58 protein-coding genes and 1 pseudogene (2 of these 59 only partly in view) are annotated in these 55,691 nt (G+C 74.5%); 48 read left to right on the forward strand and 11 right to left on the reverse strand.

Features of this window, described 5'->3' with window-relative positions; genetic code table 11:
- The 23 genes from A4R25_RS00525 to A4R25_RS00635 all read left to right on the forward strand — a co-directional run.
- A protein-coding gene (locus A4R25_RS00525; protein ID WP_043329466.1) for a hypothetical protein crosses the window boundary here: on the forward strand, positions 1-377 show its 3' portion. 205 nt of this gene lie to the left of the window's left edge; only the last 377 of its 582 coding nucleotides appear in the window; its start codon lies off the left edge, out of view; its stop codon occupies positions 375-377.
- A 3-nt stretch (positions 378-380) separates the two neighbouring features.
- On the forward strand, positions 381-2,594 hold the full coding sequence (locus A4R25_RS00530) for a penicillin-binding protein 2 (protein WP_064445225.1): 2,214 nt from the start codon (positions 381-383) through the stop codon (positions 2,592-2,594).
- A gap of 52 nt (positions 2,595-2,646) precedes the next feature.
- Positions 2,647-4,209, forward strand: coding sequence for a UDP-N-acetylmuramoyl-L-alanyl-D-glutamate--2,6-diaminopimelate ligase (locus A4R25_RS00535; RefSeq protein WP_197494834.1), 1,563 nt, complete (start codon positions 2,647-2,649; stop codon positions 4,207-4,209).
- The gene (gene murF, locus A4R25_RS00540; protein ID WP_064445227.1) at positions 4,206-5,615 is read left to right on the forward strand and encodes a UDP-N-acetylmuramoyl-tripeptide--D-alanyl-D-alanine ligase; all 1,410 of its coding nucleotides are present in this window, start codon (positions 4,206-4,208) and stop codon (positions 5,613-5,615) included. The genes A4R25_RS00535 and murF overlap by 4 nt, the downstream gene beginning before the upstream one ends.
- Positions 5,612-6,739 carry a phospho-N-acetylmuramoyl-pentapeptide-transferase gene (gene mraY, locus A4R25_RS00545; protein ID WP_043329473.1) on the forward strand — a complete coding sequence of 376 codons (1,128 nt, stop codon included), beginning with the start codon at positions 5,612-5,614 and terminating at the stop codon, positions 6,737-6,739. Before murF ends, mraY begins: the two co-directional genes overlap by 4 nt.
- Positions 6,740-6,970: 231 nt before the next feature.
- Entirely contained in the window at positions 6,971-8,386 is a 1,416-nt protein-coding gene (locus tag A4R25_RS00550; protein ID WP_176722845.1) for an FtsW/RodA/SpoVE family cell cycle protein, read from the forward strand.
- Positions 8,386-9,492, forward strand: coding sequence for an undecaprenyldiphospho-muramoylpentapeptide beta-N-acetylglucosaminyltransferase (gene murG / locus A4R25_RS00555; protein ID WP_043329477.1), 1,107 nt, complete (start codon positions 8,386-8,388; stop codon positions 9,490-9,492). Before A4R25_RS00550 ends, murG begins: the two co-directional genes overlap by 1 nt.
- Positions 9,493-9,523: 31 nt before the next feature.
- Entirely contained in the window at positions 9,524-11,002 is a 1,479-nt protein-coding gene (murC, locus tag A4R25_RS00560) for a UDP-N-acetylmuramate--L-alanine ligase (RefSeq protein WP_064445228.1), read from the forward strand.
- Positions 10,999-11,817, forward strand: a complete 819-nt coding sequence (locus tag A4R25_RS00565; RefSeq protein WP_064445229.1) for a cell division protein FtsQ/DivIB — start codon at positions 10,999-11,001, stop codon at positions 11,815-11,817. Before murC ends, A4R25_RS00565 begins: the two co-directional genes overlap by 4 nt.
- Before the next feature lie 227 nt (positions 11,818-12,044).
- A complete protein-coding gene (ftsZ, locus tag A4R25_RS00570; RefSeq protein ID WP_030500246.1) occupies positions 12,045-13,160 on the forward strand; it encodes a cell division protein FtsZ in 1,116 nt (371 codons plus the stop codon).
- A 9-nt stretch (positions 13,161-13,169) separates the two neighbouring features.
- The gene (locus A4R25_RS00575) at positions 13,170-13,916 is read left to right on the forward strand and encodes a YggS family pyridoxal phosphate-dependent enzyme (RefSeq protein WP_064445230.1); all 747 of its coding nucleotides are present in this window, start codon (positions 13,170-13,172) and stop codon (positions 13,914-13,916) included.
- A 193-nt stretch (positions 13,917-14,109) separates the two neighbouring features.
- On the forward strand, positions 14,110-14,811 hold the full coding sequence (locus A4R25_RS00580; protein ID WP_043329483.1) for a cell division protein SepF: 702 nt from the start codon (positions 14,110-14,112) through the stop codon (positions 14,809-14,811).
- Positions 14,812-14,839: 28 nt separating this feature from the next.
- The gene (locus A4R25_RS00585; protein ID WP_030500249.1) at positions 14,840-15,145 is read left to right on the forward strand and encodes a YggT family protein; all 306 of its coding nucleotides are present in this window, start codon (positions 14,840-14,842) and stop codon (positions 15,143-15,145) included.
- Between the two features lie 41 nt (positions 15,146-15,186).
- On the forward strand, positions 15,187-15,993 hold the full coding sequence (locus tag A4R25_RS00590) for a DivIVA domain-containing protein (RefSeq protein WP_043329484.1): 807 nt from the start codon (positions 15,187-15,189) through the stop codon (positions 15,991-15,993).
- Positions 15,994-16,293: 300 nt separating this feature from the next.
- A complete protein-coding gene (locus A4R25_RS00595) occupies positions 16,294-16,830 on the forward strand; it encodes a hypothetical protein (RefSeq protein ID WP_373887996.1) in 537 nt (178 codons plus the stop codon).
- A 2-nt stretch (positions 16,831-16,832) separates the two neighbouring features.
- On the forward strand, positions 16,833-17,141 hold the full coding sequence (locus A4R25_RS00600) for a DUF167 domain-containing protein (protein WP_064445232.1): 309 nt from the start codon (positions 16,833-16,835) through the stop codon (positions 17,139-17,141).
- A 22-nt stretch (positions 17,142-17,163) separates the two neighbouring features.
- The gene (locus A4R25_RS00605; RefSeq protein ID WP_064445233.1) at positions 17,164-18,669 is read left to right on the forward strand and encodes a potassium/proton antiporter; all 1,506 of its coding nucleotides are present in this window, start codon (positions 17,164-17,166) and stop codon (positions 18,667-18,669) included.
- A gap of 224 nt (positions 18,670-18,893) precedes the next feature.
- Positions 18,894-19,313 carry a TraR/DksA C4-type zinc finger protein gene (locus A4R25_RS00610; protein WP_030500254.1) on the forward strand — a complete coding sequence of 140 codons (420 nt, stop codon included), beginning with the start codon at positions 18,894-18,896 and terminating at the stop codon, positions 19,311-19,313.
- A gap of 66 nt (positions 19,314-19,379) precedes the next feature.
- A complete protein-coding gene (lspA, locus tag A4R25_RS00615; RefSeq protein WP_064445234.1) occupies positions 19,380-19,982 on the forward strand; it encodes a signal peptidase II in 603 nt (200 codons plus the stop codon).
- A complete protein-coding gene (locus A4R25_RS00620; protein ID WP_064445235.1) occupies positions 19,979-20,923 on the forward strand; it encodes an RluA family pseudouridine synthase in 945 nt (314 codons plus the stop codon). Before lspA ends, A4R25_RS00620 begins: the two co-directional genes overlap by 4 nt.
- A gap of 2 nt (positions 20,924-20,925) precedes the next feature.
- On the forward strand, positions 20,926-21,780 hold the full coding sequence (locus A4R25_RS00625) for a hypothetical protein (protein ID WP_064445236.1): 855 nt from the start codon (positions 20,926-20,928) through the stop codon (positions 21,778-21,780).
- A gap of 140 nt (positions 21,781-21,920) precedes the next feature.
- A complete protein-coding gene (locus A4R25_RS00630; protein WP_064445237.1) occupies positions 21,921-23,459 on the forward strand; it encodes a hypothetical protein in 1,539 nt (512 codons plus the stop codon).
- Positions 23,460-23,508: 49 nt separating this feature from the next.
- Entirely contained in the window at positions 23,509-24,336 is an 828-nt protein-coding gene (locus tag A4R25_RS00635) for a DUF2567 domain-containing protein (protein WP_064445238.1), read from the forward strand.
- Here the strand turns inward: A4R25_RS00635 and A4R25_RS00640 are convergent.
- A complete protein-coding gene (locus A4R25_RS00640) occupies positions 24,302-25,006 on the reverse strand; it encodes an LON peptidase substrate-binding domain-containing protein (protein WP_043329490.1) in 705 nt (234 codons plus the stop codon). The genes A4R25_RS00635 and A4R25_RS00640 overlap by 35 nt on opposite strands.
- A 108-nt stretch (positions 25,007-25,114) precedes the next feature.
- Here A4R25_RS00640 and hisD point away from each other — a divergent pair, with 108 nt between their 5' ends.
- The 12 genes from hisD (at position 25,115) to hisF (ending at position 33,221) form a co-directional block, all read left to right on the forward strand.
- Entirely contained in the window at positions 25,115-26,440 is a 1,326-nt protein-coding gene (gene hisD / locus A4R25_RS00645; RefSeq protein WP_064445239.1) for a histidinol dehydrogenase, read from the forward strand.
- A complete protein-coding gene (locus A4R25_RS00650) occupies positions 26,437-27,510 on the forward strand; it encodes a histidinol-phosphate transaminase (RefSeq protein ID WP_064445240.1) in 1,074 nt (357 codons plus the stop codon). Before hisD ends, A4R25_RS00650 begins: the two co-directional genes overlap by 4 nt.
- Complete coding sequence (hisB, locus tag A4R25_RS00655) at positions 27,507-28,118, forward strand: imidazoleglycerol-phosphate dehydratase HisB (RefSeq protein ID WP_043329493.1); 612 nt, start codon at positions 27,507-27,509, stop codon at positions 28,116-28,118. The genes A4R25_RS00650 and hisB overlap by 4 nt, the downstream gene beginning before the upstream one ends.
- A 5-nt stretch (positions 28,119-28,123) precedes the next feature.
- A complete protein-coding gene (locus A4R25_RS31375; protein WP_166456842.1) occupies positions 28,124-28,285 on the forward strand; it encodes a hypothetical protein in 162 nt (53 codons plus the stop codon).
- Positions 28,285-28,908 (forward strand): imidazole glycerol phosphate synthase subunit HisH, encoded by a 624-nt coding sequence (hisH, locus tag A4R25_RS00660; protein ID WP_064445241.1) that lies wholly within the window; start codon positions 28,285-28,287, stop codon positions 28,906-28,908. Before A4R25_RS31375 ends, hisH begins: the two co-directional genes overlap by 1 nt.
- Positions 28,909-28,927: 19 nt before the next feature.
- Positions 28,928-29,248 carry a hypothetical protein gene (locus A4R25_RS00665; protein ID WP_064445242.1) on the forward strand — a complete coding sequence of 107 codons (321 nt, stop codon included), beginning with the start codon at positions 28,928-28,930 and terminating at the stop codon, positions 29,246-29,248.
- Positions 29,249-29,267: 19 nt separating this feature from the next.
- A complete protein-coding gene (gene priA, locus A4R25_RS00670) occupies positions 29,268-29,996 on the forward strand; it encodes a bifunctional 1-(5-phosphoribosyl)-5-((5-phosphoribosylamino)methylideneamino)imidazole-4-carboxamide isomerase/phosphoribosylanthranilate isomerase PriA (RefSeq protein ID WP_043329497.1) in 729 nt (242 codons plus the stop codon).
- Complete coding sequence (locus A4R25_RS00675) at positions 29,993-30,415, forward strand: RidA family protein (RefSeq protein WP_043329499.1); 423 nt, start codon at positions 29,993-29,995, stop codon at positions 30,413-30,415. Before priA ends, A4R25_RS00675 begins: the two co-directional genes overlap by 4 nt.
- Before the next feature lie 80 nt (positions 30,416-30,495).
- Positions 30,496-30,942 carry a MarR family winged helix-turn-helix transcriptional regulator gene (locus tag A4R25_RS00680; protein WP_064446417.1) on the forward strand — a complete coding sequence of 149 codons (447 nt, stop codon included), beginning with the start codon at positions 30,496-30,498 and terminating at the stop codon, positions 30,940-30,942.
- Between the two features lies 1 nt (position 30,943).
- Positions 30,944-31,369: an organic hydroperoxide resistance protein gene (locus A4R25_RS00685; protein ID WP_064445243.1), complete on the forward strand. Its 426-nt coding sequence runs from the start codon at positions 30,944-30,946 to the stop codon at positions 31,367-31,369.
- Positions 31,366-32,367 (forward strand): NADP-dependent oxidoreductase, encoded by a 1,002-nt coding sequence (locus A4R25_RS00690; RefSeq protein ID WP_064445244.1) that lies wholly within the window; start codon positions 31,366-31,368, stop codon positions 32,365-32,367. The genes A4R25_RS00685 and A4R25_RS00690 overlap by 4 nt, the downstream gene beginning before the upstream one ends.
- A gap of 86 nt (positions 32,368-32,453) precedes the next feature.
- Positions 32,454-33,221, forward strand: a complete 768-nt coding sequence (hisF, locus tag A4R25_RS00695) for an imidazole glycerol phosphate synthase subunit HisF (RefSeq protein WP_043329502.1) — start codon at positions 32,454-32,456, stop codon at positions 33,219-33,221.
- A gap of 7 nt (positions 33,222-33,228) precedes the next feature.
- On the opposite strand, the gene A4R25_RS00700 is transcribed toward hisF, so the two are convergent.
- Both A4R25_RS00700 and A4R25_RS00705 read right to left on the reverse strand, forming a co-directional pair.
- A complete protein-coding gene (locus A4R25_RS00700; protein ID WP_043329504.1) occupies positions 33,229-33,690 on the reverse strand; it encodes a hypothetical protein in 462 nt (153 codons plus the stop codon).
- 116 nt (positions 33,691-33,806) lie between these two features.
- On the reverse strand, positions 33,807-34,442 hold the full coding sequence (locus A4R25_RS00705; protein WP_043329506.1) for a YitT family protein: 636 nt from the start codon (positions 34,440-34,442) through the stop codon (positions 33,807-33,809).
- Between the two features lie 59 nt (positions 34,443-34,501).
- Here A4R25_RS00705 and A4R25_RS00710 point away from each other — a divergent pair, with 59 nt between their 5' ends.
- Positions 34,502-35,953 carry a PLP-dependent aminotransferase family protein gene (locus tag A4R25_RS00710; protein ID WP_064445245.1) on the forward strand — a complete coding sequence of 484 codons (1,452 nt, stop codon included), beginning with the start codon at positions 34,502-34,504 and terminating at the stop codon, positions 35,951-35,953.
- 72 nt (positions 35,954-36,025) lie between these two features.
- Positions 36,026-37,333: a low temperature requirement protein A gene (locus A4R25_RS00715; RefSeq protein ID WP_197494835.1), complete on the forward strand. Its 1,308-nt coding sequence runs from the start codon at positions 36,026-36,028 to the stop codon at positions 37,331-37,333.
- Between the two features lie 71 nt (positions 37,334-37,404).
- Here the strand turns inward: A4R25_RS00715 and A4R25_RS00720 are convergent, their stop codons facing one another.
- The 3 genes from A4R25_RS00720 to A4R25_RS00730 all read right to left on the reverse strand — a co-directional run bounded on the left by A4R25_RS00720 (position 37,405) and on the right by A4R25_RS00730 (position 41,079).
- A complete protein-coding gene (locus A4R25_RS00720; protein ID WP_043329509.1) occupies positions 37,405-39,231 on the reverse strand; it encodes a long-chain fatty acid--CoA ligase in 1,827 nt (608 codons plus the stop codon).
- A gap of 139 nt (positions 39,232-39,370) precedes the next feature.
- On the reverse strand, positions 39,371-40,321 hold the full coding sequence (locus A4R25_RS00725) for a terpene synthase (RefSeq protein ID WP_043331108.1): 951 nt from the start codon (positions 40,319-40,321) through the stop codon (positions 39,371-39,373).
- Between the two features lie 128 nt (positions 40,322-40,449).
- Positions 40,450-41,079, reverse strand: coding sequence for a TIGR03085 family metal-binding protein (locus A4R25_RS00730; RefSeq protein ID WP_030500278.1), 630 nt, complete (start codon positions 41,077-41,079; stop codon positions 40,450-40,452).
- 193 nt (positions 41,080-41,272) lie between these two features.
- On the opposite strand from A4R25_RS00730, the gene A4R25_RS00735 reads away from it, so the two are divergent.
- Together A4R25_RS00735 and A4R25_RS00740 are read left to right on the forward strand one after the other, a co-directional pair.
- On the forward strand, positions 41,273-43,141 hold the full coding sequence (locus A4R25_RS00735; protein ID WP_197494836.1) for an ABC transporter ATP-binding protein: 1,869 nt from the start codon (positions 41,273-41,275) through the stop codon (positions 43,139-43,141).
- A complete protein-coding gene (locus A4R25_RS00740) occupies positions 43,138-44,928 on the forward strand; it encodes an ABC transporter ATP-binding protein (RefSeq protein WP_043329513.1) in 1,791 nt (596 codons plus the stop codon). Before A4R25_RS00735 ends, A4R25_RS00740 begins: the two co-directional genes overlap by 4 nt.
- A 4-nt stretch (positions 44,929-44,932) precedes the next feature.
- Here the strand turns inward: A4R25_RS00740 and rpsD are convergent, their stop codons facing one another.
- Positions 44,933-45,541, reverse strand: a complete 609-nt coding sequence (gene rpsD, locus A4R25_RS00745; RefSeq protein ID WP_064445248.1) for a 30S ribosomal protein S4 — start codon at positions 45,539-45,541, stop codon at positions 44,933-44,935.
- Between the two features lie 67 nt (positions 45,542-45,608).
- On the opposite strand from rpsD, the gene A4R25_RS00750 reads away from it, so the two are divergent.
- Positions 45,609-46,343: a DUF2470 domain-containing protein gene (locus A4R25_RS00750; protein WP_064445249.1), complete on the forward strand. Its 735-nt coding sequence runs from the start codon at positions 45,609-45,611 to the stop codon at positions 46,341-46,343.
- An 11-nt stretch (positions 46,344-46,354) separates the two neighbouring features.
- Here A4R25_RS00750 and A4R25_RS00755 read toward each other — a convergent pair whose 3' ends face one another.
- From A4R25_RS00755 to A4R25_RS00765, 3 genes are read right to left on the reverse strand one after another with little or no spacing between them, the layout of a single operon-like run.
- Positions 46,355-46,951, reverse strand: a complete 597-nt coding sequence (locus tag A4R25_RS00755) for a TetR family transcriptional regulator (RefSeq protein WP_030500283.1) — start codon at positions 46,949-46,951, stop codon at positions 46,355-46,357.
- Positions 46,948-47,703, reverse strand: coding sequence for an ABC transporter permease (locus A4R25_RS00760; protein ID WP_043329516.1), 756 nt, complete (start codon positions 47,701-47,703; stop codon positions 46,948-46,950). Before A4R25_RS00760 ends, A4R25_RS00755 begins: the two co-directional genes overlap by 4 nt.
- Entirely contained in the window at positions 47,700-48,422 is a 723-nt protein-coding gene (locus tag A4R25_RS00765; protein ID WP_043329517.1) for an ABC transporter ATP-binding protein, read from the reverse strand. The genes A4R25_RS00760 and A4R25_RS00765 overlap by 4 nt, the downstream gene beginning before the upstream one ends.
- Before the next feature lie 110 nt (positions 48,423-48,532).
- Between A4R25_RS00765 and A4R25_RS00770 the strand changes: the two genes are divergently transcribed.
- The 5 genes and pseudogenes from A4R25_RS00770 to A4R25_RS00785 all read left to right on the forward strand — a co-directional run bounded on the left by A4R25_RS00770 (position 48,533) and on the right by A4R25_RS00785 (position 52,418).
- The gene (locus A4R25_RS00770; RefSeq protein ID WP_064445250.1) at positions 48,533-48,922 is read left to right on the forward strand and encodes a MerR family transcriptional regulator; all 390 of its coding nucleotides are present in this window, start codon (positions 48,533-48,535) and stop codon (positions 48,920-48,922) included.
- A 150-nt stretch (positions 48,923-49,072) separates the two neighbouring features.
- Positions 49,073-49,720 (forward strand): annotated as a pseudogene (locus A4R25_RS31625) (phosphoribosyl-AMP cyclohydrolase); the annotation flags it as partial.
- A gap of 180 nt (positions 49,721-49,900) precedes the next feature.
- Positions 49,901-50,314: a phosphoribosyl-AMP cyclohydrolase gene (gene hisI / locus A4R25_RS31630; RefSeq protein ID WP_043331113.1), complete on the forward strand. Its 414-nt coding sequence runs from the start codon at positions 49,901-49,903 to the stop codon at positions 50,312-50,314.
- Positions 50,311-51,864 (forward strand): anthranilate synthase component I, encoded by a 1,554-nt coding sequence (locus A4R25_RS00780; RefSeq protein ID WP_043329521.1) that lies wholly within the window; start codon positions 50,311-50,313, stop codon positions 51,862-51,864. Before hisI ends, A4R25_RS00780 begins: the two co-directional genes overlap by 4 nt.
- Positions 51,861-52,418 carry a Trp biosynthesis-associated membrane protein gene (locus A4R25_RS00785; protein WP_064445251.1) on the forward strand — a complete coding sequence of 186 codons (558 nt, stop codon included), beginning with the start codon at positions 51,861-51,863 and terminating at the stop codon, positions 52,416-52,418. Before A4R25_RS00780 ends, A4R25_RS00785 begins: the two co-directional genes overlap by 4 nt.
- Here the strand turns inward: A4R25_RS00785 and A4R25_RS00790 are convergent.
- On the reverse strand, positions 52,411-52,686 hold the full coding sequence (locus tag A4R25_RS00790) for a hypothetical protein (RefSeq protein WP_064445252.1): 276 nt from the start codon (positions 52,684-52,686) through the stop codon (positions 52,411-52,413). The genes A4R25_RS00785 and A4R25_RS00790 overlap by 8 nt on opposite strands.
- A gap of 443 nt (positions 52,687-53,129) precedes the next feature.
- On the opposite strand from A4R25_RS00790, the gene trpC reads away from it, so the two are divergent.
- The 3 genes in view from trpC to trpA are tightly spaced (at most 35 nt apart) and all read left to right on the forward strand, a layout consistent with a single transcriptional unit that may run on beyond the window.
- Positions 53,130-53,933: an indole-3-glycerol phosphate synthase TrpC gene (gene trpC, locus A4R25_RS00795; protein WP_030271968.1), complete on the forward strand. Its 804-nt coding sequence runs from the start codon at positions 53,130-53,132 to the stop codon at positions 53,931-53,933.
- 35 nt (positions 53,934-53,968) lie between these two features.
- On the forward strand, positions 53,969-55,195 hold the full coding sequence (trpB, locus tag A4R25_RS00800) for a tryptophan synthase subunit beta (RefSeq protein ID WP_030500291.1): 1,227 nt from the start codon (positions 53,969-53,971) through the stop codon (positions 55,193-55,195).
- A gap of 4 nt (positions 55,196-55,199) precedes the next feature.
- Positions 55,200-55,691, forward strand: partial view of a tryptophan synthase subunit alpha gene (trpA, locus tag A4R25_RS00805; RefSeq protein WP_043329522.1) — the 5' portion only. Its footprint extends 312 nt past the window's final position; the window shows 492 of its 804 coding nt (coding positions 1-492); it begins with the start codon at positions 55,200-55,202; its stop codon lies beyond the right edge, outside the window.

The following is a 55,691-nucleotide window of genomic DNA, read 5'->3' on the forward strand; positions in this document are numbered from 1 at the left end:
CGGCGCCGCGCCTGCGGGTCGCCCCGCCGGCGCCGATCCGGGTGCCCCGGGCGCCTTTCGTCGCACTGATCCTGGTTCTCGTGGTCGGTGGGGTGCTGGGCATCCTGGCCGTCAACACCAAGATCAATGAGAACGCCTTCAAGCTGGAGAGGCTCCAGCAGCAGCAGGCCAAGCTCGACGTGGACGAGCAGGAGCTCAAGAAGGAGATCGCCAACCAGAAGGCGCCCGGCAACCTGACCGCCAACGCCCGCAAGCTGGGCCTGGTCGAGTCCGAGGACCCGGCCTACATCCGGCTGCCGGACGGGCAGACCATCGGGGTGCCGCACCCCGCCCAGGGCGCCCCGTCGGTCACCAGCCAGCAGGGCAACGGAGGCTGAGCGGTGCCGCCGAGATCGGAGGATCCGCGCCGGGACGCCACGGGCTCCCGGCGCGGATCGTCGCGGGGGTCGGAGCCGCGCGAGCCGGGTCTCGGCGGGATCTCCGACGCCCGGGCGTACACCCCACGCGGACGGACCGTGCGCGAGGGCGGCGGCGCCGAGCAACGGCGTACCCCCCGCAGCACCCGGTCCGGCGACCCGTTCCGGCCCGCGTTGCAGGTGCTCGACGGCGGCCGGGCCGGGCGTGCCGGCACGCGCGAGCCCACGGGTGACGGCGCCCGGACCGGCCGCCGGGCCACCGCCGCGGGCGGCCGGGCCGGCGTGGTGCGGACCGTCTCGTCCCGGCCCGTGCGGGAGCCGTTCGACGACGAGGAGGACGCGCCGCCGCCGCGCCGCCGGTCCCAGCCGCGCCGTCCCGCCGCCCAGCCGCGCCGACCGGTCCGCAAGCCGCGCCGGCCCCCGCGGCTGGGCGATCCGCGCCGGCGGCTGCGCCTCGGCACGCTGCTGGCGCTGACGTTGTTCGCCAGCATCGGCGTGCGGCTGGTCTACCTCCAGACCGTCGACACCCCGGCGTACGCCGACGGCGGTCTGCCCAACCGGCTCGCCGTGGTCGAGCTGCCGGCCCCGCGCGGGGCGATCCTCGACCGCAACGGTGAGCCGCTGGCGCACAGTGTGGAGGCCCGGTACGTGTTCGCCGACCCGACCCGGGTCAAGGACCGCGCCGCCACCGCACGGGCGCTGTCCCCGTTGCTCGGCGTGCCCGCCTCGGACCTGGCCGAGAAGATGCGCGAGCGCAACCTGCCCGGCACCGACACCCCGTTGCAGTTCGTCTACCTGGCCCGGGGCGTCGAGATCGGCACCGCGAAGCGGATCATGGCACTCGACCTGGCCGGCATCAACGTGCACCGGGACGAGCGGCGCGAGGTGCCCGGCGGAGACCTGGCCGCGAACCTGCTCGGCTTCGTCGGCCAGGACATGAACGGCCTGGAGGGGCTGGAGGCCAGGTACGACGACGTGCTGCGGGGACAGGCCGGCAAGCGGACCTACGAGGTGGGCCAGGGTGACCTGGCCGCGCCCATCCCGGGCGGCTACAGCCGGACCACCCAGCCGAAGCCGGGCAGCTCGCTGCAACTCACTGTCGACCGGGACCTGCAGTTCATGACGCAGCGGATCCTGGCGAAGCAGACGGAGAAGGTCAAGGGCAGCGTCGGCGCCGCGGTGATCATCGAGATCCCCAGCGGCGAGGTGCTGGCCCAGGCCAGCCAGCCGACGTACGACGCGGCCAACCCCACCAAGGTCACCTCGCCGTCGGACCGGGACGACGCGGCCACCACGTTCGTGGTCGACCCGGGCTCGATCCACAAGGCGATCACGTTCGGCGCGGCGCTCCAGGAGGGCGTGATCACCCCGGACACCGCGTTCCCGGTCGCCAACACCATCGAGCGGGGCGGGGTCACCTTCCGCGACACCCACCCGGTCGACGGCCGCACCATGAGCATCCCCGGCATGCTCGCCTTCTCGTCGAACGTCGGCACGATCGAGATCGGCGAGAAGCTGGGCAAGGAACGGCTCTTCGACTACCAGAAGCGGTTCGGGCTGGGCCAGGTGACAGGCGAGGGCATGCCGGGTGAGGCGGCCGGCCGGCTGCTCCCGCCGGACCAGTGGAGCGGCTCGGCGTACGGGTCGGTGCCGATCGGGCACAGCGTGGACGCCACGCCGCTGCAGATGGCCGCCGCGTACGCGGCCATCGCCAACAACGGCACGTACGTGCAGCCGCACCTGGTCAAGGAGACGATCGGCGCGGACGGCACACGCAGCCCCGCCGCGACGCCGACCACCCGGTCCGTGCTCAGCCCCGCGAACGCGGCCGCGCTGCGCCGGATGATGGAGGCGGTCACCACCGTCGACGGCCCGGAGGGGCAGGCCACCGGGCTGGCCGCCGCTGTGCCCGGCTACCGGGTGGCCGGCAAGACCGGCACCGGGCTGCGCTACGACAACGGCAAGCAGCAGCCCGGTGAGGTCGGCTCGTTCATCGGCATGGCCCCGGCGGAGAACCCCCGGTACGTGGTGGCGGTCTTCGTGTGGAGCCCCGGCGGCGGTGGCGGCGCGGTGGCCGCGCCCGCGTTCCGGGAGATGATGGGCTTCACTCTCCGCCACTACCGGGTGCCTCCGTCGCTGACCAACAAGTCCCCGAAGTTCGAGGTCTTTCCGCGCTGAGCCGGGACGGCGGGACATCATCGGTGAGTGGCGACGAACCACCGGGGCGGCTGTGCGGTCGGAACCGGACGACCGGGTAGGGTCTGACGCCGTGCCCGGCAATCCACGTCCCGCCACCGTGCGTCCCGTACGGCTCGGCGACCTCGCCGCCCGCGTGGCGGTGACCCCGCCGGAGGGGGCCGCCGAGGTGGCTGTCACCGGCGTGACCCACGCCAGCCAGGAGGTCCGCCCCGGCGACCTGTACGCGGCCCTGCCCGGCGCGCGGCGCCACGGCGCGGAGTTCGCCGCCGCCGCCGTCGAGGCGGGCGCGGTGGCCCTGCTCACCGACCCGGCCGGCGTGGCGCTGGCCGCCGGCACCGGCCTGCCCGTGCTCGTCGTCGACGACCCGCGCGAGGCGCTCGGCGAGGTGGCCGCCACGGTTTACGGCGACCCGACCGCCGGCCTGACCGTGATCGGCGTGACCGGCACCGCCGGCAAGACGTCCACCAGCTACCTGGTCGAGTCCGGGCTGCGCGCCGCCGGGCGCGTCACCGGCCTGATCGGCACCGTGGAGACCCGCCTCGGCGACCTGGTGATCGACAGCGTCCGGACCACCCCGGAGGCCACCGACCTGCACGCCATGCTCGCGGTGGCCCGCGAGCACGGGGTGGACACCGTGGTCATGGAGGTGTCCAGCCACGCCCTGGCGATGGGCCGCGTCGGCGGCGTCCGGTTCGACGTCGGCGGCTACACCAACTTCGGCTCCGACCACCTGGACTTCCACGCCGACGAGGCGGACTACTTCGCGGCCAAGGCCCGGCTGTTCGACGGCCGCTGCCGGGTCGAGGTGCTCAACCACGACGACCCGGCGCTGCGCCCGCTGTACAAGGCGGGCACGGTCACCTACTCGGCGGCCGGCGACCCGGACGCCACCTGGTGGGCCGAGGGCATCGACGGCGAGGGGTACGCGCAGCGCTTCACCCTGCACGGGCCGGACGGGCTCGCGCTGCCCACCGGCGTGGCGCTGCCCGGCCGGCACAACGTGGCGAACGCGCTGCTGGCCGTCGCGCTCCTGGTCGCCGTCGGGGTGGACGCGGAGACCGCGGCGCGCGGCGTGGCCGCCTGCGGCGGCGTGCCCGGGCGGCTGGAACTGGTCAGCGGCGACGCCCCGGTACGCGGGGTGGTCGACTACGCGCACAAGGCCAACGCGATCGAGGCGGTGCTGACCGCGCTGCGCGACCTGACCGGCGGCCGGCTGATCTGCGTGCTGGGCGCCGGCGGCGACCGGGACCGGGGCAAGCGGCCGGTGATGGGCGGCGTGGCCGCGCGCGGCGCCGACGTGGTGCTGGTGACCGACGACAACCCGCGGACCGAGGACCCGGCCGCGATCCGGGCCGAGGTGCTGGCCGGCGCGTACGCCGCCGCGACCCCGGCCCGCGTCATCGAGGTGCCCGGGCGGCGGGCGGCGATCGAGGAGGCGGTCCGGGTGGCCGAACCGGGTGACGTGGTGGCGGTGCTGGGCAAGGGCCAGGAACGCGGCCAGGAGATCGGCGGCGAGGTGCTGCCGTTCGACGACCGGGTGGAGCTGGCGGCGGCGCTGCGCGCCCGCTTCGGTGACCTGGTGGGTCAGCGGTGATCCCGCTGACGCTGGCCGAGGTGGCCACCGCCGTCGACGGCCGGCTCGTCGGCGCCGACCCGGACGCCCGGGTCACCGGCACCGTCGAGTTCGACTCCCGCAAGGTGAGCCGGGGCGGCCTGTTCGTGGCCTTCCCCGGCGAGCGGGTGGACGGCCACGACTACGCGGCCGGCGCGATCTCCTCGGGCGCGGTGGCGGTGCTCGGCACCCGGGAGGTGCCGGGCGTGCCGATGGTGCTCGTCGGCGACGCGCTCGACGCGATGGGCCGGCTGGCCCGCGCCGTCGTCGACCGGCTGCCCGGCCTGACCGTGATCGGGCTGACCGGCTCGTCCGGCAAGACCACCACCAAGGACCTGATCGCCCAGGTCGCGGTCCGGCTCGGCCCGACGGTGGCCCCGCCCGGCTCGTTCAACAACGAGCTGGGGCACCCGTACACGGCGCTGCAGGCCACCCCGGAGACCCGCTTCCTGGTGATGGAGAAGGGTGCCCGCGGGGTGGGGCACGTCCGGTACCTGTGCGACGTGGTGCCGCCCCGGATCTCGGTGGTGCTCAACGTCGGCGTGGCGCACCTGGGCGAGTTCGGCTCGGTGGAGGCCATCGCGCTGGCCAAGGGGGAGCTGGTCGAGGCGCTGCCCTCCGACGGGCTGGCGGTGCTCAACGCCGACGACCCGCGGGTGGACGCGATGTCGACGCGTACGCAGGCCCGGGTGGTGCGGTACGGCGAGTCGGAGCGCGCCGACGTGCGCGCCGTGGACGTGACGCTCGACGGCCGGGGCCGGCCCTCGTACACGCTTGTCACCCCGGAGGGGAGCGCGCCGGTGCGGCTCGGGCTGACCGGCCGGCACCAGGTCTCCAACTCGCTCGCCGCGGCGTCGGTCGGGCGCGAGCTGGGCCTGCCGCTGCCCGACCTGGCGGCGGCGCTGAACGAGCTGGGCCTGGTCTCCACCCGGCGGATGGACGTCTTCGAGCGCCCCGACGGGGTGACCGTGATCGACGACTCGTACAACGCGAACCCGGCCTCCACCGGCGTGGCGCTGCGGGCGTTGGCCAGCATGCGCGGCGAGGGGCGTACGGTCGCGGTGCTCGGCTACATGGCCGAGCTGGGTGACTTCGAACTTCAGGGGCATCAGCAGGTCGGCCGGCTCGCGGCCGAGCTGGGAGTGGACCGGCTGCTCGTGGTGGGCGAGCCGGCGGCGCCGATCCACGAGGGCGCGACAGCGGTAGGCAATTGGGGAGGAGAGTCGGTGCTGCTCAGCGATCAGGCGGCGGCCGTCGAGGTGCTGCGGAGCGAGCTGCGTCCGGGAGACGTGGTGCTGGTGAAGGGCTCCCGGTACCGGACCTGGGAGGTGGCCGACGCGCTGCGCGCGGACGCCCGCGAGGGTGCGACGGAGGGCGGCGCCGCATGAGGGCGGTCATCGTCGCCATCGGGGTCGCGTTCCTGATCTCGCTGTTCTGCACCCCGATCGCGATCAAGGTGTTCGCCCGGCTGAAGGCCGGCCAGCCGATCCGGTCGAACCTCGGGCTCGCCAGCAACGAGGGCAAGAAGGGCACGCCGACGATGGGCGGCGTGGTCTTCATCCTGGCCACTGTCATCGCGTACGTCGCCGGGCACCTGGCCCTGACCACGCTGCCGGACGCGCAGATCGCCCAGGTCGAGCCGACGATCACGGCGCTGGTGCTGCTGGGGCTGATGGTGTTCTCCGGCGCGGTCGGCTTCATCGACGACTTCCTGAAGGTGCGCAAGCGGCACAGCGGCGGCCTCAACAAGCGGGGCAAGCTGGCCGGGCAGATCCTGGTCGGCGCGGTCTTCGGCGCGGTGGCGGTCTACTTCCCGTCGAGCATGACCGACGCCGGCGGCAACGCGACGAACACCGAGACGGTGGCCAGCACCACGCTGAGCTTCATCCGGGACATCCCGGCGCTGGAGATCGGCAAGATCGGCTCGGTGATCGTCATCATCATGGTGGTCATGGCCGCCACCAACGGCGTCAACCTCACCGACGGCCTGGACGGCCTGGCCACCGGCGCCTCGGTGATGGTGCTCGCGGCGTACGCGCTCATCGCGTTCTGGCAGTACCGGCACTGGTGCGCCGACCCGAACTACACCGAGGCGTACTGCTACACCGTGCGCGACCCGCTGGAGATCGCGCTGATCGCCGGCGCGGCGGCGGGCGCCTGCGTGGGCTTCCTGTGGTGGAACACGTCCCCGGCGCGGATCTTCATGGGTGACACCGGCGCGCTCGGGCTGGGCGGCCTGATCGCCGGCATGGCGATGTCCACCCGCACGATCCTGCTGCTGCCGATCCTGGGCGGCCTGTTCGTGATCATCACGATGTCGGTGGTCATCCAGATCATCTCGTTCCGTACCACCGGCAAGCGGGTGTTCCGGATGTCGCCGTTGCAGCACCACTTCGAGCTGGCCGGCTGGAGCGAGGTCAACATCGTCGTCCGCTTCTGGATCATCGCCGGCATCGGCGTGGCCATCGCGCTGGGCCTGTTCTACAGCGAGTTCCTCGCCGCCGTCAGCTAGGTGTAAGGAAGGGCCCCTTATTAACAGACGTCCGTTAATAAGGGGCCCTTCCTTCAGATCCGACACGCCGACCGGGCGGTTGCGCCACGGGCGGGCGGGGCGAGCGGCAATGATGGGCCTGTGGGGGAGGGACGAGACATCCAGGTGACCAGCGACCCGCCGGCCCGCCGTGCGCCGGCGGCCACGCCTCCGGCCGAACCGCCGGCGGCGCGCTGGGATCCGGCCGGTGGGCTGGCCGCGCTGCGTGGCCTGCTGGCCCGGCCGCTGGCCTCGTACTACCTGCTGCTGTCCAGCGTCGGACTGCTGCTGCTGATCGGCCTCACCATGGTCTTCTCCGCGACCAGCGTGAAGGACTTCGCCGAGGGCGGCGACGCGTCCGCGTCGCTGACCAAGCAGGCCGTGTTCGCGGTGATCGGCATCGGCGCGTTCTGGGCCTGCCAGCGGCTGCCCGCGCGCACGTTCCGGGCGGTCAGCCGCCCGGCGCTGGGGGTGGCGGTCGCGCTGCTGCTCCTGCTCAACCTGCTCGTCGCGATGGGCTCGCTGTTCGGGGTGACGTCGATCGGGCCGTTGCGGGCCGAACTCCTCTCACTCTCGCTCGGCCCGATCTCGCTGCAACCGGTCGAGGTGGCGAAGTTCGCGCTGGTGCTGTGGGCGGCGCACGTGCTGGCCCGCAAGGGCGCGGTGCTGGGCTGGTGGAAGGAACTGGCCACGCCGCTGTTCCCGGTGGTGGGCCTGCTGTTCGTGCTGGTCGGCTACAACGACCTGGGCAGCATGCTGTGCCTGCTCGCGCTCGTGGTCGGCATGCTCTGGGCGGCGGGCGTACGGACCCGGGTCTTCGCCGCGCTCACCGCGATCGGCCTGGCCGGCATCGGCCTGCTGGTGGCCGCGGCCTCGCTCGGCGCCGGCTCCGGCTCCCGGGGCGCCGACAACTACCGGCTCGGCCGCCTCACCATGTGGCTCGACCCGCCGTCCCCGCGCACGTGTTTCGAGCAGGAGCTGCCGAACTGCTACCAGCTCGTGCAGGCCCGCTACGCGATCGGCAACGGCGGCTGGTTCGGCGTCGGCCTGGGCCAGAGCTCGCTGAAGTGGAACTGGCTCCCCGAGGCGCACAACGACTTCATCTTCGCCATCGTCGCGGAGGAACTGGGCGTGGTCGGCTGCACCGTGATCCTGGTGCTGTTCGCCGTGCTCGCGTACACCGGGCTGCGCATCGCCCGCCGGGTCGAGGACCCGTTCCGCCGGCTCGCCGCCGCCGGCGTGACCGCCTGGCTGGTCGGCCAGGCCGTCATCAACATCGGTGGCGTGACCGGGCTGCTGCCGCTGACCGGCGTACCGCTGCCGTTCATCTCCGACGGCGGCAGCGCCCTGGTGGTGACGCTCGCCGCGGTCGGCATGCTCGCCTCGTTCGCCCGCGCCGAGCCGGACGCCGCGCGAGCGCTGCATGCCCGTCCGCCCGCCCGATGGGTCCGACTAGTGTGGGCCCCGTTGCCGCCGCTTCCCGGCCGGCGCCGCAAGCCGGCGTCGCCGCCGGCCGACCGAGGGTCCGTGCCCCGGTCCCGGCAGCGGCGGCAGGACGATCAGGCCGCGCCCCGCGGCGCCCGGTCCGACCGGGCGCGCACCGGCGCGGCGAGCGAGAGGAGACGCTGATGGGTCCGCTGCGTTCGGTGGTGCTCTGCGGAGGGGGTACGGGCGGGCACATCTACCCGCTGCTCGCCTTCGCCGACTGCCTGCGCCGACACGACCCGAGCGTCCGGATCACCTGTCTGGGCACACCGAAGGGGCTGGAGAACGAGCTGATCCCGCCGGCCGGCTACGACCTGCGGCAGATCCCGGCGTACCAGCTTCCCCGGTCGGTGAACATGAGCCTGGTGCGCACCCCGGACCGGATGTGGAAGGCGGCCCGCGCCGCGGGCAAGGTGATCGACGAGGTCCAGGCCGACGCCGTGGTCGGCTTCGGCGGGTACGTCTCGGTGCCCGGCTACCTGGCCGCGTGGCGGCGGGAGCTGCCGATCGTCATCCACGAGGTGAACGTGCCGCCGGGCGTGGCGAACCGGCTCGGGATGAAGTTCACCAAGAACGTCGCGGTGGGTTTCCCGCACCAGCCGGCCCAGGCCGAGGCGTTGCGCGACGCCCGGGTGGTGGGCGTGCCGCTGCGCCGGGGCATCGCCGGGCTGGACCGGGCCGCCCTGCGTGACGCCGCCCGCGCCCACTTCGGACTCCGTCCCGACCTGCCGGTGCTCTTCGTCGCCGGTGGCTCGCAGGGCGCCCGCTCGATCAACCTGGCCGTGTCCGGCGCGGCGAAGGAGCTGGCCCGCAACGGCGTGCAGGTGCTGCACGTCATCGGCGCCCGCAACGAGCCGGTCTCGGTGCCCACCGACCTGCCGGTGCCGTACGTCACGCTGCCGTACCTGTCCGAGATGGAGCTGGGCTACGCCGCCGCCGATCTGATGCTGGCCCGGGGCGGCGCGATGACCTGCGCCGAGGTGGCCGCGATCGGACTGCCCACCGTCTACGTGCCCTACCCGCACAGCAACCAGGAGCAGAAGCGCAACGCGCTGCCGGTGGTGGAGGCGGGCGGCGGTCTGCTGGTCGACGACGCCGAGATGACCCCGGCCTGGGTGGAGCGGACGGTGATCCCGCTGATCCGGGACCCGCAGCGGCTCTGGGCGATGAGCCAGGCGGCAGCCGGCTACGGCCGCCGCGACGGCGACGTGGCGCTGCTGAACTTCGTCTACGAGGCGGTGGCCCGCTGATGAGGGAAACCGCGACGGGAAGGTACGTCTGATGAACACCGCGCAGTTCACGCCCGCCGGCACCATGACGGCGGAGGACCTGGGCCGGATCCATCTGATCGGCGTGGGCGGGGTCGGGATGGCCGGGCTGGCCCGGCTGTTCCTCACCCGGGGTCTGCCGGTCTCCGGCAGCGAGCTGCGGGAGTGGCCGTCGCTGGCCGGCCTGCGGGCGCTCGGCGGCACCATCCACTCCACCCACGAGGCGTCCAACCTCGACGGCGTGGACACGGTCGTCTACTCCTCGGCGATCCCGCAGGACCACCTGGAGATGGTGGAGGCGCGCCGGCGGGGCCTGCGGGTGCTGCACCGGTCCGAGGCGCTCGCCGCGGCGATGACCGGCCGCCGTACGGTGGCGGTGGCGGGCACCCACGGCAAGACGTCCACCACCTCGATGGTCACCATGGTGCTCCAGCAGGCCGGCACCGATCCGTCCTTCGTGATCGGCGGCGAGATCTCCGAGGTCGGCTCCGGCGCGCACCACGGGACCGGCGAGCACTTCGTGGTCGAGGCGGACGAGAGCGACCGCTCCTTCCTCATCTACCGCCCGTTCGTGTCGATCATCACGAACATCGAGGCGGATCACCTCAACACCTACGGCGACCTGGCCACGCTGGAGGCGGCGTTCGCCGAGTTCGCCCGGCTCACCGACCCGGCGGGGTTCGTGGTCACCTGCGCCGACGACCCGGGCGGGCGGCGGCTGGCCGAGACACTGCGCGCCGAGGGCCGCCGGGTCTGGACGTACGGCGAGTCCGCCGACGCGGACCTGCGGATGAGCGACGTCGTCTCGTCCGCGCACGGGGTGCGCTACCAGGCCGAGATCGAGGGCCGGGCGTTCGGCGAGTTCCGGCTGCCCGTACCGGGGCGGCACATGGCGCTCAACAGCGCCGCCGCGGTGCTCGCCGCGTACCTGCTGGAGCTGCCGGTCCCGGCGGCGGAGGCCGCGCTCGGCGCGTTCCCCGGCGTGCGGCGCCGCTTCGAGCGCAAGGGCGTCGCCGACGGCGTGCTGGTCTACGACGAGTACGCCTACCACCCGACCTCGATGACGTTGGCGTTGCAGACGCTGCGCGAGGTGGCCGGCGACGGCCGGCTGATCGTGGTGTTCCAGCCGTACCGGCTCTACCGGACCCGGGACAACCAGGCGGAGATCGCCGCCGCCCTCGGCATCGCCGACGAGGTGGTGCTGCTGGAGGTGTTCGGCCCCGGCGAGACGCGCCGCCCCGGCGAGGGCTCGGCCGCGCTGATCCAGGACGTGCCGCTGCCGGACGAGCGCAAGGTGTTCGTCGAGGCGTGGGACGACGTGCCGGCCGAGGTGGCCCGCCGGGCCCGGGCCGGCGACGTGGTGGTGACCATGGGCGCGCCGCCGATCTCGCTGATGGGTGACCAGTTGCTCGACGCCCTGCTGGCCCGCTCCGGCGGCACGGGGCTGGACGCCGGCGTCGGCCCGGACGGCGCGGCGGCCACCGCCGGATGAGTCCCGGTCCGGCCCGCGGCCGTACCCCCGGCCCGGACGGCGGAGGTGGCCGGCGCAGCCCGGTGCGGCGCTGGCAGCTCGTGCGGGCCAACGCGGACGCCGTGCCGCCGTCGGCCCGCCGGTTCATGGCCCGGGCCCGGCAGCGGCGGATGCGGGCCGCGCTGCCGTGGGCGGTCGCCGCCGCGGTGCTCGCCGTCGTGGGCCTGGTGGCGTGGACGGTGCTCGGCACCGGCCTGTTCGGCGTGCGCGAGGTACGGGTGGTCGGCGCGCGGCTGGTCACGCCGGTGCAGATCCGCGACGCCGCGGCGGTGCCGGACAACGAGCCGCTGGCCCGGGTGGACCTGGCCGCGACCGCCCGCCGGGTCGGCACGCTGCCGCCGGTGGCCAGCGCCAGTGTCGAGCGGGAGTGGCCGGGCACGCTGGTGATCCGGGTGCGGGAGCGCACCGCGGTGGCGGCGGTGCCGCAGGGCGACGGGTTCGTGGTGGTGGACGGCTCGGGCGTGGTCTTCCAGCGCCTGGACCGGGCGCCGGACGGGTTGCCGCTGGTCAAGGTGGCCCGGCCGGGCCCGGACGATCCGGGTACGCGGGCCGGGCTGGCGGTGCTCGCCGCGCTGGGGGAGAAGCTGCGCGCGGAGCTGGTCGCGGTGGACGTGGCCGGCCTGGCCCGGATCACGTTGCAGCTGCGCGGCGAGCGTCAGGTGTTCTGGGGCGACGCCTCCCGGGGCGCGGACAAGTCCACCGTGGCGACCGCGTTGCTGAGCCGCAAGGCGGACCGGATCGACGTCAGCGCGCCGGACGTGGTCACGTTCGAGTGACCCGCGGCTCAGCGAGCGGACGCTGTGTCCCCTGTCGCTCGGTCGCGACACGCCGGAACAGGTCCTTGGCTCCTGGCGCGGCGGCGCATACGTTGCCCCGAAGAGATCAGTGGTTGACATAACTCTAAGCCTCTAGTAGAGGGTGAGGGTTCAGCCGTCGGAGGCCGCTGATCCGGCCAAGCCGTGTGGGGTCGGCCCATGCCAATCTCGAAGGGAAAGGACCGGAGATGACACCTCCGCACAACTACCTGGCGGTCATCAAGGTCGTCGGCATCGGGGGCGGCGGAGTCAACGCCGTCAACCGGATGATCGAGGTTGGGCTCAAGGGCGTCGAGTTCATCGCGATCAACACCGACGCGCAGGCGTTGCTGATGAGCGACGCCGACGTCAAGCTCGACGTGGGCCGGGAGCTGACCCGGGGACTGGGCGCGGGCGCCAACCCGGACGTCGGCAAGAACGCCGCCGAGGACCACCGCGACGAGATCGAAGAGGTCCTCAAGGGCGCCGACATGGTGTTCGTGACCTGCGGCGAGGGCGGCGGCACCGGCACCGGCGGCGCGCCGGTCGTGGCGAACATCGCCCGCAAGCTCGGCGCGCTCACCATCGGCGTGGTGACCCGGCCGTTCTCGTTCGAGGGCAAGCGCCGGCAGGTCCAGGCCGAGGCGGGCATCGAGGAGCTGCGCAACCAGTGCGACACGCTCATCGTGATCCCGAACGACCGGCTGCTCGCGCTCGGTGACCGCAACATCTCCATGATGGACGCGTTCCGCACGGCGGACCAGGTGCTTCTCTCCGGTGTCCAGGGCATCACCGACCTGATCACCACGCCGGGTCTGATCAACCTGGACTTCGCCGACGTGAAGAGCGTGATGAGCGGCGCGGGCAGCGCGCTCATGGGCATCGGCAGCGCCCGGGGCGAGAACCGCGCCGTCGAGGCGGCCGAGGCGGCCATCTCCAGCCCGCTGCTGGAGCAGAGCATGGACGGCGCGCGCGGTGTGCTGCTGTCCATCGCCGGCGGGTCGGACCTCGGCCTGTTCGAGATCAACGACGCGGCGCAGCTGGTCACCGACGCGGCCCACCCGGACGCGAACATCATCTTCGGCGCGGTCATCGACGACGCGCTCGGTGACGAGGTGCGGGTCACCGTGATCGCGGCGGGCTTCGACGGGGGCGCGCCCGCGTACAAGGCGGTCGAGCCGCCGCGCAAGAGCAACCAGAACCCGCCGGCCCAGCCGAACGCGCCGGTGAGCCCGCCGGCCACCATGCCGGCGCCGCAGCAGCCGTCGCGGCGGGTGCTCTTCGACGACGTCGACGTGCCCGACTTCCTCAAGAACGGGTCCTGAGCCGCGCCGATGACGGAGTCACAGACGGCGGTGCGGCCCGAGCGGCGCGCCGAGCTGGCGGCCGGGCTGGCCCGGGTCCGGGCCCGCATCGCCGACGCCTGCGCGGCGGCCGGGCGGCAGCGGGACGCGGTCACCCTGGTCGCGGTGACCAAGACGTACCCGGCGTCGGACGTGGTGGCGCTGGCCGCGCTGGGCGTGACCGACGTCGGGGAGAACCGCGACCAGGAGGCGGCGCCGAAGGCGGAGGCGGTGGCCGAAGCCGGCGCCGCGCCGCGCTGGCACTTCATCGGCCAGCTGCAGCGCAACAAGGCCCGGTCGGTGGTCCGGTACGCCGACGTGGTCCAGTCGGTGGACAGCGTCCGGCTGGCCGCCGCGCTGGACGCCGCCGCGGGCGCGGTCCGGGACCGGCCGCTGGACGTGCTGGTGCAGGTGAGCATCGACGGCGACCCGGCCCGGGGCGGGGCACTGCCGGGCGCCGCCGATCCGCAGCGCGGGCTCGACCCGGTCGCTGCGGCGGTGGCCGGCGCGGACGGGCTGCGGCTGGCCGGCCTGATGGCGGTGGCGCCGCTGGGCTGGGAGCCGGACCGGGCGTTCGCCCGGCTGGCCGAGGTGGCGGCGGCGCTACGGGCCGACCATCCGGGCGCCACGGTGCTGTCGGCGGGGATGAGCGGCGACCTGGAGAGCGCGATCGGGCACGGCGCGACACATGTCCGTGTCGGCAGCGCGTTGCTCGGAATGCGCCCTGCGCTGCGGTAGCCTCACCACGACGGAAGCAAATTACATCAGTGTTGTTCAGGACGGCGTCCCCGTAGCCGGGGGCCGTGACGGGCGGACCGCGAACCGCACGTCAGGGGATTGCCGATCCGGTCCGGTGGGCATGATCGTCCACTCGTGATCAAGCGACACGGCACGGGGGCGCGTGCCGCACGGCGGACGGAAGGGCGCGGGGATGGGTGCACTGCGCAAGGCGGGGGTCTGGCTCGGTCTGGTCGAGGAGGACGACGAGCGGGCGTACGAGGACGGTGGCTACGACAAGGGTGGCTACCGGGACTCGTCGCGCTACCGGTCGAGCCGGTACGCCGAGGAGTTCGCCGACGAGGACGACGACGAGGCCGACGAGCCGCCGGCGACGCGGTCCCGCCTCAGCGACCGGGGCCGGCTGTCCGAGCGCGCCTCCAGCCGGTCGGTCGACACCGACCGGGGCGACGTGGAGCGCCCGGAGCGGGTCGAGCGCTCCAGCGTCCGGTCGATCACCCGGTCCTCCGCCGGCGAGACCTCGGGCGCCCTGACCTATCACACGCGGGACAATCTCGCGCTCGCGCCGCAGGCCCAGCCGCGCGAGCGGGAGCGGGTGGCGCCGGAGGACGAGCAGCGCTACCAGATCACCACGCTGCACCCGACCACCTACCGCGAGGCGCGGACCATCGGCGAGCACTTCCGGGACGGCGTCCCGGTGATCATCAATCTCACCGAGATGGACGAGGCGGACGCCCGCCGCCTTGTCGACTTCGCCGCCGGGCTCGCGTTCGGCCTGCGCGGTACGATCGAGCGCGTGACCAACCGGGTGTTCCTGCTCTCACCGGCCAACGTCCAGGTCACCGCGGAGGACAAGGCCAAGATCGCTGAGGGCGGCTTCTTCAGCCTGAGCTGACCCACATGACCGAGGGACGTCGCCTGCCGTGTTGTCGATCCTGTTCCAGGTGCTCTACCTGCTGCTGTACATCTTCCTAATTGTCCTTTTGGCGCGATTTGTTATGGGGGCGGTGCTGGCCTATGGTCGCCGCTGGCAACCGGGCCGGGGAGCGTCGGCGGGACTGGAAGTCGTGTGGAGCGTCACTGATCCGCCCCTGCGAGCGTTGAGGCGTGTGATCCCGCCACTGCGAATTGGTACCGTGAGCATCGACCTGGCCTCCCTTGTGCTCCTGGTTATCCTGTTCGTGCTGATGGAGTTCGTGTTTAGGCGCCTGATCTTCGCGTTTGCCTGACCAGAGCGCTTTCGCGGCCGCAACTGACCCGAGGAGTTTCGATGCCGCTGACCCCGGCCGACGTTCACAACGTCGCCTTCAAAAAGCCGCCGATCGGCAAGCGGGGGTATGACGAGGAGGAGGTCGACGCCTTCCTGGACGAGGTCGAGCGCGAGCTGGCCCGTCTGATCGAGGAGAACAACGAGCTGCGCGCCCAGGTGGAGCGCGGCGGTCGGGGTGGCGCTCCCGCCGGCCCCGGCGGTGACGCCCGCCTCGCGGCGGAGCTCAACGACGTCAAGGCCCAGCTCGACCGGGTGCAGCGCGACAAGGCGGCCGCCGAGCAGGCGGCCCGCGCGATGCAGGCCGAGCTGGAGCAGGTCCGCACGCAGGGCGGCCCGGCCGGGGTGACCGGGGACGGCGAGCAGCAGGCGCTGCGGGTGCTCATGATGGCCCAGCGCACCGCCGACGACCACGTCTCCGACGCCCGTCGCGAGGCCGACCAGCTGCTCTCCGAGGCCCGTTCGAAGGCCGAGGAGGTCACCCGGGAAGCGCGCGCCAAGGCCGACGCCCTGGAGCGGGACGCCCGCCAGCGGCACCAGGAGGCCATGGGCGGCCTGGACGCCAAGCGCACCGCGCTGCAGAAGCACATCGAGGAGCTCAAGCAGTTCGAGCGCGAGTACCGCACCCGGCTCAAGGCGTACCTGGAGAGCCAGCTGCGTGACCTCGACGGTCGCGGCCAGGGCCTCGAGGTGGAGATGAACCGCGCCGAGGGCACCCGTGCCGCCGGCAGCAACGGTCTCGCCGCGGCCGGCCTCGCCGGCTCCTACGGCGGTGGCCGCGGCGCCGGCTCGCTCGAGTCCGGCCGCTGATCCCGCGTCGGTGGCCGTCCCCGTGACGGCCACCGACCGCCCAGACCGACACGACGCGGCCGGGGGTGAGCCGTGGTAGCCGCCAGCATCCTGCTCATCGTCGTCGCGGTCGTGCTGCTGGTCGCCGGGCTCGCCGGCGGATCCAGCATCCTGCTCATCGTCTCGATCGCGGCCAGCGTCCTGTCCGCCGTCGTCTTCGTCGCGTTCGCCCGCCAGGCGGCCGCGGCGCGGGCCACGGCCGGCCGGGCGACCGGGCCGCGTACCCGGACCGCGCACACCGTCCCGTCTCCGGACGACCCGGTGAGCCCGGTCCCGCACCACACGTCCACGGTCGACGCCGGCGGATCCGGGTGGCGGCAACCGCCCGGGTCGCCGGTGACCGAACCGGACGACACCCCGCCGCCGGCCGCGTACTCACCACCGGCCGATCCGTTCGACGCCGATCCGTACACCGCGCCTTACGAGCCGGCGACCGCCGAGTCGTACGAACGCGTCGCCGCCGAGCCGGTGACCGACGCGGAACCGACGCCCTACTCACCGCCCGGCCAGCGCGCCTCGGACGCCACGCGGCCCACCTCGCCCGCGCCGGGCGATGCGTTCGACGGCGACCCGCCGGCCGAGTACCTCTCCGCCGGGCAGGTGGCCCGGCTGGTGCGGCTGCCCGGCGAGGTCCTGGTGGTCGACGGCCACCCCCGCTTCCACCTGCCCGGCTGCCCGCATCTGGTGGGCCGGGAGGACGAGCCCGTTCCGGTCGCCGAGGCGGTCGGCCTGGGCTTCACCCCGTGCGCGCAGTGCGCCGCCGCCACCACCCTGCTGGCCGAGGCCCGGCCCCGCTGACCATGACGATCGCGGACGACACGCTCACCGTCGCGGTGCGGGTGAAGCCCGGCGCGGCCCGGACCCGGGTCGGCGGCCGGTACGACGGGCCGCTGGGTCCCGCGCTCGTCGTCGCGGTGCACGCGCCGGCGGTGGACGGCCGTGCGACCGAGGCGGCCCGGAGGGCGCTCGCCGAGGCGCTCGGCGTCCGGCCGGCGACCGTGTCGCTGCGCTCCGGCGCGGCCAGCCGGGACAAGCTCTTCCTGGTGGAACGCCCGCACGCCGAACTGCCCGAGGTGCTGCGGCGACTGCGCGACGGCAGCACGCCGTGAGATCCGCCCGGGCCGGTCGGCGATGACCCCCGGGCTGGACGTCGCGTTGCTGGTGGGCGCCGCCGTGCTGCTGGTGGCGGTGGGCGCGGTGCGCTTCTCCACCCGGCTCGGCGTGCCGAGCCTGCTGGTCTACCTGGCGCTCGGGGTGCTGCTCGGCGAGGCCGGGCTGGGCATCCGCTTCGACGACGTCGAGCTGACCCGGGTGCTCGGCTTCTGCGCGCTCATCGTGATCATCGCGGAGGGCGGCCTGACCGCCCGGTGGAGCACGCTGCGGCCGGTGCTCGGGCTGGCGGCCACGCTGTCCACCGTCGGCGTGGTGGTCAGCATCGTGGTCGTCGGCGTGGTGGTGCACCTGCTGCTCGACCTGGACTGGCGGCTGGCGCTGCTCTACGGCGCGGTGCTCTCCTCGACCGACGCGGCGGCGGTGTTCGCCACGCTGCGCCGGTTGCGCCTGCCACCCCGGCTGGTGGCCGCGCTGGAGGCCGAGTCCGGGGTGAACGACGCGCCCGTCGTGCTCGTGGTGCTGCTGCTCTCCCGCGCCGGAGCGGAGGCGGCCCACCCGTGGTGGTACGAGGCGCTGCTGCTCGGCTACGAGCTGGGCGTCGGCGCGGCGGTCGGGGTGGGCGCCGGGCTGGCCGGGCGGTACGCGCTGCGCCGGGCCGCGCTCCCGTCGGCCGGCCTGTACCCGATCGCGGTGGTCGGCTTCACCGTGCTGGCGTACGCGGCCGGCTCGGTGGTGCACGCCTCCGGCTTCCTCGCCGTGTACGTGGCCGGCGTGCTGCTCGGCAACTCCCGCCTGCCGCACCGGCAGGCGATCCTCGGCTTCGCCGACGGGCTGGCCTGGCTGGCCCAGATCGGCCTGTTCGTGTTGCTCGGCCTGCTGGTCTCGCCGAGCCGGCTGGAGACCGCGGTGCTGCCCGCCGTGATCACCGGGCTGGCCCTGCTGCTGCTCGCCCGGCCGTTGTCGGTGGCGGTGTCCGCGCTGGCGTTCCGGGTCAACCTGCGCGAGCAGCTCTTCCTGTCCTGGGCGGGTCTGCGCGGCGCGGTGCCGGTCGTGCTCGCCACCATCCCGCTGTCGCTGCACGTGCCGGGGGCGGACCGCCTCTTCGACGCGGTCTTCGTGCTGGTGGTGATCTTCACGTTGCTCCAGGCCGGAACGCTGGCGCCGGCGGCCCGCCGGCTGGGCGTGATCGCGCCGGCCGAGCCGAACGAGATCATGCTGGAGACCGCCCCGCTGGAGCGGATGCGCGCCGACCTGCTCCAGCTGGAGGTGCCGGACGGGTCCCGGCTGGCCGGGGTGCACGTGGACGAGCTGCGGCTGCCGGTGGGCGCCGCGGTCACGCTGGTGCTGCGCGACGGCGTCGGGTTCGTGCCCGGCGCGGACACCCGGCTCAAGGTCGGGGACAGCCTGCTCATCGTCGCCACCGCCGGCGTACGGGACGAGACCGAGCGGCGGCTGCGGGCGGTGAGCCGCCGGGGCCGGCTGGCGCGATGGTTCGGGGAGTACGGCGAGGAGACGGCCCGCTGATCTGCTACCGTTCCTTTTGCCCCGATTGATGGCAGTCCGGGGCGGATACGTGGGACGACGGTGCGGCACGTTGTCGGACGCCTGTACGTTCCGTATTCTTGCCAACCTCCGGAGTGCACGGCGGGCCCGCTCGCCGTGCACCCTTCCGTACGCGGAGACGCCGACGACGGCGTCCCCGCCCACGTACCGCTGACCGCCGCGCCACGCGGCTGAGGGAGCTGACGATGGCGAAGCCAGCCGACACCAGGACCGCCGGCCGCAAGCCCGCGCCGAAGGCCACCCGCAGCGCGGCGGAGACCGAGAAGATCCGGGCCGCCCTGGCGGCGCGGCGGGACGAGCTGAACGCCGAGTACGATCAGACGCTGAGCGAGATCACCGAGCTGCAGCGCGACCGGCTGACCGACTCGGCCGGGGACGACCAGGCCGACACCGGCACCAAGACGTTCGAGCGGGAGCAGGAGATCTCTCTCGCCAACAGCATCAAGGAGCGGATCACGCAGGTCGAGCGCGCGCTGGAGCGCCTCGACGAGGGCGGCTACGGCTGGTGCGAGCGGTGCGGCAACCCGATCCCGGTGGAGCGGCTCGCCGCGTTCCCGTCGGCCACCCTCTGCGTGACCTGCAAGCAGCTGGAGGAGCGGCGCTGATCACCGCTCCCCGGCGGCCGTACGGCAGACGGTGACCACGCCGTCGCAAGCGTCGATGGGGAGCAGATGACCGCAGCACCGCCCGCCGGTTCCGGCACCACCGAGTCGGGTGCCGGCGCGCCCCGCCGCAGGGCCGTCGGCCTGCTGCTCGGCGTGTCCCTGTTCTCGCTGCTGGCGGATCTGGGCACCAAACAGCTCGCGCTGGCCGAGCTGACCGGCCGGGAGCCGGTGTCGGTGCTCGGCGGCGCGGTCTACTTCAGCCTCACCCGCAACAGCGGCGCCGCCTGGAGCATCGGCTCCGACCACACCTGGGTCTTCCCGATCATCACGTTCGTGGTGATCGGGTGGATCGCGTGGATGGCGCTGCGGCTGCGCTCGCTGCCGTGGGCGGTGTCGCTGGGCCTGGTGCTGGGCGGCGCGCTGGGCAACCTGATCGACCGGATCTTCCGCGCGCCCGGGCACTTCGTCGGCCACGTGGTCGACATGATCAGCCTCTTCGACCCGTACGGCCAGGTCTGGCCGGTGTTCAACCTGGCCGACAGCTCGCTGGTCTGCGGCGTGGTGCTGGCGGTCTTCCTGGAGCTGACCGGCCGGCAACGCGACGGCTCCCGGCTGCGCGACGAGAAGCGCGACGACGCCGCCGCGACCGAGCAGCGGGAGACCGCGTGACCTCCGCGTTCGCCGCCGGCGGCGACACCCGCTCCCTGCCCGTCCCGGACGGCCTCGACGGCATGCGCCTGGACCAGGCCGTGTCCCGGCTGTTCGGGCTCTCCCGCACCGCCGCCGCCGGCCTGATCGACGCCGGCGACGCGCTCGTCGACGGCGTGGCCCGGCCCAACTCGCACAAGGTCAAGGCCGGCTCGTGGCTGGAGGTCACGCTGCCTGCGCCGCCCGCCCCGCCGACCGTGGTGCCGCAGGCCGTGCCCGGCCTGACCGTGGTGTACGCCGACGACGACATCGTGGTGGTGGACAAGCCGGTCGGGGTGGCCGCGCACCCGAGCCCCGGCTGGACCGGCCCGACGGTGATCGGCGGGCTGGCCGGCATCGGCCACCGCATCTCCACCAGCGGCGCGGCGGAGCGGCAGGGCGTGGTGCACCGGCTCGACGTCGGCACCACCGGGATCATGGCGGTGGCCAAGAGCGAGCGCGCGTACACCGCGCTGAAGCGGGCGTTCAAGGAGCGCGAGGTGGAGAAGCGCTACCACGCCGTGGTGCAGGGCCACCCGGACCCGCTGCGCGGCACCATCGACGCGCCGATCGACAGGCACCCGCACCACGACTACCGGTGGGCGGTGGTCTCCGGCGGCAAGCCGAGCATCACCCACTACGACACGCTGGAGGCGTTCCCCTCCGCCAGCCTGCTCGACGTACGGCTGGAGACCGGGCGCACGCACCAGATCCGGGTGCACTTCTCCAGCATGCGGCACCCCTGCGTGGGCGACCTGACCTACGGGGCGGACCCGACTCTGTCGGCCCGGCTCGGGCTGTCCCGGCAGTGGCTGCACGCCCGTTCGCTGAGCTTCGCGCACCCGGGCACCGGCGACGAGGTGACGTTCGTCAGCGACTACCCGGAGGATCTGGCCCGGGCGCTGGAGATCCTGCGCGACTGACCATGAGCGACGACACCGCGCCGCCGCGCCGGTCCCGGTTCACCACGCTGACCTGGTTGGCGCTGGCCTGCGCGCTGGTGGTGCTGGTGGTAGCGGTGGCGCAGCGGCGGGACCGTCCGGTGAGCGACCGCACTGTCGGCGAGGTGACCCGGGTCGGGGTGGCCGCCGGCGCGAGCGTCCCGGCGTACCTGCGTGCCGCCGGGGAGGAGCTGGCCGCCCTCGACGCGCCCGACGCCTACGCGCTCGTCTCGTTCGCCGGCTACCTGACCCCGGCGCGGGCGGCCGCCGCGCTGGACGGCGCGCCGGTCTCGGCGGTGGTGGCGCGGGTGCCGCTGTCCGGCCGGCAGACCGAGATCGTCCGGATCGCGGCGTTGCGGCTGCCGGACGACGTGGTCGCCGGGATGGCCGACGTCGCCGGGCGCAAGGACCGGGAGGCCGCCGACTACCGGTCGCGCGCCGCCGCCCCGGCGGCCACCGCCGATCCGGAGCTGCGCCGGGTGTACGAGAGCGGGGCCGAGGTCGCGGCCCGGGAGGCGGCCGCCTACCGGACCGGGTGCGCCTGCGTGTACGCCGCGGTGGTCCGTGCCGCGCCGGACGCGCTGCGCGCGCTCGCCGGGCGCCCGGACGTACGGGTGGTGGACCCGGCGCCGGAGGTCACCCGGCTCGACCGGACGGTGTTCACCCCGCCGCTGCCGGAGCAGCGTGACGTGGCCCGGCCGCCGGCGGACAGCGCGGCGGCCCAGGGCGGCGGAATGGGCGATTCGTCGGAAGCTGCACGGACGGTGAGCGGACCTTCACCGACCGCCCGTGCGCCGGTCCCCGGATCCGGGCCACCCAATCCCGCTCCCACCTCCTGAGACATCAGCGGGCGCGGCCACCCGGTCGATCCCACCGTGCGGCGGGTCACCGGGCGATGTGCGGCGCGGGGAGTGGTCCGAATAGGGTTTCGTTCGTAGCCTGTCAGGCGGAGATCGATGGGCTGGGGGAGGGCGAATCCTTGGACGGCAGCGAGACCGGCTGGGGTCGGCAGGGCGAGCCGGCACCGCGGTGGCGGGCGCTGCTCGACCGGGCCCGGCTCGGCGGTCGCGGCGCGGAGCACGCCGACGCCGACCGGCACGTCGAGGACCACCACGCGCCGCCGCCCGACCCGCTGCCACGCCGCGCCGCCGGCACCGGCTGGACCGGGCGCGCCGCCGCCGTCGGCCGCGCCCCCGACGGGTCGTACGGCGCCGAGCCCGGTTACCGGGCCGAGGCCACGTTCCGCGTCGACCCCGCCTTCCGCGCCGACCCCCGCCAGGAGGGTGAACCGGCCTACCGGGCCGAGCCGGCGTACCGCACCGACCCGGAGCCGTCCTGGCGCGCCGGGCAGCCCTATCCGGCCGAGCCGTCCTGGCGCGCCGAGCCGTCTGTCGCGCCGGACCCGTCCTTCGCCGCCGAGCCCCGGCCGGAGCCGTCCTGGCGCGCCGAACCGGCGCTGCCGGAGCCGCGCGGCCGGGCCGAGGCGCCGGCCGAGTCGCGCTACTCCCTTCTCGACGGTGGCTACCGGCCCGCGCCGCCGCCGGCCGAGTCCCGGTACGCCCTGCTCGACCGGGGCCGCTACCGGCCGGACGTCCCGCCCGCGCCGGAACCGGTGGTGCCCGCGCCGCGCAGCCCGCTGGAGGGCCGCTCCGGCCGCGCCGGGCGGGTCGCGCCGGCCCAGGCGCAGTGGCGTGCCCCCGAGCCGGACGCCGAGCTGGAACGCGCCACCAGCGTGCTGCGCCGCGAGCTGGGCACGCCCCGGGTGCTCGCGTTCGCCAACCCCAAGGGCGGGGTGCACAAGACCACCGCCACCGTGCTCGCCGCGGCGACGGTGGGCAGCGTCCGCGGGCGCGGCGTGCTCGCCTGGGACGACAACGAGCTGCGCGGCACGCTCGGGCTGCGGGCCGGCAGCGCCCGGCACGCCCGCACCATCCGCCACCTGATCCACGACCTGGCGCAGATCGAGATCCTCGAGGGCAACCGGCTGCTGTCCCACCTCGACGACTACCTGCGGCACGCCTCCGACGGCTCGTACGACGTGCTGGCCGGCGAGGAGAGCCCGCGCTTCGCCCAGCGGCTCGACCAGTTCACCGTCAAGCGGGTGCTGGAGCTGCTGCGCCGCACCCACGAGGTGGTCTGCGTGGACACCGGCAACAACGTGGAGAGCCCGAACTGGCGCACCGTGATGCAGGCCGCCGACCAGCTCGTGGTGACCACCGTGCCGCGTGAGGACGCGGCGTTCAGCGCGGACTGGATGCTCGACCTGCTGCACGAGGAGGGCATGGGCGACCTGGCCGACAACGCGGTCACGTTGATCTCCTGCCCGACGCCCGGCCGGACCTCCCTGCAGGACGACCTGGAACGGCACTTCGCCACCCGGACCCGGGCGGTGGCGGTGGTGCCCTACGACCCGGCGCTGGAGACCGGCTCCTCGATCGAGTACCACCAGCTCCAGGCCGAGACCCGCAACGCCTGGCTCAAGGCCGCCGCGGTGATGGTGGAACCGTTCGCGCGCTGAGGCGGCGACCACCGCCCCGCGCCGTGCCCCGGCCTGAGAGGATCAACGGGTGACTCCGGACACCCCTGATCCCGAGCGGACGCGCGAGCGTGCCGACGGCGCCGAGGCGCGGCCCGAGCGCGAGCAGCCGCCCGCCTGGCCCGGCGGACCACCCGGCTGGCCCGGCGGACTGCCGGTGCCCGCCGGCACCCCGGTCACCGCGCCCGGCGCCGACCCGCTGGCCGGGCATCCGGGCGTCGTGACGCAGCTCCCCGGTGCGTCGCCCGCGTCCCGGCGCTCCGCCGGCCGGGTGGTGGCGACCACCCTCGGCGTGGCCGCGCTGCTCACCGCGCTCGGCGCGCCGCTCGGGCTGCTCTGGGTGTGGGCGGCGCCGGCCACCCCGGTACGGCAGACGCCGGCCGGCGCGGTCTACGCCACCACGCAGCCGGAGCAGCCGATCGCCGCGGACGGCTGGTTCAGCCTCCTGACCCTCGGCTTCGGCGTGCTCGCCGCGATCACCCTGTGGGTGGTGCTGCGCCGCCGGCGTGGTCCGGCGGGCCTGCTCGCGGTCACCCTCGGCGGTCTCGGCGCGGCGGTGGTGGCCTGGCAGGTCGGCCGCCGGATCGGCCTGTCCACGTTCCAGCGGCTGGTGGAGACCGCGCCGCCGGGTACCGCCTTCACCAAACCCGTCGACCTGCGCGCCGGCGGCGTCGACTGGTTCGGCCCGCTCCCGCTGCCGCACGGCAACCTGCTGCTCGCCGCGTTCGGCGCCGCAGTCACGTACACGCTGCTCGCGGGCTGGTCGCGGTGGCCGTCGCTGCGGCCGGAGCCGGAGTTCGACGGCGGGTGGCCGCCGCCGGGGTTCAGTTCGGCGCCGGGAGACCCGCCAGCTCGCTGAGCGGCACCGGCACCGCCCGGACCTGCCGCAGCAACGCCGTCTCCCGGTTGAGCAGGCGCAGCTCGGCCCGCAGGCGGGCGGCGGTGTCGTCGATGGCGAGCAGTCGCTGCCGATCGTCCACGGTCAGCGCGGCGGTCGCGGCCACCAGGTGCGAGAGCACCGTCGGGTCCTCCGGCAACTGCTCGGAGATCTCCTGCTGGTCCGGCCGGATCAGGCCGAGATATTGCCGGAACACCGAGATCACCCGGGCCGCCAGCAGGTCGGCCGTCTCGTCCGGGCCGCCCGGCTCGGGCAACCACTCCACCTCCGCCGTCAGGTAGGGCTCGGCGGAATGGTCGACCTCGGCGAGGCGGAACCGGCGCCGCCCCACGGTGACGATGTCGAACCCGCCGTCGGCCAGCTCGGTGACCTGCCGCAGCTCGGCGGTGCAGCCCACCTCGTGCAGCGTGACCTCGCCGGCGGTCAGCCCGAAGCGCCCCGGCGGCCCGGCCGGCGCCACCTCCCAGCCGGCCCGGATCGCGACCACGCCGAACTCGCGCGGCGCGCCCTCGGGCAGCGCCACCAGGTGGCGTACCAGCGCCCGGTAGCGCTCCTCGAAGATGTGCAGCGGAAGGACCAGCCCGGGGAAGAGGACGGTCCCGAGCGGGAACACCGGCAGCCGTGCGCTCACGCGATCGAGCGTATCCCCAACGCGCCCGCCCGCGCGTGTCCCGGCTCACCGTCCCGGCGTGCGGGCGGCCCGGGCCGGTCGCCGCGGCGGCGGCCTAGACTCGCAGGCGTGCTGAATCGGATCGACCTGCGCGGCGGGGCACGTGACCCGCGCCGCCTGCTGCCCCGTGCCCAGCTCGACGTCTCCGTGGCGGTCGAGCGGATCCGCCCGCTGGTCGAGGCGGTCCGGGAGCATGGGTACCCGGCGATCCGGGAGGCCAGCGAACGGTTCGACGGTGTGTCACCGGAGCGGCTGCGGGTGCCGGTCGAGACGATCCGCGCCGCCGAGGACGAGCTGGACCCGCAGGTCCGCGCCGCGCTGCTGGAGTCGATCACCAGGGCCCGCAAGGTGCACGCCGACCAGCGCCGCACCGACCACACCACGACCGTGGTGCCCGGCGGCACGGTCACCGAGCGGTGGGTGCCGGTCGACCGGGTCGGTCTCTACGTCCCCGGCGGCCTGGCCATGTACCCGTCGACGGTGGTGATGAACGTGGTGCCGGCCCAGGCGGCCGGGGTGCGCTCGCTGGTGGTGGTGAGCCCGCCGCAGAAGGACAACGACGGCCTGCCGGACCGCCGGGTCCTGGCGGCCTGCGCGCTGCTCGGCGTGGACGAGGTGTACGCCGTCGGCGGCGCCCAGGCCGTCGCCATGCTCGCGTACGGGGCGGGCGCCGACCCGGCCGGGGACGAGCGCTGCGAGCCGGTCGACATGATCACCGGCCCGGGCAACATCTGGGTCACCGCCGCGAAGCGGCTGCTGCGCGGCGTGGTCGGCATCGACGCCGAGGCCGGCCCGACCGAGATCGCGATCCTGGCCGACGACACCGCCGACCCGGCGCACGTCGCCGCCGACCTGATCAGCCAGGCCGAGCACGACCCGCTCGCGGCCAGCGTGCTGGTCACCCCGTCCACCGCGCTGGCCGACGCGGTCGACGCGGAGCTGACCCGGCAGGCGCCCGCGGCCAAGCACGCCGAGCGGATCGGCACCGCGCTGCGCGGCGAGCAGAGCGGCGTGGTCCTCGTCGACGACCTGGAGGCGGGCCTGCGGGTGGTCGACGCGTACGCGGCCGAGCACCTGGAGATCCAGACCGAGAACGCCCGCGAGTGGGCGCTGCGGGTCCGCAACGCCGGTGCGGTGTTCGTGGGCGCCTGGTCGCCGGTGTCGCTCGGCGACTACTGCGCGGGCTCCAACCACGTGCTGCCCACCGGCGGCTGCGCCCGGCACTCCTCCGGGCTGTCCGTGCAGTCGTTCCTGCGCGGCGTCCACCTGGTCGAATACACGCAGGAGGCGCTGCGCGACGTGGCCCCGCACGTGGTCACGCTGGCGACCGTGGAGGACCTGCCCGCGCACGGCCAGGCGGTCAGCGTCCGGTTCCCCGAGGGCGGGGCGTCGTGACCACGCTCGACGACCTGCCGATCCGCGAGGACCTGCGCGGGCGCACGCCGTACGGCGCGCCGCAGCTCGACGTGCCGGTGCGGCTGAACACCAACGAGAACTCCTACCCGGTGCCCGAGCCGGTGGTCGAGGCGATCGGCAAGGCGCTCGCCGCCGAGCTGCGTGACCTCAACCGCTACCCGGACCGGGACGCGGTGGCGCTGCGCGCCGACCTGGCCGCCTACCTGGGACACGGGCTCACCGCCGACCACGTGTGGGCGGCGAACGGCTCCAACGAGATCCAGCAGCAGCTGCTGCAGGCGTTCGGCGGTCCCGGGCGCACCGTGCTCGGCTTCACCCCGGCGTACTCGATGCACCCGCTGCTGGCGCTCGGCACCGGCACCCGGTGGGTGCCCGCCCGGCGCGGCGCGGACTTCGGGCTCACCGCCGCCGACGCGGTGGCCCAGGTCCGCGAGCACCGGCCGGACGTGGTGTTCCTCTGCTCGCCGAACAACCCGACCGGCACCGCGCTCGACCCGGCCGTGGTCGCCGCCGTGCTGGACCAGGCGCCCGGCATGGTGGTCGTGGACGAGGCGTACGCCGAGTTCGCCCGGCCCGGCACGGTGAGCGCGCTGGCGGTGCTGCCCGGCCACCCGCGGCTGGTGGTGACCCGCACCATGAGCAAGGCGTTCGGCTTCGCCGGCGGGCGGCTCGGCTACCTGGCCGCCGACCCGGCGGTGGTGGACGCGGTGCAGCTGGTCCGGCTGCCGTACCACCTGTCCGCGCTCACCCAGGCCGCCGCCCGCGCGGCGCTGGCGCACCGGGACGCCCTGCTCGGCACCGTGGCCGCGATCATGGAGCAGCGGGACCGGATCGTCGCCGAGCTGCGCGCCCGGGGCCACCGGGTGGCCGACAGCGACGCGAACTTCGTGCTGTTCGCCGTCGACGGGGACCAGGCGGTGGCCTGGCGTACCCTGCTCGATGCCGGCGTGCTGGTGCGCGACGTCGGCCTGCCCGGCTGGCTGCGCGTCACCGCCGGCACCCCGACCGAGACCGACGCCTTCCTCACCGCGATGGAGAACGTTTCATGAGCCGGATCGCCCGGATCGAGCGGGTCACAAACGAGACCAAGGTGCTCGTCGAGATCGACCTCGACGGCACCGGCCAGGCCGACATCTCCACCGGCGTCGGCTTCTACGACCACATGCTCAACCAGATCGCCCGGCACGGCGGCTTCGACCTGACCGTGCACACGGTCGGCGACCTGGAGATCGACGCGCACCACACGATGGAGGACACCGCGCTGGCGCTGGGCGCCGCGTTCGACCGGGCGCTGGGCGACAAGGCGGGCATCCGGCGGTACGGCTCGGCCACCGTCCCGATGGACGAGGTGCTGGTCCGCGCCGCCGTCGACCTGTCCGGCCGCCCGTACGTGGTGCACGACGAGCCGGCGCTGGCCCCGTACATCGGGCCGGTCTACCCGACGAGCATGACCCGGCACATCTGGGAGTCGTTCGGCCAGTCGGCCCGGATCACGCTGCACGTGGACGTGCTGCGCGCGGCCCGGCCGGGCGGTCACCCGGACGCGCACCACGTGGTCGAGGCGCAGTTCAAGGCCGTCTCCCGCGCGCTGCGCGAGGCCACCGCGCTCGATCCCCGTAACGCCGGTGTGGTGCCGTCCACGAAGGGCGCTCTCTAATGAAGGTGCTGCCCACTCTCGTGTTGATCCTGGCCGGGCTGCTGGTCGGCGGGACGTGGTCGCTGCTCAAGCAGGGCGCGCCGCGCGCCGCCGTGGTGGTCACCGGGCTGCTGGCCGTACTGGCCACCGTCGCCGGGGTGCTCTGGCTGCTGCCGGGGGAGAGCTGATGACGCGGCGCGTGGTGGTGCTCGACTACGGCTCGGGCAACCTGCGGTCGGCCGAGCGCGCGGTGGCGCGGGCCGGCGCCGACGTGACCGTCACCGACGACCTGGACGCCGCCGCGTCGGCCGACGGCCTGGTGGTGCCGGGCGTCGGCGCGTTCGCCGCCTGCATGGCCGGGATCGAGGCGCTGGGCGCCGGGCCGGTGATCGCCGAGCGGGTCGCCGCCGGGCGGCCGGTGCTGGGCATCTGCGTCGGCATGCAGATCCTCTTCGGGCACGGCGAGGAGCACGGCGTGGTCACCAAGGGGCTCGGGCTGCTGCCCGGCGGCGTGACCCGGCTGCCCGCGCGGCGGCTGCCGCACATGGGCTGGAACACGGTGCGGCCGCCGGCCGGCTCGACGCTGTTCGCCGGGCTGCCGGAGGGCACCCGGTTCTACTTCGTGCACTCCTACGGCGTGACGGACCCGGCGGCGCTGGCCGAGGCGGGCGCCACGGTGACGACCGCGCACCACGGCACGGACTTCGTGGCCGCGGTGGAGCGGGGCGCGCTGTCGGCCGCCCAGTTCCACCCGGAGAAGTCGGCCGACGCCGGTTCGGCGCTGCTGCGCAACTGGCTCGGCACGCTGTGACCGGCCCGCTGGCGTCGGCGTGAGCAAGGAGCGGGCCCGCCGCCGCGCGGCGCGCGAGGCCGAGCAGGAGCGTGCGCGCGCCGCCCGCGCCCGCCGGGTGGCCCGCCGGGAACGGCGTCGTTCCCTGGTACGCCGGCTGACGCCGTCGCTGCGGCGCGGCCGTACCGGCCGGCTGCGCCGGCACACCCGCCGGGAGCGGGCGACGATCCTGGTGCTCACCGCGGTGGCGGTGGTCGGCATCTGGAGCCTGGTGGACGACCTGGCGCTGCGGCTGGTGCTGGTCGCGTTGTTGTTGCTGGTCCTGCCCGCGATCGTGGTGATCGCGCTGGACCGTCGTTGAGGATCCGAGGAGAGAAGCGTTGAGCCTCACCCTGTTGCCCGCCGTGGACGTCGCCGACGGCCAGGCCGTCCGGCTCGTGCAGGGCGCCGCCGGTAGCGAGACCGCGTACGGCGACCCGCTGGACGCGGCGCTGGCCTGGCAGTCCGACGGCGCGGAGTGGATCCATCTGGTGGATCTGGACGCCGCGTTCGGGCGGGGCTCCAACGCCGCGCTGCTGGCCGAGGTGGTCGGCAAGCTGGACGTGAAGGTGGAGCTGTCCGGTGGCATCCGCGACGACGAGTCGCTGCGGGCGGCGCTGGCCACCGGGGCGGCGCGGGTGAACATCGGCACCGCCGCGCTGGAGGATCCGCAGTGGTGCGACCGGATCTGCGGCGAGTACGGCGACCGGGTGGCGATCGGGCTGGACGTGCGCGGCCGTACCCTGTCGGCGCGCGGCTGGACCCGCGACGGCGGTGACCTGTACGAGGTGCTGGCCCGGCTGGACGCGGCGGGCGCGGCGCGGTACGTGGTCACCGACATCACCAAGGACGGCACCATGCGCGGGCCGAACCTGGACCTGCTGCGCGAGGTGTGTGCCCGCACCGACGCCCCGGTGATCGCCTCCGGCGGCGTGTCCACGCTCGACGACCTGCGGGCGCTGGCCACGCTGGAGCCGGTGGGCGTGGAGGGCGTGATCGCCGGGAAGGCGCTCTACGCGGGCGCGTTCACCGTCGCCGAGGCGCTGGCGACGCTGCGGGCCGGCGCGTGACCGCCGCGCCGCCCGAGCCGCCGGCGGACGCCGGTGTGGTGACCCGGCTCGGCTCGGGCGGCCCGTGGGAGGCGCTGTACGGCTACTCGCGGGTGGTCCGGGCCGGTTCGCTGGCGATCACGGCCGGCTGCACCTCGACTGTGGACGGCCGGGTGGCGCACGCCGGCGACGCGGCGGCGCAGACCGCGCAGGCGATCCGGATCGGCCTGGACGCGCTGGCCGAGGTGGGCGCCGGTCCGGGCGACGTGGTGCGGACCCGGATGTACGTGACGGACCGGATCTTCGCCGACGAGGTGGGCCGGGCGCACAACGCGGTGTTCGGCCCGGTACGCCCGGTGGCGACGATGGTGGTGGTGGCCGGGCTGATCGACCCGGACCTGCTGGTCGAGGTCGAGCTGGAGGCGTACCTCCCCGCCTGAGGCGGTCCGGGGTGCCTCGCGCGCCCCGGACCACACGCCGATCGGTTGTGCGCAACTTAATTGTGCGTTACGGTTCCACGGTGACCGATGATCTGGTGCTGCGCCGGCAGGTGTGCTTCGCCCTCTACGCGGCGTCGCGCGCCATGACCGACGTCTACCGGCCCATCCTCGACGAGCGCGGCCTGACCTACCCGCAGTACCTGGTGCTGCTGGTGCTCTGGGAGCGTGACGACGACGCCCCCACGGTCTCCGAGCTCGGCGCCGCGCTCCGGCTCGACTCCGGCACGCTCTCCCCGCTGCTCAAGCGGCTGGAGGCGGCCGGCCTGGTGGTGCGTACCCGCTCGGCTGCCGACGAGCGCCGGGTCGAGGTGGGCCTCACCGGCCAGGGCCGGGCCCTGCGGGAGCGGATGTGTGACGTGCCGCGGCAGGTGGCCACCGCCACCGGGCTCACCGAGGCCGAACTGGTCTTCCTCCACGGCATCCTCACCCGGGTCACCGAGACGATCCACCGACAGAAGGAGCAGTGACATGCAGGTGCTCTACACCGCCTCCGCCCGCGCCACCGGCGACGGCCGCGACGGTCACGTCCGCACCTCCGACGGCACGGTCGAGCTGGACCTCGCCGTACCGAAGGAGATGGGTGGCGCCGGCGGCGCGGCCAACCCGGAGCAGCTCTTCGCGGCCGGCTACGCGGCCTGCTTCCACTCCGCGCTGCGCGTGGTCGCCCGCAAGGCCAAGGCGGACGTCTCCGGCTCGGTGGTCGAGGCCGAGGTGGGCATCGGCCCGAACGGCAGCGGCGGCTTCGGCCTCGCCGTGACGCTCGTGGTGGACCTGCCCGCGGTCGAGCGCGCGGCCGCCGAGCAGTTGGTCGACGCGGCCCACCAGGTCTGCCCCTACTCCAACGCGACCCGGGGCAACGTCGAGGTCACCCGCACGGTCCGCGAGGCCCGATGAGCGGGATGAACCGGGAGATCCATCTGGCGTCCCGGCCGCAGGGCTGGCCGACCGCGGAGAACTTCCGGCTGGTCACCACCGAGGTGCCGACGCCGGGCCCGGGGCAGGTGGTGGTCCGCAACCGGTTCATGTCCGTCGACCCGTACATGCGCGGGCGGATGAACGACGTCAAGTCGTACGTGCCGCCGTTCGCGCTCGACGCCCCGCTCGACGGGGGCGCGATCGGTGAGGTGGTGGCCGGCGAGGCCGGCGGCGTCAAGCCCGGCGACACGGTGCTGCACGGGCTGGGCTGGCGCGAGTACGCGCTGGTGGACGCCAAGGGCGCGCGCAAGATCGACCCGGACCTGGCACCGGTGACCGCCCATCTGGGCGTGCTCGGCATGACCGGGCTGACCGCGTACGCCGGGCTGCTCGACGTGGCCGCCATGAAGCCGGGGGAGACCGTCTTCGTCTCCGGCGCGGCCGGCGCGGTGGGCAGCATGGTCGGCCAGATCGCGAAGCTGCGCGGCGCCGGCCGGGTGATCGGCAGCGCCGGCTCCGCGGCGAAGGTGGAACGGCTCACCGCGCTCGGCTTCGACGCCGCGTTCGACTACCACGACGGCCCGGTGTCCAAGCAGCTCAGGGCGGCCGCGCCGGACGGCGTCGACGTGTACTTCGACAACGTCGGCGGCGACCACCTGGAGGCCGCGATCGGGGCGATGAACGTGCACGGCCGGGCCGCCATCTGCGGCATGATCGCGCAGTACAACGCCACCGAGCCGCCGGCCGCGCCGCGCAACCTGGCGCTGGTGATCGGCAAACGCCTGACGCTGCGCGGGTTCCTCGTCAGTGACCACGGTCACCTGCGGGAGCAGTTCGTGCAGGAGGTGGCGGGCTGGCTGCGCGAGGGCCGGCTGTCGTACGACGAGACGATCGTCGACGGCATCGAGCAGGCCCCGGAGGCGTTCCTCGGCCTGCTGCGCGGCGAGAACCTCGGCAAGATGCTGGTCCGTCTCTGACCGGCGTGAACCCGTACCACCACGGGCGGTGGTGACCGGCCTCACCGGCGGGTCACCACCGCCCGCGCGTTGGCTAGGCTCGGGGCATGACGGTGGCGGTACGGGTCATCCCGTGTCTGGACGTGGACGCCGGGCGCGTGGTCAAGGGGGTCAACTTCCTCGACCTGCGCGACGCGGGCGACCCGGTGGAGCTGGCGGCGGCGTACGACCGGGCCGGCGCGGACGAGCTGACCTTCCTCGACGTCACCGCCTCGTCCAGTGACCGCGGCACCATGCTGGACGTGGTGCGGCGTACCGCCGAGTCGGTCTTCATCCCGCTCACCGTGGGCGGCGGCGTCCGCCAGGTCGCCGACGTCGACACGCTGCTGCGGGCCGGGGCGGACAAGGTGGGCGTGAACACCGCCGCCATCGCCCGCCCGGAGCTGATCGCCGAGATCGCCGACCGGTTCGGCAGTCAGGTGCTGGTGCTCTCGCTGGACGTGCGCCGCGCGCCCGACGGCACGACGCCGAGCGGTTTCGAGGTGACCACGCACGGCGGGCGGCGGGGCACCGGGCTGGACGCGGTCGAGTGGGCGGCGCGCGGCGCCGAGCTGGGCGCGGGGGAGATCCTGCTCAACTCGATGGACGCCGACGGCACCAAGGCCGGGTTCGACCTGCCGCTGATCCAGGCGGTCCGGGAGGTGGTCGACGTGCCGGTGATCGCCAGCGGCGGCGCGGGCGAGGTGGCGCACTTCCCGCCGGCCGTCGGCGCGGGGGCGGACGCGGTGCTCGCGGCGAGCGTCTTCCACTTCGGTGAGCTGACCGTCGGCGAGGTCAAGGACGCGCTGCGCGGCGCCGGGCACCCGGTGCGCTGAGGCGCGCTCACTGCCGGCCGGAGTGCCCCTCGGGGGAGCGGCGCGGCATCGGGATCGAGCGGACCACGTACTCCTGCACGGCGGCGGCGTGATCGTCCTCGTCGAGCTGCCACTCGGACTCACCGGGCGGGTGCCGGCGGGTCAGCACGCCCTGCACGGTGTCCACAGTGGTGCCGAGCCCGGCGCTGGGGCGGGTGCGCCAGAGCCGCTCACCGTCCGGTGTGACCCGGAACCAGCCGTCGGCGACGCTGACCAGGCCCGCGCCGACGAGCCGCCGGACCGCGCCCTCCACCTCGTGCCGCTCGGGGATGGCCTGGTTGAGGTGGTCGGCGGTGGAGAGGACGTCGGCCAGTCGTACGCCTTCGGGGCGGCGTGTCGACGCGGACCGCCGGTGCCGGCCGGCGCCACTGGCGATGACAAGCGCGACGAAGATCCAGGCGTCGCTCCAACGCCATCCGTTCTCCCCCATGCAGGAATGATGCCCGGCCGCGACGGCGGAGGAAACACCTGGTTTTGCTGTTCTTCGTCACCGCAGCTCAGCGCGTTGCGGATCGCTTCGGGCCGTGGCGGTCGGCCCGGCGCCGGTCACGTAGCGTAAGCGCCGCTCGCCGGACGTGCGGGCAGCGCGAAGACCGGGATGAAGAACTGGGCGAGCGGGCCGATGGTCAGCGCGTACGCCACGGTGCCGAGGCCGACGGTTCCGCCGAGCAGCCAGCCGAGGGCCAGCACGGTGACCTCGATGCTCGTGCGGACCAGCCGCACCGAGAAGCGGGGATGACGGGCGACGAATCCGGTCATCAGACCGTCGCGGGGCCCGGGGCCGAGCCCGGCGCCGAGGTAGAGCCCGGTGGCGGCGCCGTTGGCGACGATCCCGGCCACGAGCATCGCGGCACGCGCCGGCATGCCCTCACCGGGCGGCAGCACGGCCAGGGTGGCGTCGACGACCAGGCCGATGACCACGACGTTGCTGACCGTGCCGAGGCCGGGCCGCTGCCGCAGCGGGATCCAGAGCAGCAGCACGAGAGCGCCGACGGCGATGGTGACGGTGCCGAAGGAGAGACCGGTCTGCCGGGCGAGCCCCTGGTGGAACACGTCCCACGGGTCCAGCCCCAGCTCCGACCGGATCATCAGCGCCATGCTGAGGCCGTACAGGACGAGCCCGGCGTAGAGCTGGGTGAGTCGTCGAGCCGAACGGTGCCCGAGATTGCCAAGCGGTGCCATGCATGCCACCCTAGGGGCCAATTGCAGGACGTAAGGGGTCCAATTTCGGAGGTGTGGCCATGACCAGCCAGGTGCGCGGCGTCCAATTGGCGCGACTCCTCGGCCAGTGGCATGCGCTGCCGGGCCGCCGCCGCAGCCCCGACTACGCCGCGCTCGCCGGCGCCGTCCGGGGCCTGCTCGCCGACGGCCGGCTGCCCCTGGGGGTACGCCTGCCGGCCGAGCGGGAACTGGCCGAGGCGCTGCGGATCAGCCGGACCACTGTCACCGCCGCGTACCGGGAACTGCGGGAGAGCGGCCACCTGGCCAGCCGCCGGGGCGCCGGGAGCTGGACCATGCTGCCCGGCGGCCACCGGGTCGCCAGCACCGGGCTGTGGACGCCGCTGGACGACCGCGACATGATCGACCTCGGCGTGGCCGCGCTGTCCGCGCCGCCGCAGCTCGTCCCGGCCGCCCGGGCGGCCGCCGAGGACCTGCCCCGCTACCTCGGCGGGGCCGGCTACCACCCGACCGGCATCATCGAGCTGCGGGAGGCGGTGGCCCGCGGGTACACCGAGCGCGGGCTGCCCACCAGCCCGGAGCAGATCATGGTCACCAGCGGCACCCAGCACGCGCTGGACCTGGTGCTGCGGCTGGCCCTGTCGCCCGGTGGCGCGGTGCTCGTCGAGTCACCCACCTACCCCAACGCGCTGGCCGCGCTGGCCGCCCGGCGCGCCCGGATCGCCACGCACGGCCTGTCCGACGAGGGCTGGGACGCCGAGCTGCTGCTCGGCAGCATCCGGCAGACCCGGCCGAAGCTCGCGTACGTGATCCCGGAGTTCCACAACCCGACCGGCCACCTGATGGCGGCCGACCTGCGCGAACGGCTGGTCGGCGCGGCCCACGCGGCCGGCACCGACCTCGTCGTCGACGAGTCCTTCGTCGACCTGCCGCTGGACGGCACCCCGCTGCCGCCGCCGGTCGCGGTCTTCGACAGGCACTCCCGGGTGATCAGCATCGGCGGGATGAGCAAGCCCTACTGGGGCGGCCTGCGGATCGGCTGGGTCCGCGCCTCCGCGCCCCAGGTGCAGCGGCTCGCCGCGGCCCGGGTCGGGGTGGACATGGCCAGCCCGGTGCTCGACCAGCTCGTCGCCGTGCACCTGCTCGCCGAGGCGCCGGCCATCGTGGCCGCCCGCCGGGCCCAGCTCGCCGCGCAGCGCGACGCCCTGGTCGCGGCGCTCGCGGAGCAGCTGCCCGACTGGCGGGTCACGCCGCCGCGCGGCGGCGTGACGCTCTGGGCCGAGCTGGACGGCCCGATCTCCAGCGCGCTGGCCCGGGCCGCCGAGGAGGTCGGCGTACGGCTGGCGCCCGGACCCCGGTTCGGCCTGGACGGGACGCTCGAGCGCTTCCTGCGGTTGCCCTTCACGCTGCCCGCCGAGGAACTGGTGGAAGCGGTGGGCCGGCTCGCCGCGGTGCGCTACGACCTGGACCGCACCAGCCGCCCGCAGTGGCGCGAGCCGAGCGTCATCGCCTGACCGCCCGCCCGATCCGGTGGTGAACCGCCCGAACCACAGCTGCGGGCGGGTCCGCGCCCGCACACTGCCCGGGTGGGAGACGGGGACGCGGTCCGGTGGTCGTGGGCGGTGCAGCGCAGCGCGCCGGGCTCCCGCACCACCCGGCTGGAGCTCTTCTACGACCTGGTCTTCGTCTTCGCGTTCCTGAGCGTCACCACGCTCACCGCCTCGGTGCTCACGCCCGCCAACCTCTACCGGTTCCTGCTGGTGCTGGCGCTGCTCTGGTGGTCGTGGACCGGCTTCGCCCGGATGGGCAACGCGTTCCGCGCCGACCAGGGGATGCTGCCGCTGATCGGCGTCGTCACCGTGGCGGCCACGTTCCTGCTCGTGCTCAGCACGCCCAGCGCGTTCGCCAACAGCGGTGGCTGGCTGCCCGGGCCGCTGGTCTTCGCCGCGTGCTACTTCGTGATCCGGACCGCCCAGCTCACCGTCTTCGCCTGGGCCGACCGCGCCGACCCGGCCCGGCGCCGGGGACTGCGGATGCGCTTCCTGGCCCCGACGGTGGCCACGGCGCTGCTTGTCGTCGCCGGCACACTCCCCGGCCGGCTGCCGCAGGAGCGGTTCGCGGTCGGGCTGCAACTGGCGCTCTGGACGCTGGCGCTGCTTGTCGAGTACGTCGCCGGGACGGTCCTGGGCCAGCAGTGGTGGGTGGTGCTCTCGGCCGGGCACTGGGCGGAACGGCACGCGCTCATCGTGCTCGTCGCACTCGGCGAGTCGATCATCGCGCTGGGGCTCGGCCCGAAGCGCGGGCTGCCGCTCACCGGCCCGGTGGCGATCGCCGCGTTGCTCGGCATCACGGTCGTGGCGGCGCTGTGGTGGGCGTACTTCGACACGCTGGCGTTCGCCATGGAACAGGTCCTGCACCAGGCCCGGGACCGCGCCACACGGCTGCGGCTGGCCCGCACCGCGTACACGTTCCTGCACCTGCCGATAGTCGCCGGGATCATCCTCTACGCGCTCGGCCTCAAGGACCTGCTGGCCGAGGCCGCCGATCCGCACACGCCCGCCTGGGGGCTGCCGCTCGGCGACTTCTGGGGCGCGATCCTGTTCGGCGGGGTCGCGTTGCACCTGCTCGGCGTCGCCGGGTGCTGGTGGGTGGCGCTGCGCGAGATCCACTGGCGGCTGCTGACCACCGTGGGGGCGCTGACCGCGGTCGCCCCATTCGTGTTCCGTGTGCCGGAGCTGGTCGCGCTGATCGTGCTGGCGGTGGTCACCGGCGCGGGAGTGGCCTGGGAGACCCGGGGCGAGAACGGTCACCGGCGCCGGGTACGCCAGCTCGCGCTGGAGGAGCAGATCGCCGCCGAGGCCGAGCAGAGCCGCTGGCGGCAGCAGCACCTCTGACCGGCGCCGACGCGAACGGCCGTGCCCCGGGACGGTGGGGCACGGCCGGCGCTACCGGCTGGCGGTGCGGGTCACAGCTCGGCGAGCGTGCCCTCGTACATCTTGTCGATCTCGGAGGAGAAGTTCGTCTCCACGCTCCGGCGCTTGATCTTCAGCGACGGCGTGACCTCGCCGTCCTCGATGGTGAGGTCACGGGGGAGGATCGTCACCTTCTTGATCGTCTCCCAGCGGTTGAGCTTGGCGTTCAGCTCGGCGACGTACCCCTCGACCATCTCCCGCGCCTGCGGCGAGGTGACGATCGTGGTGTAGTCGCTGCCCTCCAGCGGGGTGCCGGCGGCCCAGCCCTTGATCGCGTCCGGGTCCAGCGTGACGAGCATGGTGCAGTAGTTGCGCGCCTGCCCGATCACCACCGCCTGCGAGGTGTACGGGCAGACCGCCTTGAACATGCCCTCGATGTGCGACGGCGCGACGTACTTGCCGCCGGACGTCTTGACCAGGTCCTTCTTGCGGTCGGTGATGCGCAGGTAGCCGTCGTCGTCGAGCGTGCCGATGTCGCCGCTGCGGAAGAAGCCGTCCTCGGTGAACGCGGCGGCGGTCTCCTCGGGGAGGTTGTGGTAACCCCGCATGACCGGCTTGCCCCGCATCAGGATCTCGCCGTCGGTGTCGATCCGGCACTCCAGATCACCCATGGCCCGGCCCACGCTGCCGATCTTCAGCCCGTCGGGCGGGTTCACGAACGCGCCGGCGCTGGTCTCGGTCAGGCCGTAGCCCTCGGAGATGGGCAGGTTGGCGGCGGCGAAGAAGGTGGCGATCTCCTTGCTCAGCGGCGCCGCGCCGGAGACCAGCACCCGCATCCGGCCGCCGAGCCGGGCCTGCAGCTTGCTGAACACCAGCTTCTCGGCCAGCGCGTACTTCATCCGCAGCCCGGCCGGCACCGGCTTGCCGGCCTGCTCCAGCGCGACCTTCTCCTTGCCGACCTCGACGCCCCAGGCGAAGATCTTGGCCTTCGCGCCGCCCGCGCCCTGCGCGGTGGTGACCGCCTTGTTGTAGACCTTCTCGAAGACCCGGGGCGCGCCGCACATCAGCGTCGGCCGGATCACGCCGAGCAGGTCGACCAGCTTGTCCACCCGGCCGTCGACGTACGTGGGCAGGCCGACGTGGGTGGCGCCGCAGAGCAGCGTCTTGCCGAACGAGTGCGACAGCGGCAGCCACAGGTACTGCAGGTCGTCGGTGCGCAGCAGGCCCAGCTCGGCCTGCGCCACGCCCTCCCAGCACCAGCCGCCGTGCAGCAGCTCCACGCCCTTCGGGCGGCCGGTGGTGCCCGAGGTGTAGATGAGCGTCGCCAGGTGGTCCGGGCCGATGCCGGCCACGAGCATGTCGATCAGGTCGGGCTCGGCGCTCAGCGCGGCGGCGCCGCGCTCCTCCAGCTCGGCCAGGGTGAGCTGCGGGACGGCGGCGGCCGGGTCGGGCGCGCCGTCGAAGAGCACCACGTGGGTCAGCGCGGGCAGGTCCGCTCCGGCGATCTTCGCCGCCTGGGCCGGGTTCTCCGCGAACAGCACCTTCGAGCCGGAGTCGGCGATGATGTAGACCGCGTCGTCGGGCTCGGTGGTCGGGTAGACGGTGGTGGTGGCCCCACCGGCGCACATGATGCCGAAGTCGGCCAGCACCCACTCCAGCCGGGTGTTGGCCAGGATCGCCACCGGGTTCTCCAGGCCGACACCGAGCCCGTGCAACCCGGCGGCGATCGCCTTCGCGCGCTGCCCGACCTGCTCCCACGTCAGCCAGACCGGGCCCGAGTCGTCGGGTGCGGGGTGAGCGAACGCCTGGCGGTCGGGGGAGTCCGCCACGCGCTTGAGGAACATGTCGGGTACGGAACGGTACGGTACATCGAGAGCCATCGCTGTAGCCGCCTTCAGGGGTGGAGGGACGTGACGGGGGTCACGCCGGTCTGCGGTTACCGAAGGGTATTGCCTGTACCCGGCCAGCGGCTAGCCCTGATCGGCCGAGTCGCCACCGGTCCCGACTTCTGGAATCGGATCAGGCATATCGGCTGGCGGCGCGGGACCAGTCGTAGGTGGCCCGGATCCAGTCCCGGCGGGTGTCCAGGAACGCCCGCATCCCCTCGTCGGCCCCGGCGCTCAACGCCGCGTCCCGCTCCGCGTACGAGGCGAGGGCCGCGTTGAAGCGGTTCGCCGCCGCGTTCAGCGCCGCCGACTCGTCCTGCCCGGTCTCGCCCGCGATCGTGGTCACCAGGTTGTGCGCGTCCGGGGTGACGCCCCGCTCCTTGCCGTAGGAGAACACGTCGTTGCACCAGCAGACCAGGTCGGTGGCGAGGGCGTCCAGCGCGGTGAGCGCCGGGGTCGCCCGCTGGTCGGCCCGGGGCAGGGACGGGCGGGCCAGGTCGGTCACCGTGAAGCTGGGGCGTACGCCGCCGGTGTGGCGGCGCATCTGCACGTACTCGGCGACCCCGGGCACGCGCCGGCGCTCCCGGTTCGCCGCCTCCCACAGCAGCGCCAGCAGGTACTCCCGCAACTGGCTCACCAGCCGCATCAGGTGCGCCGGCCGGCCCCGGCCGCGCGCCCGCCGGCACAGATCGTGCAGCGCCAGGCCCATCGGGCCGGCGTCGGTGGGCGCGGGCGCGTCCGGGTCACCGTGCCGGTCGAGCACTTCCAGCAGCGCCGCCAGGGTGGGCGCGAGCACCGTCGGCGCGGCGCCCAGCCCGTCGTCGTCGCAGGCGTCGTCCACCACGAACAGCCAGTTGATCAGGTCGGTGAGCAGCCGCAGACCGGCCGGGGACGCCTCGGGGCAGGCCCGTCCGGCCAGCTCCGAGGCATGGGCGCCGGCCAGCCGCAGCAGGCCGGCCTGGGTCTTGACCAGGCCGAAACCGCGCACCCAGGCGACGCTCTGCGCGGCCACCTCGTCCGCGGCCGGGTGACACCGGGAGGGAAAGGGCGGCTCGTGCAGCGCCGAGAGCGCGAAGTCCCGCATCGTCGTCCCCTGTCCGCCGCCCCGCAGGGTCGGGCCGGTGCGCAGGAGCGTACGGCAGCCGGCGAACGTTATCGAACGCCGGGTGTCCACATTCTACGATCGCCTGGGTGGGCGGGCGGAAACGTCTGTCACAGGCCCAGTTCGGCGGTACGCAGACGCTCGGCGCGCTCGGCCGGACCGTCCACCTGGACCCGGGCCACCCGCTGCCGCCCGGTGAGGAACAGCACGAGTTCCCCCGGCGCGCCGACCAGCCGCAGCCGCTCGCCGCCGCCACCGGCCCGCAGCTCGCCGTGCCCCGGCGCCTGCACCAGCACCTCGGCCGGGAAGCGCCGCAGCGCCATCCGGGCCAGCAGGGCGACCCGCTTCCAGAGCACCGCCTGCTGCCCGGCCGGCAGGTCACGCGGCTGCCAGCCCGGCCGGGCCCGGCGGACGTCCTCGTGGTGGATGAAGAACTCCATCCCGTTCGCGATCTCGTCGGTGAGCGGGTTGCTCACCGGGCTCCACACCGGGGGACGGCGGACCCGGGCGATCAGGTCGGCGTACGGCCCGGCGGCGATCCGCCTGCGGACCGACTCGCCGTAGCCGCGCAGCGGCGGCAGCAGGATCCCGCCCGCCGCGTCCGGCCGGCGCTCCCGCACCAGCAGGTGCGCCGCCAGGTCGCGGGTGGTCCACCCCTCGTTCACAGTCGGCGCGTCCGGTCCCAGCTCCAGCATCAGGTCGGCGAGCGCCTCGCGCTCCGTTCGGGCGTACCGCGGCATGGCCCGATCGTAGGCCCGTCGCGGCCGATCGGCGCGCCACGCCCGGCGCTACGGCGGGCCGCGAGTATCGAGGGCCGGTGTCCGCCCAGGTCCGGTGCGAACGTGACGGCGGACATATCCCGGCCGGGTCGGCGGAGCTGGCGGCGAGCGGTAAGGATGGGGGAGAAAATTGCGGCTTACGGCGGGGGCGAACGTGGCGAGCGGGACAAGTCGGGACGTGCTCGGCAGAGGGCTACGGGTGCTCGGCCGGGCCATCCGGGAACAGCCGCGGATCTTCGCGGTGGCGGTCAGCGGCAGCGTGCTGTTCGGCCTCCTGGTGATCGCCAGCGCGTACGTGGTCGGCGGGGTGGTCGGCAAGGTCGTCGTGCCCGCGGTCGAGCGCGGCGAGGTGGCCCGCGGGACCCTGGCGCTGGCCGCGGCGGCGCTGCTCGGCATCAGCGTGCTGCGGGTCGTCGGCATCTTCGGCCGGCGGCTCGGCGCCGGTTACATGCAGTACCGGCTCCAGGCCGCCTACCGCCGCCGGGTCACCCGCCGCTACCTGGAACTGCCGCTGGCCTGGCACCACCGCAACTCCACCGGCACGCTGCTGTCGAACGCCAACTCCGACGTGGAGGCGGCCTGGTACCCGATCGCGCCGCTGCCGTTCGCGGTCGGCACGCTGGTGATGCTGGTCGGCGCGGTGGCGTCACTGTTCGTCACCGACTGGGCGCTGGCCCTGGTCGGCCTCGCCGTGTTCCCCGCGCTGTTCGCGCTCAACGTGGTCTACTCCCGCCGGATGGCGCCCCGGCAGGCCCGGGCGCAGCGGCTGCGCGCCGAGGTCAGCGGCATCGCGCACGAGAGCTTCGACGGCGCGCTGGTGGTCAAGACGATGGGCCGCGAGGCCCAGGAGACCGCCCGTTTCGCCGCCCGCGCCGGCGAGCTGCGGGACGCGCTGATCTCGGTCGGCCGGCTGCGCGGCGTCTTCGACCCGATGCTGGAGACGCTGCCCAGCCTCGGCACGCTCGCCGTGCTGGTGGTCGGCGCGATCCGGCTGCGGCAGGGCGCGATCACCGTGTCCGAGCTGGTCAGCGTCGCGTTCCTGTTCACCGTGCTGGCCTTCCCGGTGCGCGCCATCGGCTGGGTGCTGGCCGAGCTGCCGCGTAGCGTCGCCGGGTGGGACCGGGTGCGCCGGGTGCTCGACGCGACAGGCGAGATGCCGTACGGCACGAGGACGCTCGACCCGGCCACCCGTACGCCGGCCACGCTCGCGTTCCACGACGTGCACTTCGCGTACGAGCCGGCCGAGGCGCACCTGCCCGGCGCCCAGGTGCTCGGCGAGGTGACGTTCACCGTGCCGGCCGGGAAGACCGTCGCCCTGGTCGGGCCCACCGGTTCGGGCAAGTCCACGATCGCGTCGTTGGCCGTGCGCCTGGTCGACCCGGGCGCCGGGCGGGTCACGCTGGACGGCGTGGACGTGCGGGAACTGACCGCCGCCTCGCTCGCCGGCAACGTGGCGCTGGTGGCGCAGGTGCCGTTCGTCTTCGACGACACGGTCCGGGCCAACATCGCGCTGGACCGGGCCGGCATCGGCGACGACGAGGTGTGGGCGGCGCTGCGGCTGGCCGAGGCGGACGGCTTCGTGGCCGCGCTGCCGGACGGGCTGGACACCATGGTCGGCGAGCGGGGCACCTCGCTGTCCGGCGGGCAGCGGCAGCGGCTGACGCTGGCCCGGGCGCTGGCCGGGCGCCCCCGGCTGCTGGTGCTCGACGACGCCACGAGCGCTGTCGACCCGCGCGTCGAGGCGGCCATCCTGGCCGGGCTGCGCGCGCCCGCCGACGGCGGCGCCCCGGCGTCGATCCTGGTGGTGGCGTACCGCCGGGCCACCATCGCGCTCGCCGACGAGGTGATCTACGTGGAGCAGGGCCGGGTGGTCGCCCGCGGCGCCCACACCGAGCTGCTGGCCACCGTGCCCGGCTACGCCGACCTGGTCACCGCGTACGAGCAGGCCGAGCAGGAACGCGAGCACAAGCAGACGTACGACGAGGTCACGCCGCTGGCCTCCGGCCTGGAGGTGGAGCGGTGAGCGCGACGACGGCGGAGGCGGACCGGAGCACCGAGACCACCGAGTCGACCTGGCAGACGTTGCGGCGCGGGCTGGCGCTCTCCCCGGAGCTGCGCACCGGTCTCGCCGGCACGCTCGCGCTGGCGCTGGTCTACATGGTCGGCCGGGTCGCCGTGCCGGTGGCGGTGCAGCGCGGCATCGACCACGGCATCGTCGGCGGGCTCGACCTGAACGTCATCTCGCTCACCGTGGCGATCACCGCCGGGGTGCTGGTGGTCACCACCGCCTGCGGCTACCTGATGATGCGCCGGCTGTTCACGGTGAGCGAGACGGCCCTGGCCGGGGTGCGCACCCGGGCGTTCCGGCACGTGCACGACCTGTCCATGCTGCACCAGCAGTCCGAGCGGCGCGGCTCGCTGGTCTCCCGGGTGACCAGCGACGTCGACCAGATCACCCAGTTCCTGCAGTGGGGCGGCGTGATCCTGATCGTCAACCTGGGCCAGCTGCTGGTGACCACAGCGGTGATGCTCGCGTACTCCTGGCAGTTGACGCTCGTGGTGCTCGTCGCGTTCGCGCCGGCGGTGCTGGTGATCCGGCAGTTGCAGCGCCGCCTCGCCGGGGCCTACGGCCTGGTGCGGCAGCGCACCGGCACGCTGCTCGGCGCGATCGGCGAGAGCGTGGTGGGCGCGCCGGTGATCCGGGCGTACGGCATCGCCGGGCGGACCGCGCGGCGGCTCGACACGGCCATCGACGGTCAGCGGGTGGCCCAGCAGCGGGCGATCCGGATCAGCATCATGGGCAGCTCGGTGGGGGAGCTGGCGGCCGGGCTGGCGCTGGCCGGCGTGGTCGTGGTCGGGGTGAGCCTGGGCGTCGACCGCACGCTGTCGGTCGGCCAGCTCACCGCGTTCCTGTTCCTGGTCACGCTGTTCATCCAGCCGGTGCAGATCGCCACCGAGGTGCTCAACGAGGCGCAGAACGCGATCGCCGGCTGGCGCCGGGTGCTGGACGTGCTGGACGTCTCCCCGGACGTGGCCGACCCGGGCGAGCAGGGGCGGGAGCTGCCGCCCGGGCCGCTGGACGCCCGGTTCGCCGGCGTGACGTTCGCCTATCCGGGCGGCCCGCCGGTGCTGCACGACGTGACGCTGGACATCCCGGCCAAGAGCCGGGTGGCGGTGGTGGGCGAGACCGGCAGCGGCAAGACCACGTTCGCCAAGCTGCTCACCCGGCTGATGGACCCGACCGAGGGCGCGGTGCTGCTCTCCGGCGTCGACCTGCGGCAGGTGCGTTTCGACTCGCTGCGTTCCCGGGTGGTGATGGTGCCGCAGGACGGCTTCCTGTTCGACGCCACGGTCGGGGAGAACGTCCGCTTCGCCCGCCCCGACCTGACCGACGAGCGGCTCACCGCCGCCTTCGGCGAGCTGGGCCTGGCCGACTGGCTGGACGGGCTGCCGTCCGGGCTGGACACGCCGGTCGGTGAGCGCGGGGAGGCGCTCAGCGTCGGCGAGCGGCAGCTCGTGGCGCTGGCCCGGGCGTACGTCGCGGACCCGGACCTGCTGGTGCTGGACGAGGCGACGAGCGCCGTCGACCCGGCCACCGAGGTACGCCTGCAACGCACGCTCGACGCGGTGACCCGGGGGCGGACCACGCTCGCCATCGCGCACCGGCTGTCCACCGCGCAGGCGGCGGACGAGGTGATCGTGGTGGACCGGGGCCGGATCGTGCAGCGTGGCCCGCACGACGAGCTGGTCCGCGACACCGACTCCGTGTACGCGCTGCTGTACGCGTCCTGGTTGGAGCAGACCCGGTAACCGGTCAGCGGGAGTAGAACTCCACCACCAGTTGCTCGTCGCAGACCACCGGCACCTCGTGCCGGGCCGGTTCGCGTACCAGCGTGGCGCGCAGCTGCGCCGGCTGCGCGGACAGGTACGGCCGGGGTTGCGCGTCGGCGTGCGCCCCGGCGGCGGCGAGCTGGAACGGTGGCAGCGTGCGGCTGCGCTCGCGTACGCCGACCACCTGGCCGGGCCGCAGCCGGTACGACGGCCGGTCGACCTTGCGCCCGTCCACGGTGATGTGGCCGTGCCCGACGAGCTGGCGGGCCTGGTAGATGCTGCGGGCCAGCCCGGCCCGCAGGACCACCGCGTCGAGGCGTCGTTCCAGCAGCGCGACGAGCGTGTCGCCGGTCTTGCCGGCGGCCCGGGCGGCCTCGTCGAACAGCCGGCGCAACTGGGCCTCGCTGACGTTGTACTGGTGGCGCAGCCGCTGCTTCTCCAGCAGCCGCACCTGGTAGTCGGAGGTGGTGCGGCGGGACCGGCCGTGCACGCCCGGGGGGTAGGGGCGCCGCTCGAAGTACCGCACGCACTTGCGGGTCAGCGGGATGCCGAGGGCCCGGGAGAGCCGGGCTTTGGGCCGGGGGTGGTTCACGGGGGCGTCTCCGATCGTCTAGCCTGCTTCTTAGGTAAGCCTAACCTATCTTGAGGAGGTCGGGATCATGCGGCCCAGCCCGGCGGAGATCGTGCGAACCCTTGTCGCGGGCCGGTTGCCCGCCCTCGTCCACCTGGCCCGGCACCCCGGCCCGCACCAGGTCCGGCACGCCGTCGACCCGGACGGGCGGGTGCTGCTGCTCGTACCCGTGGTCAGTGACCTTGCCGCGGCGCTCGTGCCGCCGGCGGGCGACGCCGACGTGGCCGCCGTGCTCGACGTGCTCGACCTGCCGCCGGCGGCCGGGGCGCCCTCGCTCGGCCGGGCCTGGGTGTCCGGCTGGGCGACGCGGCTGAACGGGGACGCGGCGCGCGACGCGGCGGTCGACTTCGCCGCCACCGACCCGGTCGCCGATCTGCTCGACGTGGGCAGCCGGTTCCACCTGCACCGCTTCGAGGTGGCCGAGGCCCGCTGGGAACGCGCCGGGCGGGTGCGCCGGATCGACCCGGAGGCGTTCGCGGAGGCCGAGCCGGACCCGCTGCACCCGGTCGAGGCCGCCCTGCTCGCGGACCTGGCCGACCACCACGCCGAGCAGGTCGGCGACTACCTTCGGCGGCGGCTGGACCTGCCCGGCGACCAGATCCCGCGGGTGGTCCGGATCGACAGGTACGGCCTGCTGGTCGCGCACGGGCGGCCCGGCGCGACCCGGCGGGCCCGGCTCGCCTTCCCCCGGCCGGTCGCCGACGTGGCGGAGCTGTCCCGCCTGCTGCACCCGATGCTCTGCCCCCGGGCGGCCGCGGCCTGAGCCGCGACGGCTCAGGTGATGTCGCCGGTGAGGTACCGCTGGACCGTCGGGCCGACGGCGGCCACCAGCGTCGCCGGCTCGGCGGTGGCGACCGCGTCGAGGCGGAGCACGTACCGCATCATCGCCAGCCCGGCGAGCTGGGTGGCGACCAGGCCGCCGCGCAGCGCGCGCTGCGCCGGGTCGACGTCGAGCTGGTCGAGCACCCGCCGCAGCACCTGGGTGACCAGGAACTCGCGCAGCAGGCGCGCCGTCCAGTCGTTGCTGACCGCCGAGCGCAGCAGCGCCACCGCGGCGGTGCCGGTGGGGGAGTCCCAGACCTCCAGGAACACCCGGACCATCCGCTCGCCGAGCGCGTCCGGGCCGCCGGCGAGCACCGCCGGCAGCAGCCGTCCCGGGTCGGCCGGGAACGCCGTCGCGGCCCGGAACAGCTCCTCCTTGCCGCCGAAGTAGTGGTGCACGAGCGCCGGGTCCACGCCCGCCGCCGCGGCGATGGCCCGGATGGACGCGGCGTCGAACCCCCGCTCGGCGAACGCCTCCCGCGCCGCGGCGAGGATCGCCTCGCGGGTGTCCGGAGTGCCGGGCCGCCGCCCGGTGCGCCGCGCGTTCACCCGCTGCGCCGGCGCAGCGTCGCGGCGGCCAGCACCAGCGCCGCCACCGCCGCCCCGGTCACGATCGCCACGTCCCGCCACATCGTCCCGGTCGGCTCGGCGTGCGCGCCGACCTCCTGCAGCGCCTCGACCGCGTACGACAGCGGCAGCGCGTCGCTGACCGCCTGGAGCCAGCCGGCCATCTGGTCGCGCGGCACGAACAGGCCGCACAGCAGCAGTTGCGGGGCCACCACCACCGGCATGAACTGGACCGCCTGGAACTCGGTGCGGGCGAACGCCGAGCAGAACAGCCCGAGCGCCACCGCCAGCACCGCGTTCACCCCGGCGATCAGCACGACCAGCCACGCGCTGCCCGCGGTCTCCAGGCCGAACACCTGGTACGCGACGACCGAGGCGACAGTGGACTGGAGCACCCCGGCCAGGCCGAACGCGATGCCGTACCCGAAGAGCAGGTCGAGCTTGCCCAGCGGCGTGGTGAGCAGGCGCTCCAGCGTGCCGGTGGTGCGCTCGCGGAGCATGGCGATGCTGGTCACGAGGAACATGATGATGAACGGAAAGAAGCCCAGCATGATCAGGGCCACCCGGTCGAACGTGCTGGGCGCGCCGGGCGGGGCGGGCTGGTCGACGTACATGAAGTAGACGAGCGTGAGCAGCACCGACGGCACCACCACGAGCAGCGCCACGGTCCGCCGGTCGTGCCGGAGCTGGCGCAGGATGCGCCCGGTGGTGGCGGCCAGGATCCGTCCGTTCATCGCGCCTCTCCCTCGGCGTCGCGGATCAGGCGCAGGAACGCCTCTTCCAGGTCGTCGGTCCCGGTGGCGGCGCGGACCGCGGCCGGGGTGTCGTCGGCGACCAGCCGGCCCTCGCGGATCAGCAGCAGTCGGTCGCAGCGGGCGGCCTCGTCCATCACGTGGCTGGACACCAGCAGCGTGGTGCCGGCGGCGGCCATGGCGTGGAACCGGGCCCACAGGTCGGCCCGCAGCACCGGGTCCTGGCCGACCGTCGGCTCGTCGAGGACGACCAGCTCCGGCTCGCCGACCAGCGCGCACGCGAGCGAGGCGCGGCTGCGCTGGCCGCCGGAGAGCGTGCCGACGAGCTGGTCGGCCGCCTTTCCCAGGCCGACGTCGGTGACCGCGCGGTCGGCCTCGGCGCGGCCCCGGCCCTGGAGCACCGCGAAGTAGCGGGCGTTCTCCCGCACCGTCAGGTCGGCGTAGACGCTCGGCGCCTGGGTCAGGTAGCCCACCCGGCGGCGCAGGTCGGCCGAGCCGGCCGGGCGGCCGAGCACGTCGACCGCGCCGGAGCCGACCGTCTGCACGCCGACCACCGCGCGCATCAGCGTGGTCTTGCCGCTGCCGCTGGGCCCGAGCAGCCCGGTCACCGTGCCCCGGGGCACCCCGCAGGTGATGCCGTGCAGCACCCGCCGCCCGCCCCGGTCGACCACCAGCTCGCGGACCGACACCGCGTCGTCCATGCTCGCCTCCGTCAATTCATCACCCGATGAACTCAACGCTAGATGAATTCCGTCGGCGAGGCAACGAGGGACTTGACTTCGAGTGGGCTCGAACTGGAAGCCTGGAGGGCGTGGACATCAGCACGCGGGAGACGAGCCTCACCGTGGGTGAGGCGGCGGAACGGGTCGGCCTGACCACCTACACGCTGCGCTGGTACGAGCAGGAGGGGCTGGTGGGCCGCGTCGGACGGGACTCCTCCGGCCGCCGGCGCTACACCGAGTCCGACGTCAACTGGCTGTTCCTGCTCACCCGGCTGCGGCGCACCGGGATGCCGGTGCGCGACATGCGCCGCTACGCCGAGCTGGCCCGGCACGGCGACAGCACGCTCGGCGCGCGGCGGGCGCTGTTCGAGGCGCACCGCGCCCGGGTGCTGGCCCGGATGGCCGAGCTGGAGGAGGACCTGAAGGTTCTCGAACACAAGATCGACGCGTACCGGCGGGCGGAGGAGGAGTCGGGCTGAACACCCGGCGGCGGACAGGGAGTCCGGCATCGGAAGATCAGGTTTCGGCACCATGAGGCAGTGGGTCCAGCTCCGTTGTCCGACACCGGGTTCCTCGACCTCTGGGCCGCCCGCCTGCGGCACGCCGCCGACCGGCCGGTCGTCGGGATCATGCTGCGGGGCAGCCACGCCCGGCGGGCCGCCACCGAGCACAGCGACGTGGACGTGGACGTGCTGGTGGCCGCCGACGAGCCACGCGCCACCGGCGGGCCCCGGCCGGTCACGTCCCGCCGCGGCACGCCGTACGCGGCCCGGCGGGCGTACCTGACCGAGTTCGGCGGCCGCCTGGTGCACGTCTCCGTGGCCGCCCGCGACGTCCGCTCCTGGGTACGCCGGCTCGGCCAGCCCGCCGACTGGGCGTTCGGCCTCCCGGTCACCGCGCCGGCCCGGCTGCTCTGGGCGGTGCCGGAATGGCGGCGCCGGATCGACCTGCCGGTGCTCTGCCAGCCCGCCGACGAGCCGCGCCTGGAGGAGCTGATCGCCACGCTGGGCAAGGTCGCCGCCGCGCGCCTGGCCGGTGACCCGGTCGGGGTCCGGCTCGCCGCGGCCGACCTGGCCCGGCTCTGCCCCTCGGTGCTGCGGCCGGCCAACCCGTCGGTGCGCGTGGTGTCCCGCCGGGCCGCCCTGACCGCCGCGCTGGACCTGCCGGTCGCCCCGCCCGGCTACCGCGACGACATGCTCCTCTGCCTCGGGCTGCGCCCCGGCGACCCGGCCGAGGTCGGCGCCGCCGCCGGACGGCTGGTCACCGGCATCCTCCCGCTGGTGCGCCCGTACGCGGCGGAGATCGCCCGGACCACCGGGACCGACCTGGCCGAGGCGCTCACCGACGGCCGGGCGGACCGCTACCTGCGGCAGCTGGGCCGGGCGCTGGCGACGGTGACGCCCGCCTCCCGGGACACGTCGGCGGTACCCGGGCCGCGTGCGGGAGAATGGTCAACCGTGCCCGCCCCTGACGCGCCGCTGACCGGCGCCCCCAGTCCCGGCCCGGCCCGGCCGTCCCGGCTCGACCCGGCCATCGCGGCCAAACTCCGCCGCACCCCGGACGGCCTGGTCGCCGCCGTGGTCCGCGCCCACGACACGGGCGAGGTGCTGATGGTCGCCTGGATGGACGACGAGGCGCTGCACCGCACGCTCACCACCGGCCGGGCCACCTACTGGTCGCGCAGCCGCGGCGAGTACTGGGTCAAGGGCGCCACCTCCGGCAACCACCAGTACGTGCGCTCGGTGGCCCTGGACTGCGACGGCGACGCGCTGCTGGTCAGCGTGGAGCAGGTCGGCGCGGCCTGCCACACCGGGCAGCGCACCTGCTTCTTCACCGACCTGCCGGTCAGCTCACCGGAGGAGACCCCGTGACCGACGGCACCGTCAGCCCGGACCGGTCCACCTTCGCCGACCTGGCCGCCCGCTGGCGGGTCGTGCCGGTGACCCGGCGGCTGCTCGCCGACGCCGAGACCCCGGTCGGGGTCTACCGCAAGCTGGCCGGCGGTCCCGGCACGTTCCTGCTGGAATCCGCCGAGCAGGGCGTCGGTTCGGCCGGCACGGCCTGGTCGCGGTACTCGTTCATCGGCGTCCGCAGCAGCGCCACGCTCACCGAGCGGGACGGCGAGGCGCGCTGGACCGGCACGCCACCCGCGGGCGTACCGACCACCGGGGACCCGGTCACCGTGCTCCGCGAGTCGGTCGACGCGCTCGCCGGCCCGGCCTGGGACCCGGCCGGCGGAATGCCGCCGCTGACCGGCGGGCTGGTCGGCTACCTCGCCTACGACCTGGTCCGCCGCTTCGAGCGGCTGCCCGAGCTGACCGAGGACGAGCTGGACGTGCCCGAGCTGGGCATGATGCTCGCCACCGACCTGGTGGTGCTCGACCACTACGAGGGCTCGGCGATCCTGGTCGCCAACGCGGTCCTGCCCCCGCTCGATACGCCCGGGCGGGCGGAGCTGGTCGACGCCGCGTACCACCACGCGGTGGGTCGCCTGGACGCCATGACCACCGCGTTGTCCCGACCGATCCCGCCCATGGTGTCCACCGTCGGCCGGCCGGGCGTCGGCGAGGTGGTCAGCCGGACCCCGGAGGGCGGCTACCCGAAGGCCGTGGCGGCGGCCAAGGAGGCGATCCGCGCCGGCGAGTGCTTCCAGATCGTGCTCAGCCAGCGTTTCGAGCGCCCCACCGAGGCCGACCCGCTGGACGTCTACCGGGTGCTGCGCACCACCAACCCCAGCCCGTACATGTACCTGCTGCGCTTCGACGGCTTCGACATCGTCGGGTCGTCCCCGGAGGCGCACCTCAAGGTCAGCGCCGGCCCGGACGGGCGGCGGCGGGCCCTGCTGCACCCGATCGCCGGCACCCGGCCGCGCGGCGGCTCCCCGGAGGCCGACGCCCGGCTCGCCGCCGAGCTGCTCGCCGACCCCAAGGAACGCGCCGAGCACGTCATGCTTGTCGACCTGGGCCGCAACGACCTGGGGCGGGTCTGCCGGCCGGGCACCGTGGAGGTGCCCGAGTTCGCCACCATCGAGCGCTACAGCCACGTCATGCACATCGTCTCGACGGTCGTCGGCGAGCTGCGCGCCGACCGCACCGCGTTCGACGCGCTCGCCGCCACGTTCCCGGCCGGCACGCTCAGCGGCGCGCCCAAGGTACGCGCCATGGAGATCATCGAGGAGCTGGAGCCGGTGCGGCGCGGCGTCTACGGCGGCACCGTCGGCTACTTCGCCTTCGGCGGCGACCTGGACATGGCCATCGCGATCCGTACCGCGCTGATCCGCGACGGCCGGGCCTACGTGCAGGCCGGCGCCGGGATCGTGGCCGATTCCGATCCGGCCGCCGAGGACCGGGAGACGCGCAGCAAGGCCGCCGCCGTCCTCGCCGCGATCGCGGCCGCCGAGACGCTGCGGGCAGCCCGGTGAGCGCGCCCGGCACCACCGCGCCGCCGGCCCGCGGTCGGCGCGAACTCGCGTACGCGGTGCTGCTCTGCCTGGCCGGGGCGGGCCTGGCCTGCTGGGCGGTGACCCGGACCTGGTCGGTGGAGATGACCGCCCGGGGGTCGCTGCCGCCCGGCCGGGCCGACCGGACCGGCGCGGAGCTGCTGCCCTGGGTGCTGGCGCTGACCTACGTGGGGCTGGCCGGCGGCGGCGCGGTGCTCGCCACCCGCGGCCGCCTGCGCCGGCTGCTGGGCCTGCTGCTGGGCGCGGTCGGCGTGGCCGTGGCGGTCGGCGGCGGGATCGGCCTCACCGAGGCCGGGGTGAGCCGCCAGTGGCCGGCGCTGGTGCTGGCCGGCGGCCTGGCCCTCGCGGCCGGCGGCGCGTTCACCGCGCTGCGCGCAGCGGGCTGGCCCGCGATGGGCGCGCGGTACGAGCGACGGGCCGTCCCGGCGGTCGAGCCCGGCCGGCCGGCGGTCGAGCGGGGCACCCGGGACGCGTGGGACGCGCTGGACCGGGGCGAGGACCCGACGGTCAGCTGACCGGCTGCGCCTCGCGCGCGTCGCGCCGGCGGCGGGCCGCGGCCCGTGCGGCGGTCAGCTCGGCCACCAGCCGCTCCAGCTCGCGGCGCTGGGCGGCGCGGGCCCGGTCGGCGCAGACGGCCTCCCAGGCGTTGCCCTGGGCGGTACGCGTCCGGCCGTCACCGGCCACCGCGCGCTCCAGCGTGTGCACCACGCCGAAGGCGAGGGAGGCGACGGTCCGGGAGATGGTGGTCAAGCCGATGGTCTGGCTCGGCCCGTTGGCGCTCATGGTCACCCCGCACGAGATGGTTGTCGGCGGTGGTCAGCCGCCGGTGTCGAGTCTGCCCGAGGACGATGCTGCCGGGCTCACGTTTCGCCCTCGTGAAGCACAGGTCAACGGTCCGCCAGGCGGCCCGACCTGGGCAGGGCCGGAGGTCCTTGAGCTTGGTCACAGCCCGGCGCGGGAGCGGTGCTGCGGCGACGGATCAACCGTGGTGAGATGGGGGATGGGTGACGGTCGATGCCAGCGTGGCGCTGCGTGACGTGGCGTTCACCGGAAGTCGGCCATCATGCCACAGCCCATGTCGTGAGGTGCGCCATACCCCCCGGCACTTGTCGCCAGGTGGCGCCCCCTAGCATCGGCCCATGACGCCCGGAGAGGGGAGTCCGTTGGTGACTGCTGAGCATGCGCACGCGGAGGGGGACGACGCCGGAGCGGCGCCGTCCGCAGGCGTGCTCGACGAGATCCTGGCCGGTGTGCGCGAGGACGTGGCCCGGCGGCAGGAGCAGGTTCCGCTGGAGCGGATCCGTGAGCTGGCCGCCGCCGCGCCGCCGCCGCTGGACGCGTACGCGGCCCTGCGCCGGCCCGGCGTGGCCGTGATCGCCGAGGTGAAGCGCTCGTCGCCGTCCAAGGGGCGGCTGGCCGAGATCGCCGACCCGGCGGACCTGGCCGGTGACTACGCGGCCGGGGGAGCGCGGGCGATCAGCGTGCTCACCGAGGGCCGGTGGTTCGGCGGGTCGCTCGACGACCTGGCGGCGGTGCGGGCCGCGGTGAACGTGCCGGTGCTGCGCAAGGACTTCGTCGTCTCCAGCTACCAGGTGCACGAGGCCCGCGCGCACGGCGCCGACCTGGTGCTGCTGATCGTCGCCGCGCTGGAGCAGAACGTGCTGGTCGGCCTGCTGGAGCGGATCGAGTCGCTGGGCATGACCGCGTTGGTCGAGGTGCACACCGAGGAGGAGGCGGACCGCGCCCTGGAGGCCGGCGCGCAGGTGATCGGCGTGAACGCCCGTGACCTGCGTACGCTGGAGGTCGACCGCTCGGTGTTCGAGCGGATCGCGCCCGGCCTGCCGAGCAGCGTCGTCAAGATCGCCGAGTCCGGGGTGCGCGGTCCGCACGACCTGATCCGGTACGCCTCCGCCGGCGCCGACGCCGTGCTGGTGGGCGAGGGCCTGGTCACCCAGAAGAGCCCGCGTGAAGCGGTCGCCGAGCTGGTCAACGCCGGTAACCACCCGGCCACGCCCCGCCCGGTGCGCTGAGCCGCCGGGCCACCCGATCCGAGAGGACGCCCGCGATGAGCGCCGCACCCGCAGCCGGCCAGGTTCCCGACGCCGCCGGCCACTTCGGCCGGTTCGGCGGCCGGTTCGTCCCGGAGGCGCTCGTCGCCGCGCTGGACGAGCTGGACGCGGCGTACCGCAAGGCGATGGGCGACGAGGACTTCCTCGCCGAGTTCGACGCGCTGCTGCGTGACTACGCCGGCACGCCCTCGATGCTCTACGAGGCCCGGCGCTTCTCCGCGCAGGTCGGGGCGCGGGTCCTGCTCAAGCGGGAGGACCTCAACCACACCGGCGCGCACAAGGTCCGCAACGTGCTGGGCCAGGCGCTGCTCACCAAGCGGATGGGCAAGCGGCGGGTCATCGCGGAGACCGGCGCCGGCCAGCACGGCGTGGCCACCGCCACCGCCGCCGCGCTGTTCGACCTGGAATGCGTCGTCTACATGGGCCAGGTGGACACCGAGCGGCAGGCGCTCAACGTGGCCCGGATGCGGATGCTCGGCGCCACCGTCGTCCCGGTGACCACCGGCTCGCGCACGCTCAAGGACGCGATGAACGAGGCGATGCGGGACTGGGTCGCCAACGTCGACGACACCCACTACCTGATCGGCACCGCCGCCGGCCCGCACCCGTTCCCGGAGATGGTCCGCGACTTCGTCCGCGGGATCGGCGTGGAGGCCCGCCAGCAGTGCCTGGACCTGACCGGCACGCTGCCGGACGCGGTCGCGGCGTGCGTCGGCGGCGGCTCCAACGCGCTGGGCATCTTCCACGCGTTCGTGCCGGACGCCGGGGTCCGCCTCTACGGCTTCGAGGCCGGTGGCGAGGGCGTCGGGACCGGCCGGCACGCCGCCAGCATCACCGGCGGCTCGTCGGGCGTGCTGCACGGCACCCGCACGTACGTCCTGCAGGACGCCGACGGGCAGACCATCGAGTCGCACTCGATCTCGGCCGGCCTGGACTACCCGGGCGTCGGCCCGGAGCACGCCTGGCTGCACGACACCGGGCGGGCCACGTACCTGCCGGTCGACGACGCCGACGCGATGGCCGCGTTCGAGCTGCTCTGCCGCACCGAGGGCGTGATCCCGGCGATCGAGAGCGCGCACGCGCTGGCCGGCGCCCGCGCGATCGCCCCCCGGCTCGCCGAGGAGCTGGGCCGGGAGCCGTTGATCGTGGTCAACCTGTCCGGCCGGGGCGACAAGGACGTGCACACCGCCGGCGCGTACTTCGGCATCCTCGACAAGGAGTGACAGCGTGAGCCGCATCGGGGTCGCCTTCGACAAGGCGCGGGCGGACGGCCGGGCCGTGCTGGTCGGCTGCATGCCGGCCGGTTTCCCGACCGTCGAGGGCAGCATCGCCGCCATGAAGGCCATGGTCGAGGCGGGCGTGGACGTCATCGAGGTGGAGATCCCGTACTCCGATCCGGTGATGGACGGCCCGGTCATCCAGAAGGCGAGCGACATCGCGCTCGCCGGTGGCGTCCGCGTCGCGGACGCGCTGCGCGTCGTCGAGGCGGTCGCCGCGACCGGGGCGAGCGTGGTCACCATGACCTACTGGAACCCGATCGAGCAGTACGGCGTCGACGCGTTCGCCCGCGACATGGCCGCCGCCGGTGGGACCGGCCTGGTCACGCCGGACCTGATCCCCGACGAGGCCGCCGAGTGGCTGGCCGCTTCCGACGCGCACGGCCTGGACCGGACGTTCCTGGTCTCACCGTCCTCGACCGACGCGCGGCTGCGGATGACC

Origin of the sequence: Micromonospora sp. NBRC 110037 (genome assembly GCF_001652995.1) — a bacterium.
GTDB classification, from domain to species: domain Bacteria; phylum Actinomycetota; class Actinomycetes; order Mycobacteriales; family Micromonosporaceae; genus Micromonospora; species Micromonospora chalcea.

What these genes read in the sequence shown, in the direction of transcription:
- A4R25_RS00765 (WP_043329517.1), bottom strand. Translation starts at nt 48,422, where the DNA reads ATGGACGACGCGGTGTCGGTCCGCGAGCTGGTGGTCGACCGGGGCGGG.
- A4R25_RS00575 (WP_064445230.1), top strand. Translation starts at nt 13,170, where the DNA reads ATGACGGAGTCACAGACGGCGGTGCGGCCCGAGCGGCGCGCCGAGCTG.
- A4R25_RS00725 (WP_043331108.1), bottom strand. Translation starts at nt 40,321, where the DNA reads ATGCGGGACTTCGCGCTCTCGGCGCTGCACGAGCCGCCCTTTCCCTCC.
- A4R25_RS00690 (WP_064445244.1), top strand. Translation starts at nt 31,366, where the DNA reads ATGAGCGGGATGAACCGGGAGATCCATCTGGCGTCCCGGCCGCAGGGC.
- A4R25_RS00685 (WP_064445243.1), top strand. Translation starts at nt 30,944, where the DNA reads ATGCAGGTGCTCTACACCGCCTCCGCCCGCGCCACCGGCGACGGCCGC.
- A4R25_RS00710 (WP_064445245.1), top strand. Translation starts at nt 34,502, where the DNA reads ATGACCAGCCAGGTGCGCGGCGTCCAATTGGCGCGACTCCTCGGCCAG.
- A4R25_RS00605 (WP_064445233.1), top strand. Translation starts at nt 17,164, where the DNA reads ATGACCCCCGGGCTGGACGTCGCGTTGCTGGTGGGCGCCGCCGTGCTG.
- A4R25_RS00700 (WP_043329504.1), bottom strand. Translation starts at nt 33,690, where the DNA reads ATGGGGGAGAACGGATGGCGTTGGAGCGACGCCTGGATCTTCGTCGCG.
- A4R25_RS00565 (WP_064445229.1), top strand. Translation starts at nt 10,999, where the DNA reads ATGAGTCCCGGTCCGGCCCGCGGCCGTACCCCCGGCCCGGACGGCGGA.
- ftsZ (WP_030500246.1), top strand. Translation starts at nt 12,045, where the DNA reads ATGACACCTCCGCACAACTACCTGGCGGTCATCAAGGTCGTCGGCATC.
- A4R25_RS00750 (WP_064445249.1), top strand. Translation starts at nt 45,609, where the DNA reads ATGCGGCCCAGCCCGGCGGAGATCGTGCGAACCCTTGTCGCGGGCCGG.
- A4R25_RS00580 (WP_043329483.1), top strand. Translation starts at nt 14,110, where the DNA reads ATGGGTGCACTGCGCAAGGCGGGGGTCTGGCTCGGTCTGGTCGAGGAG.
- murG (WP_043329477.1), top strand. Translation starts at nt 8,386, where the DNA reads ATGGGTCCGCTGCGTTCGGTGGTGCTCTGCGGAGGGGGTACGGGCGGG.
- hisF (WP_043329502.1), top strand. Translation starts at nt 32,454, where the DNA reads ATGACGGTGGCGGTACGGGTCATCCCGTGTCTGGACGTGGACGCCGGG.
- hisB (WP_043329493.1), top strand. Translation starts at nt 27,507, where the DNA reads ATGAGCCGGATCGCCCGGATCGAGCGGGTCACAAACGAGACCAAGGTG.
- A4R25_RS00610 (WP_030500254.1), top strand. Translation starts at nt 18,894, where the DNA reads ATGGCGAAGCCAGCCGACACCAGGACCGCCGGCCGCAAGCCCGCGCCG.
- trpB (WP_030500291.1), top strand. Translation starts at nt 53,969, where the DNA reads ATGAGCGCCGCACCCGCAGCCGGCCAGGTTCCCGACGCCGCCGGCCAC.
- hisH (WP_064445241.1), top strand. Translation starts at nt 28,285, where the DNA reads ATGACGCGGCGCGTGGTGGTGCTCGACTACGGCTCGGGCAACCTGCGG.
- A4R25_RS00760 (WP_043329516.1), bottom strand. Translation starts at nt 47,703, where the DNA reads ATGAACGGACGGATCCTGGCCGCCACCACCGGGCGCATCCTGCGCCAG.
- A4R25_RS00705 (WP_043329506.1), bottom strand. Translation starts at nt 34,442, where the DNA reads ATGGCACCGCTTGGCAATCTCGGGCACCGTTCGGCTCGACGACTCACC.
- lspA (WP_064445234.1), top strand. Translation starts at nt 19,380, where the DNA reads ATGACCGCAGCACCGCCCGCCGGTTCCGGCACCACCGAGTCGGGTGCC.
- murC (WP_064445228.1), top strand. Translation starts at nt 9,524, where the DNA reads ATGAACACCGCGCAGTTCACGCCCGCCGGCACCATGACGGCGGAGGAC.
- A4R25_RS00600 (WP_064445232.1), top strand. Translation starts at nt 16,833, where the DNA reads ATGACGATCGCGGACGACACGCTCACCGTCGCGGTGCGGGTGAAGCCC.
- A4R25_RS00790 (WP_064445252.1), bottom strand. Translation starts at nt 52,686, where the DNA reads ATGAGCGCCAACGGGCCGAGCCAGACCATCGGCTTGACCACCATCTCC.
- A4R25_RS00590 (WP_043329484.1), top strand. Translation starts at nt 15,187, where the DNA reads ATGCCGCTGACCCCGGCCGACGTTCACAACGTCGCCTTCAAAAAGCCG.
- A4R25_RS00720 (WP_043329509.1), bottom strand. Translation starts at nt 39,231, where the DNA reads ATGGCTCTCGATGTACCGTACCGTTCCGTACCCGACATGTTCCTCAAG.
- mraY (WP_043329473.1), top strand. Translation starts at nt 5,612, where the DNA reads ATGAGGGCGGTCATCGTCGCCATCGGGGTCGCGTTCCTGATCTCGCTG.
- A4R25_RS00625 (WP_064445236.1), top strand. Translation starts at nt 20,926, where the DNA reads ATGAGCGACGACACCGCGCCGCCGCGCCGGTCCCGGTTCACCACGCTG.
- A4R25_RS00730 (WP_030500278.1), bottom strand. Translation starts at nt 41,079, where the DNA reads ATGCCGCGGTACGCCCGAACGGAGCGCGAGGCGCTCGCCGACCTGATG.